Origin of the sequence: Phenylobacterium sp., from assembly GCF_030697925.1 — a bacterium.
Lineage (GTDB): Bacteria > Pseudomonadota > Alphaproteobacteria > Caulobacterales > Caulobacteraceae > Phenylobacterium.
In genome coordinates this window covers 1-53531 of record NZ_JAUYOJ010000064.1, presented here as the reverse complement: position 1 = coordinate 53531, position 53531 = coordinate 1, and the positions used below count along the sequence as shown (strand labels likewise).

Genomic DNA, 53531 nt, shown 5'->3' with positions numbered 1-53531 from the left:
CCTTCTATCTCATCATGATCACCCTCTTCGGGATCGCCCTCGGCCCCTACATGATGGGCTACTTGAGCGACTTGTTCATCGCGGCCGGGGCGGACCCGGGGTCCGGTCTGCGCCAAGGAATTCTCTTGAGCCTGCTCGTTTTCATCGTCACCGCTGTGATGCTGATTCTCGCGACCCTCAACTTGGCGCGAGACACAGACAGCCGTCTCACCCGAGCCAAAGCCTTAGGCGAACTGATTTGAGTGGCGCGGTGCCGGGTGTCGAGCCCACGGGCGCGGTCGGTTCTATATTTCGCGCCTCTGACGCGAATGGAAAATGTGTCCGGCTCGTTCGTCCCACTCACAAGCGCGCCCGGCGCAGCACAGCGCCCCCCGGCGCAGGGCGGCGGCCGAGGCGGGGAGCGCGGATGAGCGCGGCGGTTCAGGGGAAGGCGACGATGGCGAGCGAGATCGCGGAGGCAGGTCCGATCGACGTGGACCTGCGCCTGCGCGCGGCGGCGGCGCGGCATCCGGAGCGGCCGGCGCTGAAGGATTCGCACCGCGCGATCAGCTGGGGCGAACTCGACCCGCGGATCAACCGGATCGGTAACGCCCTGATAGGCGTGGGCGTCGCGCCCAACGACCGCGTCGCCATCCTCGCCCACAACTCCGTCGCCTACGCCGAACTGATTCTCGGGACCTGCGCGCCGGCGCCTGCATCTCGCTTCGGACCAATACTATCCCCGAGAACTCATGGAGTGCGCGTAACGCACAAGTTCAAGGCCTCAAATTTGGAGCAGACATGGACGAACGGCAGAGATACTCGCCCTTGAAGACAGGGACCGCCGCCTCCGGCGGGTGCCGCTCCCACAGACGTCGCGGCTCTGCGTTTTCGCCGGGGTCGAGGCGCGGATTCCTCCCCATGGCACTACTGGCTTGGCTGGCCTCGCCGTCTGCGATGGCGGCCGAGGACAGTTCATACTCTCGCGATGTGCCGGCGATATATCCGAATACGGTCTATTGGGGAGATACTCACCTTCACACGCGCATGTCGCTGGATTCCAATGGCATGGGGAACAAGGCTCTTGGGCCAGACGACGCGTATCGGTTCGCGAAGGGCGAACTGATCACGGCGGAGAGCGGCCCTGCTGTGAAGCTCCAGCGGCCGCTGGATTTTTTGGTCGTTGCCGATCACGCAGAGAATCTGGGCGTGATGCCGCGACTTGAGGCGGGAGATCCGCGACTTCTCAATACGAAGACTGGGCGGCGCTGGTACGAACAGTCGCGTAGATACCCCCTACGGCTTGCCGAGGCGCTGCAGGGCACGGCCGAGTACTTCGGTGAAGTGATCCAGTCGGTGTTTGACTTGAAAAGCTTGAGGCGCCGGAGCTTCTTCTGGGACGGGTTCACAGGAAAGTCTATTGGGGATGAGAATTTCAGGCACTCGGTGTGGTCCGAGGTCGCGGCGACAGCTGATCGGCACAATGAGCCCGGTTTATTCACCACCTTCGTCGGATATGAGTGGACACCTGACGGAATTCATCGGGTCGTTGTTTTCAAGGACGGGGCCGAGAAGGTCGGCAAAATTCTTCCATTCTCAGCGCAAGATAGCTCAGAGCCTGAGGCGCTCTGGTCGTTCCTGCATAGATACGAGATTCAAACCGGCGGCGAGGTTATCGCGATCCCGCACAACAGCAACGTCAGCGATGGCAAAATGTTCGCGGTGCGAGATTCCGTGGGGCGGCCTATTGGACGAACCTACGCCAGCCAGCGGAGCCGCTGGGAACCGCTGTTGGAGGTCACGCAGATTAAGGGCGATAGCGAGACCCACCCGATGCTCTCGCCAACGGATGAGTTCGCCGACTATGAAACCTGGAGCACTTGGTCAAATCCAAGGGGCCGGGTTAGTAAGTCTGAAGCCGGACAAGAGAAAAAGCGGGCGGAATACGCGCGTTCGGCGTTGAAATTGGGATTGGCAGAACAGGCTAGACTCGGGACCAATCCGTTCAAGTTCGGAATGATCGGGAGCACCGACGCGCACACGGCGCTGAGCGCAGTTGCCGAGGACAACTATTGGGGAAAGTTCTCGCTCTGGGAGCCCAGTCCGCATCGGCTGTTCTCACGAGTCGACGAATGGGGATGGCGGGGCTGGGACATGGCGGCCGCCGGCTACGCCGCGGTCTGGGCCACCCAGAACACACGCGAGGCGCTGTTTGCGGCAATGAAGCGCCGTGAAACCTACGCCAGCACTGGGCCGCGGATGGTCGTACGGCTCTTCGGCGGCTGGGACTATCAGCCCCAGGACGCCTGGCGCCCCGACCTGGTCAAGATCGGCTACGCCAAGGGCGTGCCGATGGGCGGTGATCTCACCCACGCGCCGAAGGGCAAGGCGCCGTCGTTCCTGATCCGGGCGGTGAAGGACCCGGACGGCGCCAACCTCGACCGAGCGCAGGTGATCAAGGGCTGGCGCAGCCGCGACGGCGATTTGCACGAGGAGGTCTACAACGTCGCCCTGTCCGACGGCCGGCTGGAGGGCCGGGACGGCAAGGCGCCGCCGGTCGGTTCGACGGTGGACGTGAAAAACGCCAGCTATACGAACTCCATCGGCGATCCGGAGCTGGCGATAGTCTGGACCGATCCGGACTTCGATCCGAGCGAACTCGCCTTCTACTACGTGCGGGTGATCGAGATCCCGACGCCGCGCTGGACGGCCTACGACGCCAAGGTCTTCAAGCTGAAGGACATCCCGCCGGAGGTCCCGATGGTCACCCAGGAGCGGGCCTACACCTCGCCCATCTGGTACACGCCCGGATAGCGGCCGATGTCCGTAAGGTCACCATTGCGACCCGCCGGGGGGATCCTGAAGCCGGTCGAGACGGCAGGTCCGCCGCCGGAGCCGAAGCGTCGCCCGCGGCTACGAATCTGGCTTTCGAAGGAGCCGCTGGTCCACTTCCTGGTGGCCGGCCTAGCGCTCTTCCTATTGCACGGCCTAATCGCGCCTGACGACGACGAGGCGACGCGCCGGATCGTCGTCGACCGCGAGCGACTGCTGAACTACATGCAGTATCGCGCCAAGGTCTTCGAGCCGGTGGGGTTCGGCCGAGCGCTGGACGCCCTGCCCAAGCCCGAGCTCGACGAGCTGGTGGCCGACTACGCCCGCGAGGAGGCGCTCTACCGCGAGGCCAAGGCGATGGGGCTCGACCGCAACGACGACGTGGCCCGCCGCCGCCTGATCCAGCAGCTCGAGTTCGTCGCCCGCGGCGTCGCCGCGGCCGAGGCCAACCCGACCGAGGCGGAGCTGCGGGCCTTCTACGCCGCCCGCCAGGGCGCCTATCGCGTCCCGGCCAAGGTCACCTTCACCCACGTCTTCTTCAACGGCGAGCGCCCTGGGGCCGAGGCCCGGGCCCGCTCGAAACTTGCGGAGCTCAACCGCACCCGCACGCCGTTCCACGCCGCCGTCGCCCACGGCGAGCGGTTCCTCTACCACCTGAATTATGTGGAGAAGGAGGCCGAGGAGGTCGCCAGCCACTTTGGCCCGGCGATGCGGGCCGAGGTCTTCGCCTTCGAGCCCGACTCGCACACTTGGCGCGGCCCCTTCCGCTCGCCCTACGGCTTCCACCTGGTGCTGCTGACCCAGCGCACAGCGAGCCACGTCCCGCCCTTCGAGGACGTGCGGAGCCAGGTCGAGCAGGATGCGCGCCAGGCGGCAGAGGCGGCGGACTACGAGAAGTCCATCGGCGCCATTGTCGCCGGCTACGACGTCGAGGTGGTGGGAGCGCTGCGGCGAACCGGCTCAGGCGCGCCATGAGGCGGTTCGCGCTCGCGGCCCTGGCGATGCTCGTGCCGCTGCTGGCGCCGGCCGGGGTCGCGCGGGCGCACGAGAGCCGGCCGCTGCACGTCGAGATCACCGAGACCCAGGCGAACACCTACAGGGTGCGGTGGCGCGCGCCGCCGTCGATCCCGCCCATGAACGCGCCCGCCGTGGCGCTGCCGGCGGACTGCCGCCCGCTGAACGGGCCCGAGGCTGAAAGCGGCGCCGCCAGCCTGGTGGGCGCGGTCCTCTACCGGTGCGACGAGAGCCTCGCCGGCCGGACGGTGGCGATCCGCTATCCGCGGTTCAACCCCGCCGTCTCCAGCCTGATCAAGCTCAAGATGGCCTCCGGCCAGCGGCACACGGCGCTGCTGGGGCCGCAGGATACCCGCTGGACCGTGCCCCGGGGCGAGACGCGCGCCGGGGTGGCGTACGACTACACCCTGCTCGGCGTGCGCCACATCTGGGCTGGGATCGACCATCTGCTCTTCCTGGTGTGCCTCCTGTGGATCGCCGGACGCCCGCGGCGCATCTTCGTCACCGTCACGGGCTTTACGCTCGCCCACTCGGTCACCCTGGCGCTGGCGGCGCTTCAGGTCGTGCGCCTGCCCGTCCCGCCGGTGGAGGCGGCGATCGCGCTCTCCATCGTCTTCCTGGCCACGGAAATCGCCAAGGGCCGGCGCGAGACGCTCACCTGGCGCCATCCGATCGCCGTCTCCACCAGCTTCGGCCTGCTGCACGGCCTGGGCTTCGCCGCCGTGCTCGGCGAGGTGGGCCTGCCGCAGACCGAGCTCGTCACCGGGCTGCTGTTCTTCAACCTCGGCGTCGAGCTAGGGCAGGTGCTGTTCGCGGGCGCAATCCTCGTGGCCGTCGCGCTGGCGCGGAGGGCCGCGCCGCAGCGGTTGGCGCAGACCCTCGCCGGCGCGCCCCTGCGCCTCGCCGCGTCCGGCGCGGTGGGGGTCGCAGCCTCCTACTGGCTCGTCGAGCGCAGCGCGGCGTTCTTCGCCTAGCTGCGGGCGGCCCGGCGCGGCTAGAACGATGTCCTGCATTTGTCAGGCGGACGGCAGCCGTGTCGCACGAGCGGCTGCGGGGCGCGCCGCGGTCGCGCTGAACCGTCTACTTGTGAGCAGCGGAGCGACGAGCGACCTTGCGGCCGTGGCCAGGTGTGCCGCGGCCTGCGGCGGCAGCACCTGCCCCGACGGGGCCCGGCCAAGGGCGGCCACTCAGGCAGGTTGCGGCGCGCCGGCAGAGCTAATGATCGGAGAGCGAGGCATTGAGTTCAGACATGGCGCAGGCTGCAGTGGTGGCTAGCTGTCGCAGCCAATCTTGGTGACTCTGCGGGAATCGGTCCCCGCCCAACCGCGGAGCCGGGGGACGCGGCGCCGGCATCCACACGCGCCTACGGCATCTACACGTTGGCGGTCCTCGTGCTGGTCAATGTCCTGCTCTTGATGGACCGGCAGATCCTGACGGTGCTGGCGGCGGCCGAGACGCCGCATTTGGTCCCGGGCGTGGAGCCGATGGGTGCTGCGCAGCTCTTCCTGCGGCTCCTATTCGTGGGCGCACACCACGGCTGAGGCCGCCCAGCGGGTGGAAAATGCGGCCGCCTCATTCGTCCCAGTCATAGCGTCCGCGGGCGCAGCCCGGCGCCCGCTGGCGCAGGACGGCGGCTCGCGGCGCGAGAATACGAGCGGAGGAGAGAACATGGCGGCGGCAGCGCAGGTGAGGGTTGCGGGGACGGAGCCCGCGCGACCAGTGGACATCGATGTGCGCCTACGCGCCGCGGCCAAGCGCCACCCGGGCCGCTCTGCGCTGCAGGACTCCCAGCGGTCCCTGACCTGGGCCGAATTCGACGCCCGCATCAACCGCATCGCCAACGCCCTGATCAGGGCGGGCGTGGAGCCCAACGACCGGGTGGCCATCCTCGCCCGCAACAGCGTCGCCTACGCCGAGCTGATCTTCGGGGCCCTGCGCGCCGGCGCCTGCGTCACGCCCCTATCCGGCCTGGCCTCACCCGAGGCGCTCGTCAGCATGGTGCAGGACAGCGGCGCGAAGCATCTCTTCCTAGGCGAGGACTACGCCGCCGACATGATCGCCCGCGAGCGGGAGATGCCGGGGCTCGCCCCCGGCGGGCTGATGACGCTCGGCTTCGAGCTCGACGCGCGGCGCAGCTTCGAGGCGTTCATCGCCGACGCGCCCGAAGCCTCGCCCGCCGTCGAGATTTCTCCCGACCACGGTTTCAACCTGATCTATTCCTCCGGCACCACCGGCACGCCCAAAGGGATCCTGCAGGACCGCCGGTTCCGCGCCCAGGAAGCCCAGGACATGATCGCCGGCTTCGGGCTGGACGAGACCATGCGCACCCTGGTCTCCACGCCGCTCTATTCCAACACCACCCTCTTCCTGTTCGTGGCGACCATGGCCGCCGGCGGCTCGGCGGTCATCATGGAGAAGTTCCACCCGGCGGGGTTCCTGGCGCTCAGCCAGGTCGAGCGCATCACCCACGCCGTGGTGGTGCCGGTGCAGTTCACGCGGCTGTTGAAGGAGCCGGACTTCGACCGCTTCGACCTGTCGTCCTACCGGGCCAAGTTCTGCACCAGCGCGCCGCTGCACGCGAGCGTCAAGCGCGAGATCCTCGACCGCTGGCCGGCCGGCGGGCTGACCGAGTTCTACGGCATGACCGAAGGCGGGGTGAACTGCGTGCTCGCCGCCCATGAGCACCCGGACAAGCTCGACACGGTGGGGCTGCCCGCCCCCGACTGCGACCTCAGGATCGTCGACGAGGAGGCCCGCGAGCTGCCGCGGGGCGAGGTGGGCGAGATCGTCGGGCGCGGCTCCAAGATGATGGTCGGCTACCACAACCGCGAGGAAGCGACGGCCGAGGCCAGCTGGTACGACGAGCAGGGCCGGCGCTTCCACCGCAGCGGCGACGTCGGCTGGCTGGACGCCGACGGCTTCCTGCACCTGCTGGACCGCAAGAAGGACATGATCATCTCCGGCGGCTTCAACATCTACGCCATCGACCTGGAGAGGGTGCTCCTGGCGCATCCGGACGTGGCCGACGCGGCGGTGATTGGCGCGCCCAGCGCCGATTGGGGCGAGACTCCGGTGGCCTTCGTCGTCCTCCGCGCCGGGACCGCACCGGACTTGGAGGCGCTGCGGAGCTGGGCCAACGCCCGGCTCGGCAAGGCGCAGCGGATCGCCGAGCTCCGCGTCCTTCCCGAGCTGCCGCGCAGCCCGATCGGCAAGGTGTTGAAGCGCGAACTGCGCGAGCTTTTGCCCCCGGCCGCCCCCGGCTGACGGACAGCCGCGGCAGTTGCATCTGGAAAATTCACCCGCCTGGCTCGTCTATGTATCGAGCCGGGCGGGGCGGGCCGGGTCGATTCACACCGGGAGCCCGCCCATGGAGCTTCGCCACCTGCGCTATTTCCTGGCGCTCGCCGAGGAACTGCATTTCGCCCGGGCCGCCGCGCGGCTGGGCATCGAGCAGTCGCCGCTCAGCCGGCAGATCCGCGACCTGGAGGCGGACCTGCGGGTGCGGCTCTTCCACCGCACGAGCCGCTCGACGCGGCTCACGCCCGCCGGCGAGCGGCTGATGGGCCATGCGCGGCGGATTCTCGACGACATCGAGACCTCGATCGCCGACGTCCAGGCCTTCGCCACGGCCAAGGCCGCGCCCCTGCGGCTCGGCTTGGCGGAGAGCGGCGCCGGCCCGAGCTTCGGCCGGCTCATGCGGCTCGCCGCCGCGTCCGAGCCGCCGCTGCCGGTGGTGCTGCGCGAACGCTCGGCCGCCGAACTCCTCGACCTGCTGGCGCGCGGCGCGCTCGACGCCGTGCTGAGCTTCTCGCCGCCGCCGGCGGCCGAGTTCGCGGGCGAGCCGGTGTGGTCCGAGCCCCTGATGCTGGTGGCCGCCGACCGCGCGGACGATCGCACGCCGACCCGGCTCTCGCATCACCGGGAGGCGCGCTGGGTGCTGCCGGATCCGGCGATCTTCCCCGGGGCGGCGGCCCAGCTCCACGCGGTGCTCGCGCGAGCGGGGATCGATGCACATGAGCCGCTGCTGGCGGGAAGTCCGCAGAGCGCGCTGCGCCTGGCCGCCAGCGGAGCGGGCCTCGCGCTGGCGCCCCTGTCCGGCATCGAAGTCTCCGACCCGGTGACGATGCGCCCGTTCGAGGAGCCGGGTGCGGTGCTGACCACCTGGATGACCCTGCGGCGCGACGATCCCTCCCCCGTCGCCGCGCGGGCCCTGGCGCTCGCCAAGCTCGCCGGCGAGGATCAATCGGCGTAGGGCTCCAGCACCAGGTCGCGGCTGACGAGGACGTGGAGGCGGAAGCCCGGCCGCACGGTGAGGGTGGGTTTCACCTCGAGATTTCGCCGGGTGAGCTGCTGGCCCACCTGGCTGGCGCCGTCCTGCAGCCCGCCGCGGGCGGCGACGATCACCACGCCGTCGTCGCCGCCCCGCTCCGGGGCGGCGAGCTCTGCGCCGACGCCGACCAGGGTCGAGAGCGCCGCCCCGGCCGCCAGCCGGCGCCAGTGGCGGTCCACACGGTCAGCCAAGCCAGCCTGGCCCTGGGCGTCCGTCGCCGGCAGCCGGTCGAGCACCATCGAGCGGCCGTTGGGCAGGATGAGCCGGGTCCAGACCACCAGGGCGCGGTCCTCGCCGAAGCCCACCTCGCTGTCATAGGTCCCGATCAGGCGCGCACCTTGCGGGATCAGAAGCGCGCGGCCGCTGAGGCTGTCGAACACCGGCGCCGTCACCGTGGCGATCACGAGACCCGGCAGGTCGGCGTTGAGCCCGCTGACCAGGGCGGCGGGGATCATCGTTCCGGCCATCAGGCTGTGCGGCGAGGCCGGCCCCTGCAGGCGATGCGGCGAGACGGTCGCGACGTCGCTCGGCGCGGCGAGGAAGGCTTCGCGGCGGGTCTGCCCGCTCGTGGCCGGTGGTAGGCCGCCCAGAAGCGGGGCGACGTCGGGGCCGAGGCTCGGCGCCGGGGCAGTCCGGCCGGCAGTCTTGGCGAGCAGGGGCGAGGCGAGCGCATCCTCGCCCCCCTTCCGCAGCCGTTCGCGCTCTGCCTCGGCGGCGCTCGCGCCGCGGGGGGACGGCATGCGCCCCTCGGCCTGAGCGTTCAGCATGGCCGGGCCGAGGTCGCCGGGCAGCGGCGGGCCGAGCTGCGGCGGGGCGGGTCTGGCCTCCGCATAGTCGCGCGGCAGCGCGGCCAGGCCCTCGGCGGCCGTGCGGCGGTCGGTGGAGTAGAGCGGTTCCGGCGGGCCGCCGAAATGGACCGGCGGGCGCAGCGCCCAGACCGCGCCCGCGAGCACCAGCAGGGCGGCGGCGCCCAGCAGGACAGCGAGCGCCTTGCGGGAAAGGCGGGTCACCGGCTTCGGCCTGGCCCGCAGCGCCAGGGCCTCGGGCGGCTCCTTGCCCGCGCTCATCGCCGGCCACGCCCCGCTCGCCCGCTCCGCTCGATGCGAACCCGGACCTGCTTGCCGGTCCCCAGGCGCAGCTCGGCGGCGGCGAACAGGCCGTCGACCACATAATAGGGCGGACGGGCCCGATAGTTGACCAGCTGGGCCTCGCCCTTGGGGCCCAGCACGAACAGCGGCGGCAGCTCGTCCGGCGCGTCTGGGAAGCGGATATAGGTCCGCGCGCCGTCGTCGAAGGCCAGTACCGGGCGCCAGGCCGGCTTGTCGCCGCGGAGGACGTAGCCGAAGTTCAGGCGCTCGAGAGCCACGCCATCGGCCACCGGCGCGGCCGCCTGGGCCTGCGCCTCGGCGGCCTTCACCGCGATCAGCTCGCCCTCGGGATAGCGCCAACCCGCGGCGGCCATCCAGCCCGTGGGACGCGCCGTCAGCTCCAGATGGTAGGTGCGTCGGTCGGTGTGCAGCAGGAGGTTGGTCGCAAGGCCGGAGGCGGTCGGCTTCACCAGCACGTGGGCGCGGGCGTCGGCGCCCGAGCCGCTGGAGGTGTCGCCGATGATCCAGCGGGCGGTGTCGCCGGCCGACACCGAGACCAGCTTCTCGCCCGGCTGCAGGGCGATGTCGGTGACCCGGCCGGGGCTGGCCTGGACCGGGTAGACCGTCCCGGCCGCATAGGGCCAGACCTGGGCGGCTGATTCCACCGCCGCCGGGACCGGGTGCGCGGCCGGCGGGGCGGCGCCAACGCCCGCGGGGACGAGCGCCAGCAGCGAGGCCAGGGCGGGAAGAAGCTTTCGGTTCATGGGCGGTCCCCTTGGGGGGAGCCGAGCTCCCGGCTCCAGTTGAGGGCGTCGACATAGACGCCGAGCGGGTTCTTGCGCAGCTTGGCCTCGGTGCGCGGCGGCTGCAGCACGACGCCGACGATCGCGGTCCAGCGTTCACTGGCGGAGAGCGCCCCGTCGACATAGGACCGCTCGATCCAGCGGACCTGGAACGAGCCGGGCGAGGCCCGCACCACGCTGGTCACCTCCACGGCGATGGACGTGCGGCCCAGCCTGGCGAAGGGGTCTTCGCGCCGGGCGTAGTCGTTGAGCGCAATCGCCCCGCGGTCGGTGGTGAAGTCGTAGGCCTCCAGCCAGTTCTGCCGCACCACCACCGGATCGCTCGGAAGCGCCCGGACCGCGGTGATGAAGCGGGCAAGGTGGAAGGCGATCTGGGCGTCGGTGGGCCTGTAGGCCTCGGCGGCCGGAGCCACGGCCCGCACCTGCCCCGCGTGGTCCACCTCCACGACATAGGGGGTGACGCTGGCCCGCGAGCCCTGCCAGACCAGGCCCGCGGCCGAGCCCATGGCCAGGGCCAGGCAGCCGAAGGCCATCAGCCGCCAGTTCTTCGCCTGCACACGCGCCGAGCCCAGCCGCTCGTCCCAGACCTGGCCGGCCCGCTGGTAGGGGGTGGCGGGCTCGGGCGTCTCGCCATAGCGCACGGAAGATCGTCGGAAGCGCATGATCTCAAGTCTCCGGATCGCGCAGGGTGGGGGCGGCGCCGGAGCCTCCATGGTCGCCGGCGCGCAGGGCGTGGGCCGCGCCGGACGCGGCGTGGCGCCAGGTCTGGTCGCGCTTGAGCTTGGCCGCCCAGGCTGGTGCGGTGTCGGCTCCCTGCCCGCCGCCCTTGGCGGCGGCGGCCCCGGCGCGGGCGACGCCCGCCAGGCCGCCCGCCACGCCGCTGACGCCGGTCCGGCCGGCGGCGCCGGCCGCATAGGCGCCGCGGGCGCTGGCCGAGAGGCGGGTCGCCGCCGCAACGCCGCCGCCGGCGAGGCGCCCGGCGGCCATGGCGCCCGCGCCGCCGGCGACCACCAGGCCGGCCGCGGCGGCCGTGGCGCCCACCGCGGCGCCGGCGCCCAGCTGCGGCGCCCCGGAAATCAGCCCGCCGGCGATGGCCGGACCGAAGATCCCGAGACCCAAGAAGGTGATGGACGCCAGGATCAGGGCCAGGGCCTGGTCGAAGGTGGGCTCGGTCCCGGCCGGCGCCTTGAACTCGGCGAAGAGGCCCGTGCCGATGCCGACGATCACCGCCAGGACGAGGATCTTCACCCCCGAGGCCATCACATTGCCCAGCACCTTCTCGGCCAGGAACGACGTCTTGGTCCAGAGCGCGAAGGGGACCAGGACGAAGCCGGCGAGCGTGGTGAGCTTGAACTCGATAATCGCCACGAACACCTGCACCGCCAGGATGAAGAAGCTCAGCACCACCACCAGGAAGGCGAGGATGAGGACGGCGATGGTGTCGAGGTTGGCGAAGACGTCGGGGAACCCGGCGAGCTGGCCGATGGCCTCATAGAACGGTCGCCCGGCCTCGACGCCGACGGCCGCCAACCGCCCCGGCTGCAAGAGATCGGCCTCGCTGATCGTCCCGCCGGAGGCCTGCAGCCCCAGGCCGGCGAAGGAGCGGAAGATGATCCCGGCCAGGGCGTTGAAATTGCCGATGATGAAGGCGAAGGCGCCCACATAGAGCACCTTCTTGATCAGCCGGGCGATGACGTCGTCGGCCCCGCCCAGCGCCCAGAAGAGCCCGGCCAGGGTCATGTCGATGGCGATCAGGGTGGCGGCCAGGCTCGACACCTCGCCGTCCACCAGGCCGAAGCCGGAATCGATGTAGCCGGCGAAGGTGTTGGTGAAGCGGTCGATGACATTGACATTGTCCATGGCTCAGCCCCCCTCCGAGACGGCGTCGACCGGCGCCGGCGCATAGGGCTGGGTCTTCCCCAGGAACCGCCGCCGCGTGGCTTCCGCGACCGCGGCGCAGAGCTCCGGGGTCGCCTGCGCCGCCTGCGCCCTGCAGGTCGCGCGGGCCGCTTCCAGCGCGGCCCGATCGGCGGCGAGGCGCGCCACCAGCGCTGAGGGCGCGGCCGCGCGCCGCGGGACCTCGGCCGGGCGGTCGGCGGGCGCGACGGGCCGGCGATCACACGCCGCCGCGGCGAGGGCGCCCGCCAGGATCAAGCCCAGCTTCACCGCCCGAACGCCTTGACCGGCAGCGGCGCATAGGCCGCGGGCGCCCCGGCGAACTGGGCGCGCACCGCCTTGGCCCGGGCCTCGGCCGCCAGCGCCCGGGCCGCCTCGGAGGCCGCGGCGCGACCTTCCGCCAAGGCCAGTTGCTGGCCCTGCATGGCCTGCTTGGCGCCAAGCGCCAGCAGCTCATTGGTGGCCTGGGTCGCCTGCAGCACGCCGACCGCCGCGCTGCTGCGCGAGCTGATCTCGGAGAGGGTCGCCTCGTCGGCGGCAATCTGGCCCGACACCTCGGCCTGCACCTGCATGGCGGTGCGCAGCGATTCCAGCGAGGCGCTCCAGCGGTTCTGGGCCCCCGTCGCCAGGGCCGCGCCGGTGGCGCCGGCGGGATAGCCGTCCGGGTAGAGCGACGTGAACTTCGCCTCCAGCTTGGAAACCTCGAAGGCCAGGCCCTTGGCCTGGTCGATCAGGGCCCGGGTGCGGGCGAGATTGGTCTTGAGCTCGGCCAGGGCGGTGAAGTTGAGGCTGGTGAGGTTCTTGGCCCCGTTGAGCAGCAACTGGGCCTCGTTCTGCAGCGAGGTGATCTGGTTGTTGATCTGCTGCAGGGTCCGCGCCGCGGTGAGCAGGTTCTGCGCGTAGTTGCTGGGGTCGAACACCACCAGGGCCTGGGCCGGGGCGGCGGCGGCGATGGCCAGGGCCGCGGCGGCGGCCAGGGCCTTCAATCGCGAGCTGGGGGTCTTGCGCATGGGTCAGGTCTCCTCAGACGCTGGGGGTTGGGGATCGATCAGCTCGGCGGCCCAGGCGAGGCCGCGGCATCGCAGCCAGGCCGGGGCGAAGGCGGGGCCGGGCGCGCTGGCCACGAGCTCATCCATGCCGGCGTGGTCGGCGGGGGTGGAGGCGCCGGCGAAGGCCAGGGCGAGCTCGCCGAGGCCGAGCTCGAACAGCCGGTTCCCGAGCGGCGAGGCCAGGTAGTAGTCGCGCTTCCCCCGGGCGTGGGCGACGATCTCGATCTGCCGCGGATTGAGCCCGAAGCCGGCATAGAGCGGCGTGAGTTGCGGCTCGAGCGCCTGGGGTGCGGGCAGGAAGATCCGGGTCGGGCAGCTCTCGACGATCGAAGGCGCGATGGCGCTGGCCTGGATGTCGGCCAGGGACTGGGTGGCGAACACCACGGCGACGTTTTTCTTGCGCAGGGTCTTCAGCCAGTCGCGGATGCGCCGGGCGAACAGCGGGTTGTCGAGGAACACCCAGGCCTCGTCGAGCACCAGCAGGCCCGGCGCCCCGGTGAAGCTGAGCTCAATCCGGTGGAACAGGTAGGCGAGCACGGCGGCCGCCAGGCCGGGCGCGCGCATCAGCGCCTCCATCTCGAAGGCCTGCAGGTCGCCAAGGCTCCAACGCTCCGTGTCGGCGTCCAGCAGCCGGCCGTGGGGGCCGGCGACGGTGTAGGGGGCGAGCGCCTGGCGCAGGCGCGCCGAGGACATCAGGATCGAAAGGCCGGTGAGGGTCCGCTCCTCCACCGGCGCGGAGGCCAGGCTGGAGAGCGCCCGCCAGACGGCGTCCTTCACCTCCGGCTCCAGGCTGACGCCTTCCTGCGCCAGCAGCCCCGCGACCCAGCCGGCGGCCCAGGCCAGGGTCGCGGGATCGTCGATGCCGCGCAGGGGCTGGAAGGCCGGCCCGCCGGAGTCCCCCAGGTCGTGCCAGGCGCCGCCCAGCCCGAGCACGGCCGCGCGGATCGAGCCACCCTTGTCGAAGACGCTGATCTGCGCATCGGCGTATTTGCGGAACTGCAGGACCAGCAGGGCCAGCAGCACCGATTTGCCGGCGCCCGTGGGGCCTACCACCAGGGCGTGGCCCACGTCGCCCACATGGGTGGTGAGCCTAAAGGGCGTCGCCCCCTCGGTGCGGGTGATCAGCAGCGGCGGGCCGTCCAGATGGGCGTTGCGCTCCGGACCGGCCCAGACCGCCGAGACCGGCATCAGGTGGGCGAGGTTCAGGGTCGAGACCACCGGGGTGCGGACATTGGCGTAGACCTGGCCGGGGATGGACGAGAGCCAGGCCTCCACGGCGTTCAGGGTCTCGGGGATGGTGACGAAGCCGCGGGCCTGGATCATCCGCTCGGCCTCGCGCAGCCGCGCCTCGGCGACCTCGGCGTCCGCGTCCCAGACGCTGACCGTGGCGGTCAGATAGCCAAAACCCACGGCGTCCGACCCCAGGGCCTGCAGGGCGTCGTCGGCGTCGGCCGCCTTGTTGGCCGCGTCGGAGTCCACCAGCTGGCTCTCCTCGCGGAACAGCGTCTCGCGCAACAGGGTCGCCACGCCCTTGCGCTTGGCGAACCACTGGCGCCGCCGCCTGCCGAGCTCGCGCTCGGCCTCGGCCTTGTCGAGGAACAGGAAACGCACGACCCAGCGATAGGGGAAGGCCAGGCAATTGAGCTCGTCGAGCAGCCCCGGCCAGGTGGCGGCCGGGAAGCCCCGCACCGTCAGGGTCCTCAAGGACGCCGCGCCGAGCTTGGGCTTCAGGCCGGTGACCAGGGGCGCATCGGCCAGCAGGGCGTCGAGATAGACCGGCGCCTCCGGGACCGCGACGGGATGGCGCCGCGTCGAGACCGTGCCGTGCAGATAGGTCAGGGTCTCGCCGTCGCCCAGCCAGGCGAACTCCGGCAGCACGCCCTCGAGCAGGTCAGAGATGCGCTCGGTCTGGTCCACGTAGCGGGCGAGCTGGCCGCGCCAATCGGCCTGCCGCGGCTCTGTGTTCTCGAACAACAGGGCCCCGGCGCGGGCGCGCGCCTCCTCCGGCGGCAAGTAGACGACGGTCAGGGTGTAGGCGCTCTCGAAGAGCTCGCCCGCGGCGTCGAACGCCGCTCGTCGCTCCTCGTCGATCAGCCAGGCCAGGGGCTCGGCGAACTCGGCGGCCGGATAGGGCGCGGCCGGGCGCCGCTCGGCCTCGACGAAGAGCGCCCAGCCGGAGCCCAGGCGCTTCAGCGCATTGTTGAGCCGTGCGGAGACCGCCACCAGTTCGGCCTCACTGGCCGAGGCCAGGTCGGGCCCCCGGAAGCGGGCGCTGCGCTGGAAGCCGCCGTCCTTGTTCAGCACCACGCCGGGGGCGACCAGCCCGGCCCAGGGCAGCCAGTCGGCGAGGCAGGCCGGGCGCTTGCGGTATTCGGCCAGATGCATCTCAGGCGTCCAGCAGAGGGCGCTGCTTCAGGTGGCGGGCGAACACCTCCACGAACAGCGGATCGGCCCGCGCCCCCCACACCGCCAGGCCATGGCCGAGCAGCCAGATCAGGCCACCAGCCACCCAGAGCTGCAGGCCGATGCCGACCGCGGCGGCCAGGGTGCCGACCGCGATCGCCGCGGCGCGCGGCGCGCCGCCGAGCAGGATCGGCTCGGTGAGCGCCCGGTGCAGCGGGACTTCAAATCCAGAGGGGAAGCCGTCCGGCAGGCCATCCGCGGCGGTCATCAGACCACGGCCCCACCGGCGAAGCTGAAGAAGGAGAGGAAGAAGGAAGAGGCGGCAAAGGCGATCGAAAGGCCGAAGACGATCTGGATCAGCTTGCGGAAGCCGCCGGAGCTGTCGCCGAAGGCCAGGGTCAGGCCGGTGATGATGATCACGATCACCGCCAGGATCTTGGCCACCGGGCCTTCGATGGAGGCCAGGATCTGCTGCAGCGGCTGCTCCCAGGGCATGGAGGCGCCGGCGGCGAGCGCCGCGGCCGGCCAAAGGGTGAGGGCCGCGATCGCGGAAACCCGTAGAGCCGCCGATCCGCAGAACCGGCTATCGACATTTCCGTAGATCCGCTTCGTCGTCATGGCGTGTCTCCTGGGGAGTGGTGGGCGGGGATGAGGGGCTCGAGCCGGTAGCCGTCGGCCGTCAGGCCGGTGACCCGGACGAGCTCGCGCACGCGGCGCGCGCCGCCGCGGCCGGCGATCAGCACGATGACGTCCACCGCCTCGGCGATCAGGGCGCGGGGCACGCCGACCACGGCTTCCTGCACCAGCTGCTCCAGCCGGGTGAGCGCGCCGGCCGCCGAGCCGGCGTGCAGGGTGGCGATGCCGCCCGGATGGCCGGTGCCCCAGGCCTTCAGCAGGTCCAGCGCCTCGGGCCCGCGCACCTCGCCGATGACGATGCGGTCGGGACGCAGCCTGAGCGTGGAACGGACCAGCTCGGCCATGGAGGCGACGCCGGGCTGGGTGCGCAGCGGCACCTGGTCGTCGGAAAGCGACTGCAGCTCGCGGGTGTCCTCCAGGATGATCACCCGGTCGCCGGTGCGGGCCACCTCGTCCAGCAGGGCGTTGGCGAGCGTGGTCTTGCCGGTGGAGGTCGCTCCGGCGATGACGATGTTCAGCCGCTCGCGCACGGCGAGCCGGAGCGCCGCGGCCTGCTCGGCGCTCATCACGCCATCGGCCACGTAAGCGTCGAGGCTGAAGACCAGGCTGGCGCGCTTGCGGATGGCGAACGACGGCGCAGCTGTCACCGGCGGCAGCACGCCTTCGAAGCGCTCGCCGCCGAGACCTTCGCCACTTTGGGGCAGCTCGGCCGAGAGGATCGGCCGTCGGCGGTCCACCTCCGCCCCCACATGGTGTGCGACCACCCGGATGATGCGCTCGGCGTCCTCCGGCGAGATGAAGAGGCCGGTGTGGGCGCGGCCGCGCGAGAGCCGGTCGGTCCAGAGCGTCCCGTCCGGATTGACCAGCACCTCGACCACGTCGGGGTCGGCCAGGGCCGCGGCGATGGCGGGCCCGAGCGCCGTCCTCAGCATCCGCACCTGACGCGCGACGGCGATGTCGGCGGGGCCGTTCATGACGCCGGCTCCGCCGCAGGCGCGCCCTCGCCCGGTTCGGGCTCGCTCACCACGTCCGCCAGCCGGAAGAAACGGCTCTCGTCGGGGCAGATCTCGGCGTGGACGTCCTTCACCAGGCTGGCGCCGCGCTGCAGCCGCCGGGCCAGCTGGTCGACGAACTGGCGGAACCGCTCGCGCCCCTGCGCCACCGCCGCCGCCTGGTGGGCCGGCGGCAGCGGCGCCGTGACGGTGAGGCTGTGGCGCACGAAGAGGGCGACGGTCTCGATGAGGATGGTCTGGTCGCGCTCCAGGCGGTCGAACTGCCGCGAGAGCCGGTCCAGTCGCCCCGCGATCGCCGCCTCGCGCCGGTCGCCGCCGTCCGGCGTCAGGTAGGACCAGAGCGCCGCGGCGACGATCGAGGACTTGGAAAGCCCCTTCAGCGCGGCGACCTCGGCCAGGCGCTGCTCGGCGTCGGGCTCGAGATAGACGCTGAGGCGCGCGCGAGGGATGGGCGGCCGGGTCACAGGGCGATCCCGTCGTCGGGATCGAGCGCCGCCAGACGGGCGGCGGCTTGCAGCCGGCGGTCCGGAGCGAACGGCGAAGCCTCGGCGCCCACGAAGTCCTCGTCCAGCCGGGTGAGCTCGTCGGCCGGGTCCGCTTCGTCCAGGACCGCCGGCGGGACATCCAGCTCCGGCTGGCGGCGCTGGGCGCCGTCCTCGGCCTCCGACGCCGATGCGCCGTCGATCCGCGCGTCGAACACCGGCGCGGTGAGGCCGGTCCAGTCGTCGGCCCGGCTCGCCGGGCGGTCGGCGTAGCCCTCTGCCGAAAGCAGCGGTGGCGGCGCGAGGCGGGGGCGGAAGTTGGCGTCCTCGTAGTAGCGCAGCTTCTTCGCCCGCGCCGGCGGATGCCCGGAGACCATGACGATCTCCTCGTCCGGCGGCAGTTGCATCACCTCGCCGGGGGTGAGCAGCGCCCGCGCGGTCTCCTGGCGGCTGACCATCAGGTGGCCGAGCCAGGGGGAGAGCCGGTGGCCGGCGTAGTTCTTCTGGGCGCGCAGCTCGGTGGCCGTGCCGAGTGCGTCGGAGATCCGCTTCGCCGTGCGCTCGTCGTTGGTCGCGAAGGTCACTCGCACATGGCAGTTGTCGAGGATCGCGTTGTTGGGGCCGTAGGCCTTCTCGATCTGGTTGAGCGACTGGGCGATCAGGAAGGCCCGCAGGCCATATCCGGCCATGAAGGCCAGCGCCGACTCGAAGAAGTCGAGCCGCCCGAGCGCCGGGAACTCGTCGAGCATCAGCAGGACCTGGCGACGCCGCGCGGCCTTGTCCTTCGGCGTCGCCTCCAACTCCTCGGTCAGCCGCCGGCCGATCTGGTTGAGGATCAACCGGATCAGCGGCTTGGTGCGACTGATGTCCGACGGCGGGACCACCAGATAGAGGCTGAGCGGATGGGCGGCCGAGACCAGGTCGGCGATCCGCCAGTCGCAACGCTCGGTCACCAGCGCGACGGTCGGATCGCGATAGAGGCCCAGGAAGCTCATGGCGGTGGAGAGCACGCCCGAGCGCTCGTTCTCCGACTTGTTCAGCACCTCGCGCGCCGCGCCGGCGACAACGGGGTGGACGCCCGCCGCGCCGAGGTGCGCGGTGGTCAGCATCACCTTGAGCGTCCGCTCGAACGGCCGCGCCGGGTCGGAGAGGAAGTTCGCCACGCCGCGGAGCGTCTTGTCGGGCTCCGCATAGAGGACGTGGAGGATGGCGCCGACCAGCAACGCGTGGCTGGTCTTTTCCCAGTGGTTGCGCTTCTCGATCGAGCCTTCCGGGTCGACCAGGATGTCGGCGATGTTCTGGACGTCGCGGACCTCCTGCGCCCCGCGGCGGACCTCCAGCAGCGGGTTGTAGGCGGCCGAGCGCCGATCGGTGGGATTGAACAGCAGGGCGTGGGAGAACCGCGCGCGGAAGCCGGCGGTGAGCGTCCAGTTCTCGCCCTTGATGTCGTGCACCACGCAGCTGCCGCTCCAGCTGAGCAGGGTCGGCACCACCAGGCCCACGCCCTTGCCGGAGCGGGTGGGGGCGAAGGCCATCACGTGCTCCGGCCCGTCGTGGCGCAGATAGTCGGACCCGGCCTTGCCCAGGAACACGCCGGCCGGCGGCAGCAGCCCGGCGCGGGCGAGGTCCCGCCGCTGCGCCCAGCGGGCCGAGCCGTAGGTGGTGACCAGCCGCGACTGGCGCGCGCGCCAGACCGAGCCCGCCACCGCCAGGCTCGCCCCGAGGATCCCGCCGCTGGCGGCGATCAGGCCGCCGGTCTCGAACAGGCGCGGCGCATAGGCGCCGTAGGCGAACCACCAGGGAAACAGCGACCAGGGGGCGTAGAGCGGCGCGCCCAGCAGGCGGAACCAAGCCTCGCCCAGCGCCGCCTGGTGGCCCAGCGCGGCTGCGGTCCACTGGGTGGCCGCCCAGACCGCGCCAAGCGCGGCGGCGAACACCACAAGGATCTGGCCGAACAGGATCTTGGTCGGCGTCATACCGCCCTTCCGAAGCTGCACACGCGGAGGCTGCAGGTTCGTCGGGCTTGTTGCAGTGCGTCAAAGACCAAGCGGGTATCGCCCCTGACCGCCGAGGCCAGGGGTAAGACCCGGTCAATCTTAAGGAAATCCGAGCGCGCCGGGCCGGGCTCGCCGACCCTGAAAATAGATCTAAAGGTTGAGTCCGCGCGAGCGCCCGAAGGTCCAGTCGACGCCCCCGCCGCGACCGATCGCGCCCTCGACGGCCTGTCCCAGCCGCCTGGCCAGCACCGGCCGCCAGGGGACCAGGGAAAAGCCCAGGCCATCGTCGATCATGGCGAAGCGGCCGCTGACCAGGGTGAGGGAGCGGCGATAGGTCCCGCGCACCGTGTCGCCGGGCGCCGGCTCGCGGTGCGCGAGCCCGCTCTCCGCCGCGATCCGCGCGCCGACGCCCGCCAGCTCGCGCCGGCGCAGGGTCGCCAGCAGGTCGCGGTCCAGACGCACGCTCGGGCCCCGGCGGGTCGCGAGGCCCTGCCCGACCAGGAAATCGCGGCGGATGTCCAGCGCCGCCTGCGCCTCGGCTCCGAAGCCGCTCGCCGCCGGACGCAGGCCCGCGATCAGCGCCCGGTCCAGCCAGGTGGCGCCGATGGCCCGGGCAAGGCGCTCGGGCGGCTCCACCGCCAGCACCTCGACCCTGAGCGCGCCGAAGCGGCCGGCGTCATGGGCCGCCGCGCGGTCCAGGAAATCGGCTGGGAGGCGCCAGAGATCGGTGTCGAGCCGCTCGGCGATCCCGGCGCGGCGCATGGCTTCGAGCCGGCGGACGTGGGCGCGCACCATGGCGTCGGGATCGGGGCCGCCGCCCTCCGCGCGAAGCTGGTCGAGACGACGGCTCGGCCGGTAGAGGCCGGCCTCGGCCGCGGCCGCCAAGGCCCGGTCGGCGGCCCGAGGGCCGGCGGCGCCCGCCCGGACCTCGACCACGGCGCCCTTCGGGAAGTCCGCCAGCTCGGCGCCCGCGGGCAGGGCCAGATAGCGGCCCCTGCCGTCGAGCCCGTCGAGGACGAGGTAGCCGCGCCCGGAAAGCTCGTCGGCCAGGCCCTTGGCGACGATCCGGCCAATCCCGACCCTGGGGGCGGCGTCCGCATGCAGGATCTCAAGTGGCCGCGGCTCGGAAAACGCGCGCTGCAGGGCGCGCAGGATGTCGCCGCGCTCGCCCATGGCCCGCAGGGTGGGCTCGAAGTCGCCCCGCAACCGCCAGCCGCCGGCGACGGGCTGGGCGAGGCCCAGCCGCTCCAGGGTCGCCAGCCGGCCGCGCAGCAGGCGGTCGTCGCCGTCCAGCGCCACCCCGCCCGCCCGCGCCTGTTCGGCCAAGCGGCGGTCGAGGGACGTCCAGCGCTCAGCCTCCACCTCCCGGGCCATGCGTTCGGCGAGCTCGCGCTCGCTCTGCGGACCCAGGAGCTCGGTCGCGAGCATCGAGGCGCGCAGCCGGAAGCCGTGGGCGATGTAGTCGCGGGCGATGACCAGGTCGCGGCCCTGGTCGTCGACGCCGCGGACGATCAGGTGGGTGTGGGGATTGTCCGTGTCGTGGTGGTCGACGGCGATCCAGTCCAGCCGGGTCCCGAGGTCCGCCTCCACCTGGCCCATCAATCGGCGGGTGAAGGCCGCGCCGACCGCCTGGGCGTCCTCCGGGGAGACGATGAACCGGAACTGGTGGCGGTCGTCCCGGCCGCGTTCCAGGAAGGCTTCGCCGTCGGCGCGGTCTGCGCTGGGACCGTAGGGCTGGCCGGGCTCTCCCTGCGGCGCGACCCCGTCGCGGCGGATGTAGCGCAGGTGGGCGGCCGCCGAGCCCGGCGCGGCCCTGGCCAGCACCACCAGCCGGGCCTTGACCACCACCCGGCGGCTCTTGGCGCCGAGGCGGCCCTCCAGCATCCGGGCGGCGACCCGGCCGCGGCCGTTGATGCCACCCCGGCCGGGCTTACGGCCCAGCCGCGAGGCCACCCCGACGCCGGCCTTCTGCGCCGCCTGCAGCACCTGGCTGGTGAACCGGCGCGGCGGCGTCCCGCCGGCCCGCGCCCGCCCTGGCCGCGGCCGAAAGCGGTCCTCGTCAGCGCCGCGGGCCATGGGCGGTCCAGCGCGTTCGAGGGGGCCAACCTCGCGAAAGGACGAGGCGCCAGAGGTCGATGCCGTGACCCGCCGCGCGCGCGTCGCGGCGACTGGCGCCGCCGATCCCCATGTGCAGACAAGGCCATCGACCCCTGGACGAGGTGGCGGCTTTAATCTTGCCCTCAAGACCTATCGAGATTCGACCGCGCTCCGGCGGCTGGGGATCAGTCCTGCACATGGGCGGCGGCCAAGGGGACGAACATCCCGCCGGCGCCCCACGCCGGAGCCGTGGGTGGGTTGGCGATCATCGTGCGGACGGCGAACAGCGGCGCGGTTCCCGGGCGGACCTGGGGCGGTGATGACCCGGAGAGCCCGAGCCGCGGCGCCAGGCCCGCGACATAGGCGCGGGTCTCGGCGGGCAGCGGCCGCCCAGCCAGGTGGGCGTCCATGCGGCCGGGACCGGCGTTGTAGGCGGCCAGAAAGCCCGGCGCGCCGTAGAGGTCGAACATCTGGCGCAGGTAGGCGGCGCCCGCCAGGATGTTGTCGCGCGGCTGGAACGGATCGGGGCCGAGGCCATGGCGGACCCGCAGCTCGGCATAGGTGGCGGGCATCAGCTGCATCAGACCCATGGCGCCTTTGGGCGAGACGGCCCAGGGCCGGCCAGCGCTCTCGGCCCGCAGCACCGCCCAGATCCAGGCTTCGGGAAGGTCGAACCGCCGGGCGGCCTCGGCCACATGGGCGGCATAGGGCTGTGCGGCTGGCGCGGACGCCGTCGCCACCGCCGCGGCGAGGCTCACCAGGTCCATAGCGGCCGCGCCTCGCCGAGGATCAGGCCCGTCGGCGTGGGCCCGAAATAGCGGCCGTCGAAGCTGTCGGGCCGGTCGGACAGCAGGAAGACCTCGCCTTCGCCGAGCCGACGGCAGCCCCGCCAGACCGGCAGCGGTCGCCCCGCCCGGTCGCGCAAGCGGGCCCGCGCCGCCAGCCGGCCGTCGATCGCAACCCGCGCCCCCAGCCGGCAGACGCGGGCGCCCGGGCCGGCGGCCACCGGCTTGATCAGGGGGACGCCGGCCGGCAGGTAGCGCCGCGCATCGGCGAGCGCTTCAGGCGCGCGCGGCAGGCGGGTGAGGACCAGCTGGCCGCTCGCAGGAACGTCTAGCGGTGTGATGCGATACCAGCCGCGGGGGGCGCTGGCGGTGGCGTTGTAAGCCACCAGGATGGGGCGCGATGCGGCGCTTGCCGCCGTCAACAGACCGAAGGCCAAGGCGCTCGCGACCAGCACCTCGCGGCCGCCGGGGTTCACGACAGCGGCTCCAGCCGCACCGCCCAGCCCTGCTCGGCGGCGCCGTAGACCCGCAGGGGTCGCCGCACCGCCAGCCGGTTGGCCGCCATGCGCCAGTAGGCCTCCGGCGCCTGGGCCGGATCGGCGCCGGCGGCCTCGATGGCGTCGATCAGCGCCAGCGCCCGCTTCACCGGGCCGTCGCCGGCGGCGGCGACCAGGATCGCCGCGCCGGGCGCCACGCCGGCGATCGTGGCGGCGGCCTCGTCCGGCGCGACCGCGCGCAGCACCCACAGCCGCCAGACCTCGGTCCCGCAGTCACCGGCCCGCCAGCGGACGAAGGCGAACCGCTGGCCAGGGGCGAAGAAGGTCTGGGCGCGGCGGCGGTCCAGGCGCCGCTCGGCGACCGGGGCGCCGAACCGCAGCCGGTCGTTGAGGCGGCCTGGCCAGAACAGCAGCTCCACCCGGGTGAGCGCGCTCATGGCGCATCTCCGGCCGTCGGCGGCTCGCCGAAGGCGTCCTCCAGCATGGCCCGCAGCATCTCGGCGACGGTGAGCCCGCGCTGGAAGGCGGCGACCTTGATCCGGCCGCGCAGCTGCGGCGTCACATCGATGGTCAGCCGGGCCGTGAACAGCTCGGCCTTGCCGGCGGTGACGGGCCCGGCGGCGCGGACCCAGGCCTCGGCCTGGCCTGGCCTCTGGGCGAAGGCGGGGCGATCGCTCAACGCCCGACCTCCAGCACTTCCATGGCGAACGCGGCGACCTCCGCCGCGGCCGGCCCCTCAGGGTCCAGCTCGAAGGCGAGCCGCCCCTGCGCGGCGCTTTCCGGATAGATCACCCGCTGCCCGATGCGGGCGATGAGCGGCGCGGGCTGGCTCTCGGCCAAGGCCGCAGCGGTGTCGCGGGCGATCACCGTGCGGGCGGCGCAGCGGTTGAGCACGAAGCGGGCGCGCAGCTGCGGCCGGAAGACACGCGCCTCCTCGAGCAGCCGCAGCATCTCGGCCGAGGCCCAGCCGTCGAGCGGCGAGGGCTGCACCGGGATCAGCACCAGGTCGGCGGCCAGCAGCGCCGAGCGGGCGAGCGCCGTCACCCGCGGCGGGCCGTCGATCACCACATGGTCGAGGCCGCGGGCGAGCTCGCCGGCCTCGCGGTGCAGGGTCTCGCGGGCCAAGCCCACCACCCCGAACAGCCGCGGCGCGCCGGCCCCGGCCCGGGCCTGGCTCCAGTCGAGCGCCGAGCCCTGCGGGTCGGCGTCGATCACCACCGTGCGCCGGCCGAGCGCGGCCCAGGCGCCGGCCAGGTGCAGGGCCAGCGTGGTCTTGCCGACCCCGCCCTTCTGGTTGAGTAGGGCCACGATCACGGGGGTGGCCCCGTTAGACAGACTCCGAAGGAGTCTGGGTTAGAATCGTTAGGCGGCCGAATTTGCGAGCCGCCGCAACGGCTTAGGCCCAGTCGGCGCCCGCGATAGCACGTGGTTGGCGCCCCTGATGGCACGATAGCCGCCGCCCGCGATAGCACGAGGGGATTCACAGCTCGTCCTCCGCGAAGGCGCGCGCCTCGAGCTGGACCGCCAGCCGCGCCAGCGGGTCGCGGGCCACCGGCGCGAAGACCAGGGCCTCGCCGCCGCCGCGCAGGGCCCGCACCCGCAGCCGGTATCCCGGCAGGGGCTGGCGCGCGGCGATGGCGCGGAGCTCGAAGGCGAAGTTGGAGAAGCGGGCGAGACTGCCGGACTTGGCGTGCAGGTGGCGGAAGTCGAAACACCAGCCGCCGGACTGGCGCCCGCCATGCTTGCGCACCAGCCGGTAGAGCCAGCGCTCCAGCCCGCCGGTGAGCTCGAAATAGGCCCGGTCGATGGAGAGCACCAGCGCCTGGTCGAGCACGCCGGCGAAGAACCAGTCGGGCAGGACGAGCTCCAGGCCGAGCGGCCGGCCCGCCCCGTCGGCGGTTTCCTTCCATTCGTTGATCCAGGAGAAGCGGTGCAGCCGGCGGCTGGTCGGCTGCCGCAGGCTGGTCGCCACGGTCGTCGACTGCAGCCGGTCCAAGGCCGCCTTCAGCCGCTGGTAGTCGCGAGCCCCCACCCCGCGTCCGATGAAGGCCAGGATCTGGTAGGGGGTCGCCGCCATCAGCCGCGAGGGGCGCAGGCCTGCATCGCGCGCCTCGACGATCTGGCTCGCCGCCCAGATCAGCACGTCGGCGTCCCAGATGGTGGCCATGCCGTGCTCGGCGGTGGCCTCCACCCGGATCGAGACCCCGCCGGCCCGGTAGTCGATCGGCGCGGTGCGTGGCGTCTTGGCCAGGCTGAAGAAGGGATAGGCCATGAGGTCCTGGGCGTCGCGGGGGGCGAACTCGCCGCCGAGCGCGCGAAACAGCTCCAGCTGCCGAGGCGCAAGGACAGTGCTGCGGGGCACGGCGGCGGCTCAGCGCAGCGTGACGTAACGGGGGTCGGAGGTGGTGTCGCAGGCGCGCGCCTCGGCCCACGCCTCCAGGTCGGCGAGCGCATAGACCACGCGCCGGCCGAACTTGCGGAACTTCGGCCCGCCGCCGATCACCCGCTGCTTTTCAAGCGTGCGCGGCGAGAGCTTCAGATACTCGGCCGCCTCGTCATTGCTGAGGTAGCGGCGCGCCGGCGTCGTCTCGCCCATGGGATGTCCTCGTCCTCGGTCGCGGCGGAGCGGGGCTCCGCAGGCCGCAGCCAGGGTGGAGGGGCTTGGGCGCGCGCATCAGGGAGATTGGGCGTCCTCGGAAAATCTCCCTCTCGCCGACGGCCACACGAGCTCGCGCCAGCGGCCGTCGCGGAACGCCCGGCCGCGGGCCAGCGCATCGCGAACCTGGGCGCGCAGGTCGCCGTCGGGCGACCAGCGGCCGGCCACCGCCGCGTGGCCGAAGAGGGCCGCGGCGATCTCCCGGTGCGCCGCGCCGGCGGCCTGGGCGTCCAGCGCCTGGATCGCCTTCAGGTGGGCCATCGCACCGCGGTCGAACGGGCGGGCGACGGCGGCGGCGCGGCGGGCCCGGTGTTGGAAGGCCTCGATGGCGCCGAGACGCTCGCGGGCCGCCTCGCCGGCCGGAACGGCGTAGCCGTAGGGTCGACCGTGCGCCAGGTCGGCGGTGAGCACGGCGCGGATCGGTCCGGCCGGCGCGTCACCGGCCAGGGTCAGGCGCGCACCGTCGTGGACCAGGCGCTTGCGGCCGGGCAGGGCCCAGAGGTCGAAGGTCGGCGCCTCGGGCCCCGCGTCCTCGGCGCGGACCAGTCGAACCGACGTGGCCGGATCAGGTCCCCAGGCGGGCGCCGCGTCGCGGGCGTCGAGGCTGGGGTCCTCTGGGACATCGCAACCTCCATCGCGCGGCGGGGTCGCGCCGCCAGCTGGCGCGATAGGCCGGATCGCGGCGGAGGTATTCCCAGGCCAGACCCGCGCCATCCAGGGCCAGCAGGTAGAGATAGGCGGCGCGCGGCATCGACAACTCCCAGGCGACGCGGCGCACGTTCCGCGTGTGATGGGAGATAGTGCTCTCGGGCTTTCACGCAAGGCCGTAGGTCCGGATCGGCGGATTTCCGCATCGGCGGCTCTGCGGACGGGGGAGCCCCGCCCGGCGGCGGGGCTCCGGGGGCTCAATCGGCCGTGCGGCTGCGCGACCAGATCAGGCTCATGCCGTCCTCGGTTTCGACCAGCGAGGCGTAGATCGGCGCGGAGAAGCTCGGATCGTCCAGCTTGACCGAGAGGTAGTCGCGGTTCTCGCGGGAGGTCTTCTTCCAGGCCGCGCCGAACTCGGTCTTGTCGGCGAAGATGCGGAAGTCGGGGGCCTTGTCGTTCTCCTTCTCCACCGCGCGGAACTGGGCCCGCTTGACGTCGAGGGTCAGGGTCTTGATCGAGCCGGCGTAGCCGGTGTCGCTCTTCTGGAAGGTTCCGATGGTCGCCATGGCTTGTCTCCTCAGTTTCGAGCCGCGCCCATCGCGGCCTCGATGGCGATCGACCGGCCGAGGGCGGTCCGACCCGCAGGCGCCAGCCCCGCAGCGTCAGCGAAGGACGGCGGGCGGCGACTTTGTTGCCTGGCGCGAGGAATGTCGGCGCAGCCGGCAGGGGAAGAAAGTCGCCGCCCGCCGTTGCGGCCAAGGATCGGCGGCGTCAGCCGCTTAACCCTCGGCTAGATCAGGCCAGGAGAGGTCCGCCTGGGTGGGGTTGCGACGGGAGGCCGTTCCCTGGCGTCCGGACCGCATGACCAGGTGAGCCGGCGAGGTCCGGATTCGAACCTAGCCGAGGCCCATATCGCCCCGTTTTGCGCCGGGAGAAGGCGAGCGGCTTGTCCGCTCAGTCCAGCTCGGCCGCGACCATCACCGGTTGCAGGGCGCCGAGGAGATCCTCGTGCTCCCGTTCGCGCGCCTCGCGCGAGACATTGAGCCGGACATAGATGCGGTTCGCCCGGTGCTGTTCGACCGCCGTGGTCCAGAGGCCGGCCGCGCGGGTCAAGCTCCTGGCCGTGCCGCAGCAGACCACCTGCTCGCCGCTGGCCGAGGCGCGCAGGAACACGAAGTTGCCGGCAGTGGTCGGCAACCGGTCGGGCGCGGCCAGCTTCAGCCGATAGGAGGCGCCGGAGCGGCCGACGAGATCGAGGAACGGTTTCACCGGCGCGTAGATAGCCGCTCGGCTCCCTCGCAGCCACCGGGTATGGCGTGGCCCGATCCGCCGACGTCCCGTAGACCCGCAAGCCCCCCATTCCGCCGATACGCAAAAGCGGAAAACGCGCCCCGCCGGAGGGCAGGACGCGTCTGCACGGCGCCCTAGGCGCGGATGCCGCCGCTCGCTCGCGCCGCCTCGGCGTAGTGGCTTAGTGGCTTGTTTGCCTTGAACCACAGGTCGCGCTCAACGGGCAGCCCGAGCGGGCCGCGGACGGAGGTGATCTCCGACAGCCGCACCCCGCCCAGCTCCGGAAACCCCATGCCGAGGTCGCAAAGGCCGAAGGCGATATCAGGATCCTCGGGATCGAGCTCGGTCAGCAGCCATGTGGCGTTGGCGTCGGGCGTGAACAGCTTGAGGACCGGGAAGGGATCGATGTCCTCGCCGGCTGCGCTGCGCGCGCCGTTGGCGAGGAGCTGGACCCGTTCCTCAGGCGTGATGATGACGGTCATGGCGGGCCTCCCTTGGCTGAAGCTCTCGGAGCGAGGGCGCAGGAGGCGGGGCCGACGCGGTTCAGCTGCGCGGTCAGGCCCAACCCGGTTGCAGGTGCGGGCCGGGCTTGACCGCGCAGCGGCGTCGGCCAGCGTCAGGCGCGCTCGGTCTTCGAGAGGGGCTTCAGCGGGGATGAGGCTCGCCGCCCATCATGATTGACCGGCGTTCGGCGGGTCAGGCGGGTCTGCGTGGCGTCGCTCGCACGAGGTCGAGGATCTCGTGCGGGTCGAAGCCCAGCACCTCGGCCAGCTCCAGGAACTCGACCACATCGAGGCGACGGCCCCCGGATTCGATGGCGGCGACCACCGACTGATAGCGGCCGAGCTTGTCGGCCAGCACAGCCTGACTGAGGCCCGCCTGCTTGCGGCGTTCGACCAGGAGTTCGATGAGGCGCTGCTGGCGAAGGGAGCGTAAGGTCTTGGACATACGCCCGCGTCGGCGAGGTTGAGGCCGACAGAGCCAGTAACCGGAAAATCTGGTAATCAGAAAATCTGGTTGAACGCGGGGAGACGAGGATGACGGACTTGATCGCTACGCGGCATCCGCATTTGCACCGGCTGATCGAGGCCTGGCGCACCCATGGCGGCGTCGTGCCGGCCGAGGCCTTGCGCGGTCGCGAGGCCCCGGTCGCCTGGCTGCGGCTGGAGGACCCGGGCGGCTGGCGGATCGATGCGGCCGACGCCCGGCTGGCGGAGCTCTATGGCGGCGCCTTTGTGGGCGAGTCCGCCCGGGCCCTGTCGGCTGGCGAGGAGGCGGCGGCGTGCGAGGCGCAGGCGGCCGACGAAACCGGCCGCGAGATCCTGGTCGAGGCGACGCTGAGCCTGGCCGGGCGCCGGGTGCGCCTGGCCCGGCTCTACCTGCCCTTGGCTGCGGGCGAGGTGTTGTGCGCCGTGGCGACCGTCGCTTGAGGCGGGCGCCGACAAGGTAAACACCCGGCGAGCCTAAGCGCGAAAACCGGCGTCTATTGAGTCGGGAACTATAGCCGCCTCACCTAATATTGCGTGCCCAGGTCTTCGCCGGGGACGACCGGGTCACGCCAAGACTTGCGAGCAAGTGCTTCGCCCGCTAAACGCTCGCGCTGGACAACAGGAGCGGGCGGGATGGCCGAAGGTGATCGTTTCAAGGAAATCGTCGCGGAAGTGGCGGCGGCCTATTTCTCGAACTCGCACGTGCCGCAGTCTGAGATCTCCAGTGTGATCCGCGAGATCGCCGCCAGCCTGAACAGTCTTGGCGAGGCGACGGTCGAAGAAGCGGCCGCCGAGCCGGCCGCCGAAACCGCTCCGGAGGCTCAGGTCCGAGCCACCCCCGCCCAAATCCGCAAGTCGATCACGCCTGCGGCCCTGGTCAGCTTCGAAGACGGCAAGCCGTACAAGACGCTCAAGCGCCATCTGGCGACACGCGGACTGACGCCCGAGCAGTATCGCGAGAAGTGGAACCTGCCGCGCGACTATCCGATGGTCTCGCCCAACTACAGCGCCGCACGCTCGCAGATGGCCAAGAGCCTGGGGCTCGGCCAACTGGGCCGCCAGCAGCGGGCGGCGGCGCCCGCGCCCGCGCCCGCCAAGCGCGGCCGTCGCGCGAAGGCTGTCGCCGCGAAATAGGGAAAGGCCGCGCGCCGGAAGGCGCGCGGCCGACGTTCCGTCCGGCGTCGGCGGGAGCGCCGCAAGCTCCGCCCCCATCGGCTACGCGGCAGCCATCCGCACGGCTTCGCCGTCGCCTGGGTGCGCGCAAGCGGCGGCAGTCCAACCTGGACGCTGGGCTCAGGCGGCGCCGTTGAACCGCAGCTTGCCGGCCAGGCCGCCGCTCAGGTCGTAGACCTGCAACTCGACCGGCCCCTGGACGGCCGCGGCCGAGGCGAGCCGGCGCCCGGTCGCCTCGGCCGCGCGCCCAGAGCGGAAATAGGTGGGCTCGCCGAGGCCAGTGAGCTGCCAGCAGCCGGGGCCGGCCGGCAGGATCTTCAGGATGCGCATCGGTCCTCCCGCCTGGGCGCCGCGGGCCGCCCGATGATCGGCGCCTCTGCGGGCGCTGGAGCCGCAAGTTGACGTAAGGGAAGCTTGCGGTCTGTCCGGTCCTGGACGCAAGCGACGCTTGCGCGCCTAACCGCGGCCATACGAGGCGAAGGGCGCCGCCTCGCCGCGCACGGCGGCATAGCATTCGCAGGCGCGGCCGAGCAGCCGCGGCCGGTCGAGGAGGGTGAGCCGGCCCCGCCCGAGGGCCACGATGCCGGCGGCCTGCAGGTCCTGCAGCACCGGGTTCACCGAGCTGCGCTGGACGCCGAGCATGCGGGCGACCGCGTCCTGCGGCAGGACGATCTCGGCCGATCCGAGGGCGTCGGAAGCCGCCAGCAGCCAGCGCGGCAGCCGCTGCTCCACCGGGTGCTGGCCGTTGCAGGCGCCGCTGCGCATGGCGGCGTAGAACTTCTTCAGCACGTATTGGCGCAGGGCCTGGTCGATCACCGCCGAGCGGGCGCAGGCCTGCCGCAGCCGCTCGGCCTCGATGCGGGAGGCCCGAGCCTCGACGAGACAGACGTCGCGGGTCAGCGATTGGCGGACGCCGAACACCGCCGCCGCGCCCACCGCGCCCTCGCGGCCGATCAGGGCGCATTCGATCTCGGCGCCGCTCTCGAACGCCGCGAGCTTGGAGACCGCACCCTCGTGCAGGAAGTAGACGAAGGCGAGGTCGTCGCCGGGCTCGCAGAGCACCGCGCCCGCGCGCAGGGTCACGTCGCGCAGGTGCGGGCTGAGCAGGTCGCCCGCGTCGCCCAGGGCGGCGAGGAGGCCGTTTCGCAGCATGGACAGGTCTCTCCGCCGGAGGGGGCGCTCCCGAGAGGCCGGGTTGTAGGACGCTCTCGCCATAGTTGCGGACGTTGGGGATTCCCGCAAGGGGTCTCGACAGGACGCCGGGCGTTGGCCTGGGACGTGGGCCGCAACTGGCCGGCTGTCGTGCGCCACGCGCGCGCCCAGCCGCAAATCCGCAAATGCGGAAAGGACCGGAGCCGCCGACGCGGCTCCGGTCCCGTACGCCTACTCGGCGGCCACGGCGGACGGCTCGGCGTCCGCCGGTTCAGCCGCGACACCGGGGGGCTGGCGCAGCAGCGCCGGCAGCCAGCCGGTCCCGGCCACCGCCTGTTCGGCGGCCTGCGCCATCTCCGGCTTCGTCAGGCTCGCCAGCCGCTCGGCCGCCTCGCTCGACACCGCCTCGCCCACCGCTTCGCGGATGCGGGCCTTGGTCACCCGCCCGAAGTAGCCCGCCGCCGTGGGCGCCCAGTAGCCGGTCATGTCGAGGCCGACGGCCTGCGCCACCGCGTCGGCGTGGGCCAGCGCCAGGGGGCGCCGTTCCCAAGACCGCACCGCGTTGACGCTCAAGGCCACGCAGTGGGCCATGAGCGCGGCGCGGCTGTCGCCGTCCAGCCCGACCACGAAGCCCCAAAGCTCGGCGGGGTCGTCCGGCAGCTGCCGGGCCCAGGCCTCGTGCCGAGCCTCGACCGCCCGGCTGGCCGGGGCGTCCTCGATGCCGGGGGCGTATTGCCCCAGGCCGACCGAGCCGCAGCGGACATCGACGCAGGAGGCGGGCACGGCGCCATGGAAGGTCCGCAGCACCAGGGCGTGGACGAGGCAGAGCAGGGCCACGTCCGGGTTCTCGGCCAGGGCGTCGCGCAGGCCCGCCGTACGGTGGGCGGTGAGGTCGGCGATCAGCTTGTCCGACAGCGGCGCCAGCGCATCCTCTGCCTCGTCGTCCTCAACGCGGTCGCCGTCCGCCCCGTCCTGCGCGGCTTCGCCATCGCCGCCGTCGTCGTCCGTCGCCTCCGCCTCCACCGGCGCCGGCACGTCCTCGGGCCGGACCCAGCCGCGCTCGACGCGGGCCTGACCGTCATGGCCCAGGATGACCAGCACCCCGCCGCGCGCGACCTCGTCGGGGTCGAAGCCGTAGCCGTCGCCGAAGGCCTGAAGCTCGGCGTCGATCTCAGCGAATCGGGCTTCGACGTCTTCCGGCAGGTCCTCGACCTCGGCCCACTCCCCGGTGAGCGCATCGTAGGCCGCCGAAAGCTCGGCGATCCTGGCCTCGTCCTCTGGGGTGCGCTCCACGCGGTGTGGATAGACCCGCAGGCAGCCGTGGCTGGACGGATAGTCGAGGTGCGCCTGCGCCCACTTCCAGCCCTCGGTTTCGCGCAACTCGGTGGCGAGGCCGACCAGCTTCTCCAGCACCAGCCGGTCCAGCAGGGCCACGTCCTCCAGCCAGCCGCCGCGATCCTCGGTGAAGAGATCGCGCAGGACCGGCCCGCCCGCCTCGGCATAGGCCTCGACGCCGACGAACACGGCCCGCCGGTCGTCGGCCTGGACCTTGGCCTCGGTCATCGCCCGGCGGATCAGCGGCGGGCTGCGGTTGTACGACAACTGCTCGAACACCTGCTCCTGGCGGGTGTGGTCCTCGGTGACGCCGAAGGCCATCAATTGGTCCAGGGTCAGGCCGTCCTCGCGGTAGATGTCCAGCAGCCTGGGGCTGACGGCGCCCAGGCGAAGCCGCTGCCTCACCACATGCGCCGACACCCCGAACCGAGCGCCGATCTCCTCCGGCCCCCAGCCCTTGCGCTCGCCGAGGTCGCGGAAAGCCTCGAACTGGTCGGCCGGGTGCATGTCCGTGCGGCTGACGTTCTCGTCCAGGGAGATTTCCGAGGGGTCATTCTGCGTGTCGATCACGCAGCGCACCGGCTCGGTCTTCCTGATCTGCTTGCGGCTGGCCCGCAGGCACTGGGCGAGGCGGCGGCCCTCGCCGATGGTGACGAGGTAGCAGCCGGTCGGCTGGCCCGCCTCGTCGCGCTCGGGCTCCACCACCAGCGGCTGAAGCACGCCCTTGGCGGCGATGCTGGCGGCACGGGCCTCGATCTCGCCGGGGCTGTGCGGGACCTTCCGCACGTTCTTCGGCGACTTCTTGAGCTTGTTGAGCGGGATTTCGACCACGGCGCCGTGGTCGAGGACGGCCTCAAACTTGGCAGTCATAGGAACCTCCTTGGGGTCAGGGTGCAGGCGCAAGGCGCGCCTGAACCCCTGCCCGTCGGCGAGACCGGGTGTGCAAACGGAGGGGCGCCTTCGCGGGGACCCGGCTGCAGGGCTTTGAGAGCCTTGGGCGGCATGAGATCAGGGCGACGACCGAAGCTGGGCGGAAGACGCTCCGGAGTGCGCCGAGGGCTGGCCCTAAGCCACCCGAGCCGCGATCCCGCTCGGATCGGGGCGAGACGAGGAGGAGGCTGCAAGGAGCCCACGCGCAGCGTGGGCGGGACGCGCCGTCGAGCGGCCGGCGGCGCCGAAGGCGCCCGCAGGGTCGGACCCGTAGGAGGAGCGAAGCGACGGGACCGAGCCCGACCGCCGGCGGCTCACGTTTCGTCGGCTGATCGAGGGGGCTGAGCGGGCTTAGTCGAGCCGTCGGGCCTGACGTTCCGCCACAAAGGTGCGTTCCCCCAGACTTGGACGGATGGCGTCGCCAGCGGGATCATTCGATCGTTGCACAGTCCCACCGTGTAGACGTGGCGCGAAATGTGGACATCTTAGGTGTCGCCCTTCTTCGCAGGACGACCGACGTTCATCCCTCCCATCAGATCGAATTCATCAAGTTGCTGGCCGCGTGTGGGGCTGGCGATGGCCGTCTTGGCCCTGTTGTCGCGATAGGCCGCGCAGTTTGAAGGGCTTCGCTCGCCCCATCCGGGCTTTTGGGACGACGCATCGACGTAGCGTTGCTATGCGAGTGGGATGGCAGTCTGGCCGGAAATTCCTGACGACGCGATCGATTGGTTCCGAGCGGTTTTCGCCGAGGCGAACCGCAAGGTGACCGAGCGGCTGATCAATGTGCCGAATATCCGGGAGACGGCCTTGGATGATGGCCTGATCGAGGCCGTGATTCCCTACTCCCCGCCGCGACTGCTGCCCTCCGGCACGGTGGTTGAAATGAACGTCCACAATATCGGCGGGCTTCGACGTCTCGGTCGCTGGGAAACCGCCGATATCGCCGTCCTTGTGTTCGTCTACCAAGCAGGGACTTTGCTGTCCCAGAAGATCGGGCTGCTGCAGTCCAAGCGGCTATATCCGGCAAACAACGATGTCGATGACGATGATCCCGTCGGCTTCGCCTACGGCATGAACAAATTTCTTCGCCGCGATCCCAAGTCACCTCTCGGCAAGCTGCACCGACAGTTCGATTTCACTGACGATTGCACTTATGCCGCGCTCACCGCAGAGAGCGATCAGGTGGAGGTGATCAACCGGCTGAACGAGGAGTTCGGCGATGCGGTCTATTATCTCTTCTACAATCCGCCCGTCATACCGACGACCGTGCGCTATCCGGTGGCGTCGTATCAGGCCGTGACACAACCGCCGCTTGGCTGTCGCGTCTACACGATGGCCGATGTCGCCCCGATTCTGGCCAAGCTGGACAAGGGTGCCGCGCCAACTCTGGGCGGGCTGGAGAAGGCCGGGCCTTCGAGCAACTGGCGATTGGAGACCTGGGCGGCCGATCTTCTCCTGCGATGTAAGGTCGGTCAGCAGTTCGGCGAAGATCGCCAGGAGATCGTCGGACGACTCCTCGAACGTCGATCTGGGCCGATCGCGGCAGCGATCGCCGTGTCCGTCGCTCTGCCCGAGGGGTGAACGCCGTGTCGGATTGGATGGCCCTTGCCGAAAAGTGGCAAACGCTGATTGCCGGTCTGCTGGCGATCGTCGCGGCGCTGATTGGCACCGGCTTTGTCTACCATCAAACCCGCCAGGCGCGCATCTTCGAGCGCGACCGGCTTCACCGGCGTCACGCGGCGGCGCGCTCTACGCTGCCGCTCGTGCTGAGCAACATCATGGAGTATGCGCGGGCCGTTGGCCGAGACCTGCGCAACCTATATCTGGCGGCGCCCGGCGATCACGTGCAGCGCGAGGCGCTGATCGCCTGGCAGGTTCCCGCGATTCCGCAGGACGAAACCGCAGCGCTTGCCGTCGCAATCGAAGCAGCTTCGAACGACGTCGCGGATGTGATCGCCGATCTGCTCGGCCATCTTCAAGTGCAGGCCGGCAGACTCCGGGGGCTGCAGGCCGATGTGGTGGCGGGCACGGCTGGTCGCCGCAACATCCTCAAATCGGAGATCGAAGAGTACATCCAGGACATCGCCGATGTTCATGCCCGCTGCGAACTCCTGCTCGACTATGCCCGTCGAGAGGCGAAGACCGTACAGCCGACGCCGATCGCCAAAGACAAGCTGCGCGCGCTGTTTCTAATGGGCTTTCACGAAGGTGCGTTCGAAGACCTCAAGGCGACGATCGCAAAGCGGGGCCCCGGCGATGTTCCCGAACGACTGCCCCCTTGGCGAAGAATCTGGAACGCGATCGCGACTCGGTGGGCTGCGCCGTCAGCGTATCCGATGATCTGCGCCAAGGGATCAGACGGCTTCGAACTCGGTGGCTAGGAGCACGCGACGTCGGATTTTCTCGGCGGCGTGGATGAGAATGAACGTCTGATGCGGTGTCTTGAACGCCTCGGCGACGAACTCCTGGGTGTCGCCGTTGGCGTCTACGATGCGTAGCGGACGTGGCCCGGTCATTCGGTTCACCGGGATGATCTTGCCCAGCGCGTCGTCTGGCGTGACCGTCGTCGGCCAGGCCAAACCCGGAAACTTCCGGTCGAAAGCTGGCGAGGTGATGGCGCGCCGAATGGTGCAGAAGTAGCCGACGACTTCAGCGAGCTCGGGCGGGTTAAGGACCACTACCGCGCAGGTCCGGTCGCTGCTCGTCACGTAGCGCCGCACGGTCGCGTACACCGACGCCCCGTAGCGTTTGGCCAAGCGCAACGGCACGGTGATGCCGAATTTATGGTCGGCCGCTTCGAGAGCGAAGCCGTCGAGCTGGAACAGGACGTCGGAGGCGAAGACATTGGCCTCACGCTCGAACTGAGCCTTGATCTCGGGGTCCAGGGTCTTTCGGCAATCTTCGAACAGGCCAAAGATGCTCTGCCAGGGCAACACCGCGTGCCCACCCTCATGAAGCTTGAGGAACGGCACCTTCTCCTTGGGCGTCTCCGGATCGATGAAAGCGATGCGGGCCTTCGGATCGAAGACGCCCCATAGTTTGCTCAGCGCGCTAAGCAGCGCCTTGCCAGTCTGCTCGGCCCTGCGCCGTAGTTTGGCGAGGTAACTCTCGTCGAGGGCGATGGGGACGATTTCGATCTTGGCCGCGCGCATGATCTCATCGACCGGCGTGGGGTAGGTCCCCAAGGCGCCGGCGTCCTGCAGCATCTTTGTGGCTGCGAGGCGGATTTCGATGCTTTGCTCGCGCGAGACGGTCGAATCATCCGGCCGCATTATTTCTTCGCCTTCTGACTACGCAGGAAGCCGAGATAATTCAGCAACTGCTCCTCCTCGTCCGAAGTGAGCTCGCCGAGAATCGAAGTGGCGACACGGTTGACCGGCGCTTCCGATTCGCTGACGAACCCGGCCCGCTCCATTAGCGTGCCATAATCGACGCCGTAGGCGGCGGACAGTCGGTGCAACATGATCGCCGACGGCTTGGCGATCTCGCCGTTTTCAAGCTGGCTCAGGTAGCCGTTGGAAATCTTTCCCTCGGTGATTCGCTCTACCTCGCGCAGCGAAAACCCTCGGGAAACTCTGATGTCTTTCAGGAACTTGCCGAGTTCTGGCGTCGTATCATCCTTCTTCCTTGCTGGGCTCATGGGCGCACCCGTCTGCTATTTTTGGGGTGGCGTAACGTAGGCATTCCGCTAAATTCGTCAAGCACCTCTAAGTTCGCTTGACAAACTTAGCACCGCTTCGCACATTTAGCGAAGACGGGCCGCGGTGGCCTCGTCCGACACTACGAGGTCACTATGGACAATCGTTCCAACACTCCCGATCGCGCCCACCCCGACGTTGTGGTGGTCGCCGAACACATCGACGGCGACCGCACGGTGATCGCCGTCGACGTCGAACACCACGGCGATCACGAACGCATCGTCATCGAGATCGTGGACATCGAAGAATGCGGCCGGGACAACCGCCTGCCGCCCTTGGCCCACAGCTACCGGGTGAAGATCGATCACGAGCACCACGTCATCCGGAAGCGCTTCGTGACCGGCCGCGAACTGCTGGTGATCGCCGGCAAGGCGCCGCCCGAGCACTACGAGATCGAGAAGCGGATGCACGGCGGACACTACGTGGCTGTCGAGCTCGACCAATCGGTCGATCTCGGCGAGCGCGGCATCGAGGTCTTCGAGACCTTCCCGCTCGACGAGACCGAGGGCTGACGCGATGCGCCGGGAGTTCGAACTCGGCCCTGAGGATGTCCGGGCGCTTGATGCGCTCGGACTGACTTGGGAGACCGTCCGCGACGGAGGCGTTCGGTGGATCTTGATCCACGACCATCCGATCCCTGCGGGCTTCAGTCACCTGACGGCGTGCGCGGCGATCCGCATCGACACCTATCCGCCTGGCATCATCGACATGGTCTACTTCTATCCGCCGCTGGCGCGCAGCGACGGCAAGGCCATCAACAACCTCAGCGTCTTGCAGATCGACGGGAAGGCCTTCCAGCAGTGGTCTCGCCACTACGGATGGCGCTCGGGGATCGACACCTTGTGCAGTCACCTCCGCCGGGTCCGGGCCTGGCTGAAGCACGAACTTCGCAAGCGCTAACCCCATGGAGATCGCGATGAGCAAACTACGCATGACGGCGACCCAGCACGGCCAGCTTCAGTTGCATCTGTTCGATGGCAGCGGCTTCGAGGGGGTCGCCATCGCCCTCTGCGGCCGGGCCGAGAGCGAGGGCCGCCGAGTCCATCTGGTCCACAAGGTGATCGAGATTCCGCACAGCGAGTGCCAGCGCGGGCGCGACTTCGTAACCTGGCCGACGCGGCGTCTGCGCGACGCCCTAACCGAGGCGGCGCGGCTCGGTCTGTCGGTGATGAAGGTGCACTCTCACCCTGAAGGTTTCCGAGAATTCTCGGCGCGCGACGACGCGTCGGACGTCGAGATCTTCCGCTCGGTCGCCCTAAAGGTCGCAGGCCCCCACCTCAGCGCCGTGATGCTGCCGGACGGCGAGATGTTCGCCCGCGAAGTAGACGCCGACGGCGGCTTTGCGGCCGTCGAGCGCGTGGCCGTGGTGGGCGACAACCTCTCGTACTGGCCGGAGCCGCGCGGTTGCGCGCCGCAGGATTTCGACCAGCGTCACCGTCAGATGTTCGGCGACCGGACCACCAACTTGCTGTCGACTCTCAGCGTGGGTGTGGTGGGGGTCTCCGGCACGGGCAGTCCGACTGTCGAAATGCTGGCGCGCCTGGGCGTCGGTCGCATCGTCGAGATCGAGCCTGACATTGTCGAGGGAAAGAACCTGAACCGTATCTGGGGTTCGAAACGTGCCGACGCCGAAGCGGGGACCAACAAGGCGCAGATGATGAAAACCCATCTGGACGCCGTTGGCCTGGGGACGGAACTGGTGGTCTGTCAGGCCCGCGTCGACACCCCCGAGGCCGTCGCCTTGCTCAGCACCTGCGACATCGTGTTCGGCTGCGTCGATTCGGTCGAAGGGCGCGATATCCTCAACCGGATCGCCGCGTTCTATAGTCTCCCCTATTTCGACCTGGGCGTCCGGCTGGACGCCGACGGGACCGGCGGCGTGGAGAGCGTCTCGGCTGGTGTCCACTACCTGCAACCTGGGGGATCGAGCCTGAAGAGCCGCGGCGTCTACAGCGACGCCGTGCTTCACGCCGAATACCTCAAGCGTACCGATCCGAACTTCTATGAAGACCAGGTTCGCCGAGGCTACATCCGCGGCGTACGGGTTGATAGTCCCGCGGTGATCAGCGTCAACACGCTGACCGCGGCCACTGCGGTGAATGAGTTCCTGGCGAGGCTCCATCCGTATCGGACGGAGCCCAACGCCAAATTCGCGGTGCAAAAGCTACTGCTGACCCATGGCCGTATTGCGACGAGACCGGACGGAGAGCCTGACCTCGAACTGGCGCGATATGTCGGCCGCGGCGATTGCGCACCGTTGTTGATGTCCAGCCGCCTCGAGGACGCCGCATGAGGTGGGTTCAAAAACACATCGAGGCGATCGGGTCAGGATGGAAGCGCTGGCGGCGCGGAATGCGCGACCGCTGGCGGCCACCGATCGCGGTTGTCCCTTCAACGGAACGGCCCGCCCACTTGCGACCGCACCGGCTCTACGTGACCTCCCAACAGGGTCAGCCGACGTTCGGCTTTATGGTCTGTCCCTGTGGCTGTCGCGCAACTCTACATCTGCGGTTCTTCGGCGCGCGCTCACCCCGTTGGTCGGTCGTGACCGACGCGACCGGTCACCCGTCGGTGACGCCGTCGATCTGGCGGAAGACGGGATGCGAAAGCCACTTCTATCTCACCAGGGGGCGGATCAACTGGTGCTGATCGCTAGCGGGTGGCACCGAGCTGTTCCGATCTAGTCCCAATCATCCGCCCCGAAGTCCACGGCGATGAAGATCGCCGCGGTGATAGAGAAGTTCGTCGAGGTTGGGGTCCATGGTGTTGTCAAAGAGCCAGCCCTGCCGACATCGCAACAGCTCGTCGGCCACGAACCGCTCCAGTCGCCAACCGTGGACGCCATCGGCGTCGCCAGGGGCGAGGGGTGCGCCAAGTGTCAGCTCGGTGAAGCGCCGCGCGCTTCTCCGGCGAGACGTGCCCGAACCAACCGAGCAGGAAGGTGCGGACCAGTGGCGCCAGGGTGCGCTCGTTGTAGGTGCGCAAGGGAAGGGTCTTGCAGCAGTCCCGGTCGTGGATGCTTTCGTACAGGTGCTGAAAGGCGGCCACCACCTCGCTGACAGTCGTCGCCATAGCCCTGTTCACCCACCGACCATCGGTCCTCGGCCACAAACTTGGCTGCTATGATCGGGGCTGCAAACGGAAAATCGGTCCCGACTGTCATGCTGCACATGCTGATCGACACGTGTGTCTGGCTCGAGCTCGCCAAGGACCATCGGCAGCTGCCGATCCTGTCGTGCCTCGAAACTCTCGTCGAGCAAGGGGACGTCGCCCTTATCGTGCCGCAGACCGTCGTCGACGAGTTCGGCCGCAACAAGGACCGCATTGTCCGCGAGGGCGCTCAGAGCCTCTCAGGCCTGTTCCGCCGGGTGAAGGACACGGTGGAGCGGTTTGGGCCGGTCGAGACGAAATCCGCGATCGTTCGGGGACTGGATGAGGTCGATCACCGCGTCGCCATCCTGGCTGACGCCGCCCGCGAAACCGTGGAGCGGATCGAGGCGTTGTTCGCGGCCGCCGAGATCGTGCCCGCCTCGGACGCCGTCAAGGTCCGCGCCAGCGAGCGGGCGATCCTCGGCAAGGCCCCGTTTCATCGGCAGAAGAATGCGATCAACGACGCCATCCTGATCGAGCAATACGTCGACGCCTGTGACGAGCTGATCAGTCCCGAGCGGACCGCCTTCATCACCCATAACACCCGTGACTTCAGTGACCCGACGGGGGACATCCGCCGACCCCACCCGGACCTTGCCGGCCTGTTCGACCAGGACTCGGTCTATGCGACCAGCCTTGCCGAGATCCTTGCGGAGTTTGCGCCCGAGGTCATGGACGAGGTGCGGTTCGAGGCCGAGTGGTCGATGGAATCCCGGCGCCTGCCGGAGATTCTCGAGGCCATCGACCGCCTGTTCGATCAGGTTTGGTACAACCGGCACTGGGGCCTGCGGAACGAGGTCGAAAGCGGCGCAATCACCGTCGTGCCAGACGCCGACTATCCGAGAGATCGATATCCGCGGGAATTGATGTCGCAAAGCACCTGGGCCGCCGCGCTGGCCGCCGCCGCCCGCGTCGAGGCACGTCGCACCGATGACCTCGGGCCCTGGTCAGACTTCGAGTGGGGGATGGTCAACGGCAAGCTGAGCGCCCTGCGCTGGGTGCTTGGAGACGAATGGGACATGCTCGACACCTAGCGCGCTGCGGCATCATTTCCGCGGGCGCGAACGGGGGCGAGCCATCGCGGCGATCTGCTCCGGCGTCCAGACCACGGTGTCGAGCGCCAGGGCGACGGCGTCCAAGGTCGCCTGACTGATCGAGACGGCGCCAATGGTGCCATCAGCTCGCGTCGAGCAGAGGAGGTCGGGCTCGAAGATCGAACTCGAGATCAGGCTCTGATCGGCGCGGGCCACCACCCGATCATCGATGTGTTCCGCCGTGTTGCGCACCTGGCGGTCGACGACGGCCTTGATCGCCTTCAGGGATCGCCCGGTGTTGACCTTGATGTGAGGCGGGAGGCCGCGCAGTCCCGCGAGCTTGGTGATGCAGTTTTCGACCACCACTAAATTGGCCAAGAAGGCCTGGGCGCCGATCAAGCCGCGCGCCGAGAGAGGACCGTTAGTGGTCCGCTCCAGTCGCCGACCGTCAATGACGAGACCCTTTGCATCGCCTTGGTCGATCACCTCGGGTCGCCGTTCCTCAAACAACGCCAGGGCCTGGCCGCAAAGGTCGAGCGCGGAGCGGGCGGCGCTGAGTAGCCCGAACACCTCGGCCTCTGGGTCCGGCGCCTCCCCAGCTTGAGACTGACGCCAGGCGTCGATCTTGCCGGTTTGGGATTCCAGCCAGTCGGCGAGGCCTTCTATCTCGTCGATCGCCTCGAACAGGGCTTCGCGCGTAATCTTGACCGTCGGCACGAGGAAGCTCGCCTCACCGCCGCCATTCTCGACCCATGCCTTCCATTCTGCCGGGTTGGCAAAAAGGGGTTGGCTGTAATCGCGCAGCGTCTTGGCGTCGTGGGATAGGTGAAACGAGGTGAGCTGACTGCCGTGCTGGCTGAGATTGCGCGCCAGTACGACCTGTTCGATCACGTCGAAGCGGGCGGGGCAGTCAGACCAGTCGGTGTCGTAGACTTGGCCCAGGGTCACCTTGTAGGCCGCGACGAACCCCTTCTTCAGAACGGCCTTCTCGCCTCTGTCGAACGAGAAGCCGATGATCCGTTGCTGCAGCGTGTTGAAGTAGAGCTTCAGGGTATCGGACAGCAGCGACACGCAAGCCTGACTGAGGATGTCGACTCCGGTGGCGGCGTCGATCCATTCCGACAGATAGGGCGGTTCAGGGTCTTCACTATAGGGCGGGTCATCGAAGGGCGGCTCGCCCTGGTCGATCCGCCTTTGGGTTTCCAAGAACGGCGCAACACCCTCGTCGTAGAAGCTCCGGATGAATGCAGTGCGCTGCTTCAGGAAGAAGGTGACGTCCATCGCTCACCCCTTCCCCGCGACCTTTTCCCCGATGTCCTCAAGACGCCCGGGCACTTCGAGCAAATCGCTTGCCCCGGCGGAATCGCGGGCGCTAAGCCTTGTGCATGGGTATCGCGCTGAAGGATGTCGATGTGCGCCGCGCAGCTTACGCGCGCCTGCTGCACCATGCGACCCGGTGCCCAGACACCCTGGTGGTCGATGAGTTGGGTATCGATCACGGCGCTTGCCGCATCGATATCGCCGTGATCAACGGCCATATTCGGGGCCTCGAGATCAAGGCTGAAGCCGACACCCTCACCCGCTTGCCGCACCAGGTCGCGGCCTACGGGGACGTCGTCGACAAGGCGTCCCTCATTGTGGCGCGGCGGCACCTCGACGCCGCGCTGCCGATGATCCCCGATTGGTGGGGAGTGATCCTTGCGAACCGCGGCGCCGGCGGCGGGGTCATTTTCGGTCGAGTGCGCGAAGAGCGCGTCAATCGACACCCAAACCCGGTCACCCTCTCCCGGCTGCTGTGGCGGCCGGAAGTGCAGCAGCTGCTCAGGGAACTTGGTCACACGGAACGCGTGCTGCGTGCTCCCCGAGAGGTGCTCTACCACGAGCTGGCGGCCGCCATGCCGCGGCGGGACCTTGCCCGTCGAATCCGCGAAATCCTCAAGCACCGGGAAGCGTGGCGAGATCGTCCACGACCTTCGTGATGTGATGGTTCGTGGCGACCCATTTCCAAACGGTCGGGTTGCCGCGCTTCTGAGCGCCTATGCTGCAACCTTCGATGTAGGCGCCGCCGGCCGAAAAAGCTGAGCCCTTGAACTGGCCGGACCCGGTGATCGAGGCGCAGAGGCCAGGATAGGGTGCGTTGCTCCCGCCCTTCTCACGCTTGGCCTTGGCCACAAGCCACCCATCGTCGACGGCGTAGCGGACATTGGGTGAGCCGCGCATGAAGCGCATGTCGCCCTGGGCGAAGGTGATCGCGGCGACGCCGTAGTCGCCGAAGGTCGGCCGCCGGACCTCCGGGGCGAGCGAAGCCACAAGCGCCTTGTAGAGAACCCACTCCCGGCGAGGGACGAACTGGATGGGCAGCTTTAGCGTCGTCATCGAGTCCGGAAACGACGTCGCCATGATGGTGATGCTGCGGGCCTGGCCGAAGGCGGTAGAGCTGGTCAGCGCGGCGGTGAGGACGGCGACTAGGCTCGCCTGCGGATCGAACGCAGGCGTTTTCAGATCGAGGACGATGTCGAGCGAGTCCGCGTTGATCTCCAGTGCCTCAAGCAGGGTCTCGACCGAATCGTCGAAGTCGGGGTCGAGCGCCTCTTCGAGCGTGCAGCGCAGGGCCGCGCCTCGAAGGTCGTTCCCATCGATCAACCGCACCGCGTCGCGGTAGGCCGCATCGCTTTCGAGCGTCAGCACCGGCGTTAGTGAGGTGCCGGTCTGGCGCGCCTCGTCGAATAGATAGGTCATCGGATGGCGGCCATCCGCCATCCGTGTGGCGGCCGGAAGCTGAGCCCCATCGAGCAGGGCGGGGCGCGCGTCCCACTTCTTCTTGAGCTTGTCGCCGAAGGTTTTTAGCTGTTCGTCGATGTCCTTCTTGGGCCGGCGCTGCTCGAAGTCGTAGTCCGGCGGGAGGACCTCCAGTAGCGGAACGATCCGATCCTTTTGCGCGTCGCCAAGCTTCTCGAGGGCCTGATACTCGCCCATTCGCCAGCGGAGCAGGGGCACGTAGTGCTGAGGCGTGATGGTCATCGCGGTGCTCAAACCCCGAACTGCCGACGAACTTCGCCAGCGCCAACAAGTCCGCGAAGCAAGGTGTAGTCATGGGCCTCGCGCCGGACGCGCCCGGCGATGACGGACGGGCCGACACCGAAGCGCTTCGCGTCGGTCAGCACGGCCTTCTCCGTTCGCGTGAAACGGGCCACGCCGACATTCCACTTGGCGGCCGGGAGCAACGCCTCCTGCGCAAACAGATCGGCCTCCTCTTCCAGCGCGCTAGAAGCAGGGCTCTCCGTGTCGTCGAAGATCGCGGCGTATTCGCCCTCTCCGATGTGTAGCTTCAGGTGGCCGATCTCGTGGAAGAGCGTGAACCAGAAATTGTCCAGCCGATCATGGCGCAGCGTCAGCGCAATGATGCCGTGACGGTCGAGCGAGCATAGCGCCGCGCCATCCAGCAAGGTGCCCGGCAGATGCCGTTCGACGACGAGCGTCACACCGATCTGGCGAAGTTGCGCCGCTGCCTTGGCGGGTCCCTCAGGATCTAGCGTCAGGGCGACGAGGGCTGCGATCCACTGGTCATTGATGCCTTCGCGCTCGAACGTCGTTGGCGGCGGATCGCGCTCGGCCAGCTGCCGAACGCGCGCTTCCCACGCAGCGATGGCCGCTTCATGCACCTGACCGCTGGCGCGCACGGATTTGCGGTGGAGGGCGGCCGGCGCGAACCGGGACTGCGCGCCGCGCAGAAAAGCCGGCACCAGTTCCGGCGCGGCCTTGCGAGCCTCCGCCATTGAGCCAGAGAAGTCCTCGAACCAACCGCGCTTGAACATCTCGGCGATCGGGAAGGCCTGCCAGGCTGCCGGATCATAACTCTCCATCCGACTGTCGCCGACCAGTTCGGCGCGCTTATGGATCTGGACGCCCAGCGCGTCGGACACCTCGACAAGCCGATCGAGGCTCGCAGAACGATAGCGTTCGGCCTCATAGCGCTGGACCTGCTGCTCCTTGAGACCAAGGAAGGCGGCGAGATCCTTCTGGCTCATGCCGCGGGCGATCCGCGCCCGGATGAGAATATCGGGGAGCTCGCTCAGGCCTTCCGCGACAAAGGCGGTGACCTGTCCCGATCGCAGGGCGTCATAGAGCGCGACGTCATCTTCCAGTTCCTCGATCTGGCTGGTCAGCGCGTCGCGCTGAATTTCGAGCAACAGGGGGTCGGTGGCAGGGCTACCGCCGGCGCCGAGGCCAGCGCGCCCGGCCTTCAGCTTGTCGATGAGCAGGCGCGTGGAGCGGTGCTGCTTTTCGTTAGTGATCATGGCGTCGCCCCTTTCGAGGATGCGAGCGAAATCCGCAGGATGCCCTTCGGCTCACCTGAGAATTTCTCGACCTGGAAGAACTCTAGAAACGTCAGCCCCGGCGCGCCCTCCCCAAAGGCCGGAAACATCTCGCCCAGGTACTTTTTCTTCTGCGCCTCACGCTTGTTCGCGAAGGTCTTCAGCACGGGGTCGAGCTGGGTGAGATCCATATTCGTGTGATCCCAGCAACCGTCAAAATCACCTGGATGCGGCTTGGCGGTGGTGAAGCTGCCGTCGAGGTAGACGGAGGCGCAGTTCGCCAACACCAGCGCGTCCACAACCCTCAGGAAGCCGCCAAAGAGCCATTGGCGGTGGGGAGTGGTTGCGAAGTGTGCAGCGACCTCGTCGAGCGTCGCATCATGGATTCCGGGCGGGAGCACGGACCATGGCGCAGACGAACCGACATCGATGAGTGGCGGGATCATGAACACAACAATATCGTTGTGTTTGCTGTTTGTCCAGCTTCAGGCGATTTCACCAGTCGGCTGACGTTAAAGGCTGCGATCAAGCGCCTGTGCTGTGGTCGGGCTGCAAGTGCCGTGGGTCACGAGGCTTTCGCTCTGATATCGGATCTGGAGGACCGGGGCTCGAACCGCAGGATCTCGGCGCCGAAGTCGCCGCCGCGCAGGGCGCGATCGATCAGTTCTGACGCCTTGTCGGCGGCGTCCAGCAGGTAGCGGTCCGGCCGCTTGAGAATGTAACCGCCCGTCACCCCGCCCAGGCGATGGCCGAGCAAGGCGGCGATCGTTGGGATCGAGGCGCCGCAATCCTCGGCAATGCCGGCGAAGCTGTGCCGGAGCTGGTGCATGGTGAGGCCCTCGAGCGGCCCCTCGCCCTTGGCGCATCCGGCCAGGCGAGCGGCCTCAGCCTTCACCGTACTCCAGAGCTGCGGCAGGCCCGTGTAGCCCGCCTCCTGGGTGGCGTTCGGGAACACGAACTCAGACTCCGCTTCGAGCATGTCGAGGAGCCGGGTAGCGGCGCTCCCGATCGGCCGTAGTGACGGGCCGGTCTTGGTCATGGTCAGCGCCAGGCAGGTGCCGGTCTTGTCCACCTCGCGCCAGCGCAGCCCCTCGCCCTCGCCGCGCCGAACGCCCGAGAGCGCGATGAAGCGCAGCAGCTTCAGACCGACGGCATTGTGACGCGGTTCGTTGTGACGATCCCGGCGTTCGGCGAGCGCGTCCAGCGCCGCGCCGAGGAAGCGGTACTGATACGCGGTGAGCAGGGCCTTGCGCTGGTCGCTGGCAAATCGCCGGACACGCTTCACCGGGTTCTCGGCGAGGTAGCCGTTCTCGACGCCCCAGTTGCAGATCGAGCCCAGTAGGCCGAGCACTCGGGTCGAGGCGCCACGGCCGCCGCGCACGATCGAGCGGCCGCGGCGCTTGGTCTTGACGTCCCGCGCCGCCTTGCCCTCAGCGATGTTGACCTTGAGCTTCTCAACATCGGCCCGCGTGAGCTCGGCAGCCTTGATGGCCCCGATCAGCGGCTTGATCTGCGCGCTGATACGGCTCTTGTCGGTCGCAACTGTCGACGGGCGCTTGCACTTGCCGCCGCGTCCGACGATCAACCCCTTCTCGGCGGCGTCCATATAGAGGTCGCACAGCTCGCTGATCGTAACGGCGTCGCGCGCCTCTTGCCGGACCGCGACCGGGTCGGCGCCTTCGATCACGGCCGCGGATTCCAGCCGCGCGATTTCGCGGGCGCGCTCGACGGTCAGGGGCCCGAAGGCGCCCAGGGTGAGCCAGCGCTGGCGACCGCCGCGGGTGCGGTACTTCAACACGAACTTCCTGGCGCCGGACGGGAAGACCCGGACACCGAAGCCGGCGAGCTGGGTGTCCCAGTGCACCGTCCCCGATGGGTTGACGGAGGGTTCCAGGGCCTCGACGATAGTTTTCGTGAGTTTGGGCATGGGGCGCGGACGGCTGCTACTGCAACCACACTGCAACTCCGCGGTGGGAAACGGCAACCCACCCCAGCGAACTCGGGCGTAGGTAAGTTTATGAAATCTATAAGCTAATCGAAGTGTGTCGTACTCGGTCGAAGCCCAGAAAACGGCTCGGAGCCGGCTCCGAAGGCAAAGGTCACACGTTCGAATCGTGTCGGGTGCGCCAGCGGTCCTCCTGAAAACCTAGACCACCCCCATCAACCGCTTCGGCGCGGCGAGCCGCCAACTGACGCCGAGCCGTTCGGCGACGTGGGCCCAGTCGGTGTCGTCGGGGGCGAGGTTGATCGAGATCCAGCCCGAGGGGCCAAGATAGGCCGGCCAGCTATAGAGGTCGGGATCGAGCTCCATCAGCAGTTCCTGCTCGTCGCGGCCGGTGGTCTTGACGCAGACCACGGTCAGGTCGTCGCCGTGATGGTTGTGCCGGAAATAGGCGAACATCTTGCCCGCCACCCGGAAGGCGGGGATGCCGTGGGAGATGACCTCGTCGGTCTCGGCCAGGGACAGGCAGGCGGCGCGGACGCGTTCGAGGACCGTTTGGGGGTCAGGGCTCAACACAGGCGGGCTCCGGGACAGGGAGCCGTAGCCTCACTCATCCACGCGGCGGAATGAATAGGGCGCAGCTTCTCGCGAAACATGGTAGGGTGTCCCCAGGCTTCGTCCACGGCTCCAAGTTGAGCCCGCCTTGCTTTCATTGAAAAATCTACCGGGGACGGCTCGCCGCCCTTGAGTCTCCGGTTTCCGAAGGGACAGCATGGCTGCCCGAATACCGCTACAGCCTGATGGTCCACTCAACCTGGCATTGGCCGTCGTGGCATCCTCGACCTCGCCGCTACTGCTGCTGGACGGCGACCTGATGGTGATCGCCGCGAGCGCCTCGTTCTGCCGCCAGTTCCAGATCGACCCCGCCGACGCGCCCGGCCTGCAGATCTTCGCCCTGGGGGTGGGCGAATGGAACATCCCGCAACTGCGGTCGCTGCTGAACGCCACGGTGTCCGGTGACGTGGCCATCGAAGCCTATGAGATGGACTTCAAGGACGCGCGGTCGACGCGCCGCCTGGTGCTGCACGCCCAGAAGCTCAACTACGGAGATCCGGACCATATCCGGCTGCTGCTGACGGTCACGGACGTCACCGAGGCGCGGGTCAGCGCCAAGCTCACCGACGATACGCTGAAGGAGAAGGACGACCTGCTGCGCGAAAAGGCGATCCTGCTGCGGGAGATTCAGCATCGGGTCGCCAACAGCCTGCAGATCATCGCCAGCGTGCTGCTGCAGAGCGCCCGCCAGGTGCAGTCCGAGGAAACCCGCACCCACCTGCACGACGCCCACAACCGGGTCATGTCCATCGCCGCGGTCCAGCAGCAGCTTGCGGCGTCCAGCCTGAGCGAGGTCGCGCTGGCGCCCTATCTCACCAAGCTCTGCGCCAGCCTCGGCGCCTCGATGATTCACGACCACGGCCAGCTCTCGATCGAGGTGGTGGTGGACGACACCGTCACCAGTCCGGACGTCTCGGTGAGTCTGGGCCTGATCGTCACGGAATTGGTGATCAACGCCCTCAAGCACGCCTTCCCGGGCCGCCGGCCCGGGAAGATCATGGTCGGCTACCAGGCGACCGCGTCCGGTTGGACGTTGTCGGTGGGCGACAATGGGGTCGGCATGCCCACGGATCCCGCCAGCGCCACGCCAGGCCTGGGCACCAGCATCGTCGAGGCGCTGGCGCGGCAACTGGAGGCCGAGGTCGCGGTGGTCGACGCCAAGCCGGGGACCATGGTCTCGGTGGCGCACTCGGCCGCCTAGGTCCGTCAGGGAAGGCGGGATTCGTACTCGCCCTTGAGCGCCAGCCAGGTCGACCAGAACGGCTTGGGCGTGCGCCCATGGGCCCGGTCCTCCAGCACCCCCAGGTGGGCGTGCCAGCCGCCGGCGACGTTCAGCATCTCGTCGCGGCCGGCGAGCTTGCGGTGGGTGAGGGTCAGCAGGACCTCGTCGCCCTGTTCAGCCAGCTCGAAGGTCACGTTCGAGCCGCCTTGCCAGGTGATCGCCACCATGCGCGGTGGATCGATCGCCAGGACCTCGCCCACAGCCGCGTGGCCGCAGGCCATCTGCTCAAAGCCGGGCGGGGCGGGCTCCCTGATGGGCGAGAGGTCGGCGTGCATGAAATTCAGCTCGACCCGGCCGCCCACACGCAGGTCCCAGGCGCCGGAGGCCAGCCACTTCCCGCGCATCTCCCCGTCGGTGACATAGGCCCAGACCCGGTCGATGGGGCCGGGCAGCAGGCGTTCGAAACGGACGGTGTCGGGCGCGACCACGCGGCCGTGACCATTGGCGGACGTCATCCTATCGGATTGCTCCTTCGGGCGTAGGGCGGCGGTCATGGGATCAGATTGCTCCTTCGGGCTTTGGCGCAGCAAGCCTTCGAGAATACGAAGGCGTTCGGCGAGGCTGGCGGCGAGTTGTTGAACCATATGGTTTAACATATCGGCGCGCGAGGGATTGTCAACTGTTCGGTTGAACGATCCCGCTATCCCTTGCGCAGGGCGTGGATGGCCGCGCCGGCGAAGGTCGCCGTCCCCACATGGGTGAGGGGCGATTCCAGATCGACCCAAACCTCGCCGCCCAGGTCGCGCCAGCGACGGCAAAAGGCGTAGTCCTCCGAAAGGTATTCGCCGGTGACGGGCTCGATCAGGGTGTCGAACACCATGACCGCCTCGCCGCCGCCCTCGGCCATGTCGCCCATCTTGGCGGTGAGTTCGGGATGGGCGGCGAGCACCGCCCGGGCGGCCTTGCGGCTGATCAACAGGAAGCCCGTGCCGCAATAGGCGACGCGGGCGAAGCCGTCGTCCACCTGGACGCTGTTGTCGGGGTTGGGCAGGAAGCGAACCACATAGGTCTGGGCCGCGGCGCGCGCCTTCTCCCAGTTGACGGTCTTGGCGGGATAGACGCCGCCCACGACGTCATGTCCCGACTTCAGCAGCCGCCACAGGTTGTCGGGCGAAAAGCCGATGTCGGCGTCGCAGAAAAGGATGTGGCTGGCGTCGGTCTCATTGAGGAACTTGGCCAGCAGCCGGGCGCGGCCCCGCTGGATCAGGGCCTCGCCGCCGATCATCTCGGTGCGCAGGCGCACGCCCCGGCTGGCGCAGGCGGCCTGCAAGGCCAGCTGCGACTGGGCGTAGTGGATGTAGACGAGGCCGCCATAGGCCGGCGTCGCGAGATAGATCGACGGGGCGGGTTTGCCGCCCTTCGCCTGACCCTTGGCCATGGATTCCCCCCGGAAACAGGGGTGATGACAGGGCCGTCCTTGGCGCGCGGTCTAGCGCTTGCCGGGCCAGGTCAGGAAGCCGGCGGCGTCGCGGCCGGCGGCGGGGCGGATGCAGGCGTTGCAGCCCGACCCACCGGAGGCGTATCCGGCCGAGCCATAGCCGCCGCTACGTTCCGAATAGCGGACCGAGGATTCATAGCGCTCCTCGCGGCGGACCTCGTCATAGGCGCGGGCCGCGCGACGGGCTTCCTGTTCGCGCCAGGCAAGCTGCATGCGGCGCACTTCCTCGTAGCGCGCCTGCATGCGGCGCTCCTCGTCGCGGCGAGCCATCTCGCGATGTTCGAATTCGCGACGTTCCAGATCGCGGCGGGCGAACTCCCGACGCTCAAACTCGCGACGTTCGAATTCTCGGCGTTCGAATTCCCGGCGCTCCATCTCGCGGCGCTCGAAGTCCTCGCGGGCATAGTCGCGGTGCTCCTCGATGCGCACGTCCTCGTGGCGCTCGACCCGCGCATAGTCGCGCTCGACGGGCGCATAGGCCGGACGCTCGACACGGACGTATCGGCGCTCGGCACGCCGTTCGACCCGAGCCGGGGCGCGGGCGGCGACATGGCGGTGGGCCTTATAGCCGCCTTGATGCCTGGCCTTCACCGGAGGCGCGGCGCGTTCGGGCGCCATGCTGGGCGGGCAGGCCGCGACCTGGGCCGGCGTCGGGCAGGCGCAGCAGCCGGCGGCGGCCTGGGTTCCCGGAGCGGCGGCCTTCGGCGCCGGCAACGGCTGGGTGACCGTGCCCGTGGCGGCGTCCTTGGAGGCGATCTTCGGCCGCACGGCGGCGTTGTCGCACGCGGCGAGCGCCAGGAAGGCGGCGAGAGGCAGGATCGAACGCAGGCGCATGGCGGATTTTCCGGCAGCTACAGAGACGTAACCCCAAGGATGCGGATCAATTCCCGTTAACGCTGTGGCTTTCACCCACGGGGCGAGCCCACCGCGCCTGACGGGCGACAATTAAGAATATTCTATTGTAACGAAAGGTCTTTTTCCAGCGGCGCCGGCTTCGGCTTGAACCGCCGGGCAATGGCCCAGAAGGTTAATGCGAGGCCGGTTCCGACGGTGTCGGCCAGGGCGTCGCGCCAGTCCCCCTGGCGGCCGTACGGCATCATGGCCTGGGCGACCTCGATCCCGACCGCCAGGCCCCAGACCGCCAGCACCACCTTCCAGCGGCGATGGGTGGAGAACAGCAGGCCGATGAGCGCCAGCAGCCCGAAGGCGATGGCGTGCGCCGCCTTGTCCCAGATCAGGCTGTCGCCCGGCACATCCTCGCTGGGCGCCAGGGTCAGATAGAGGATCACGCCCACCGCCAGCAGGAAGACGCCCAGGCGAAGGGGCCGGGGGATGAAGGCGAAGGTGGCGCGCATAGGCCCTCTCTAGCCTGTGAACGCCGCTTCCGGCAAAAGCGGTTTCCACTTTCGGCGGCCGGGCGCTAGCGTCGCACCGCATTTCAAACGGCGGATTGAATTCATGGCGATCGAGGCGGTGATCTGGGACTTCGGCGGGGTGTTCACCACCTCGCCCTTTGAGGCCTTCGCGCGCTACGAAGCGGAGAACGGCGTGCCGAAGGACCTGATCCGCAAGGTCAACTCCACCAATCCTGACACCAACGCCTGGGCCCTGTTCGAGCGCAACGAGATCGACGCCAAGGGGTTCGACGATCTGTTCCTGGCCGAGTCCACGGCGCTCGGCCACCCGGTGCCCGGCCGCGACGTCTTGCCCCTGCTGTCGGGCGCGGTGCGGCCGCGGATGGTGGCGGCGCTGCGGGCCTGCAAGGAACATTTCAAGGTCGGCTGCATAACCAACAACATGGTCAGCCACCACAGCCCGGGGGCCGACGAACCCCAGCAGGCGGCCGGCGCCATGGGTCAGATCCTGCCGCTGTTCGACCATGTCATCGAAAGCTCCAAGGCCGGGGTGCGCAAGCCCGATCCGAAGATCTACCTGATGATGTGCGAGGCCCTGGGCGTGGCGCCGGAGAACTGCGTCTATCTCGACGACCTGGGCATCAACTGCAAACCGGCCGCGGCGCTGGGCATGCGCGCCATCAAGGTGACGGATGTCGACCTGACCCTGGCCGAGCTCTCGGCCGCCACCGGCCTGATCTTCGAGGCGGAGGTCTCGGCGTGACCCGGCCGGCCAGGATCGGCGCCGAAGCGGCGCTCGCCCGCCTGCCGGGCTGGAGCGCCCTGGCCGGGGAGCGCGACGCCATCCAGCGCAGCTTCAAGTTCGCCGACTTCAATGCCGCCTTCGGATTCATGACCCGGGTGGCGATCCGGGCCGAACAGCTCGACCACCATCCGGAGTGGTTCAACGTCTACAACCGGGTGGACGTGACGCTCGCGACCCACGACGCCGACGGCGTCACCGAGCTGGACGTGACCCTGGCCACCTTCATGAACGAGGCCGCCGCGGCGGCTGGCGGCAAATAACAACAGACGGGAGATGACGATGGCGGGACGGGTCGCGGGCAAGAAGGCCTTCATCACCGGCGGGGCTCAGGGCCTGGGCGCGGCCATGGCGCGCAAGCTGGCCGACGAGGGGGCCAAGGTCTCCATCGCCGACATCAATCACGAAGGCGCCAAGGCGGTCGCCGCCGAGATCAACGCGGCGCACGGGGAGGGCACGGCCTTCGCCTTTCCCCTGGACGTCACCAAGGAAGACCAGTGGATCTTCGCCCTGGAGGAGGCCGACGCGGCCATGGGCGGCATCTCGGTCCTGGTCAATAACGCCGGCATCAGCCGCGGCGGCAATATCGAGCAGCTCAGTCTCGAGGACTGGAAGCTGGTGATGAGCGTCAATGTCGACTCGGTATTCCTGGGGACCAAGCACGCGCTGAAGTACATGCGCGCCTGCCAGCCGGGCTCGATCATCAACATCTCCTCGATCGCGGGCCTGATCGCGGCCCACAACTCGCCGGTCTACAACGCCTCGAAGGCGGGGGTCTGGCTGCTCAGCAAGGGCATCGCCCTGCACTGCGCCAAGCAGGGGCTG

64 protein-coding genes (1 of these 64 running past the window's edge) are annotated in these 53531 nt (G+C 69.6%); 22 read left to right on the top strand and 42 right to left on the bottom strand.

Annotation, left to right across the window (positions count from 1 at the left end; genetic code table 11):
- The 8 genes from Q8Q88_RS06465 to Q8Q88_RS06430 form a co-directional block, all read left to right on the top strand.
- Positions 1-242, top strand: partial view of an MFS transporter gene (locus tag Q8Q88_RS06465; RefSeq protein ID WP_305674379.1) — the 3' portion only. The gene continues 1432 nt to the left of window position 1, outside the view; 242 of the gene's 1674 nt are visible here — the last part of the coding sequence; its start codon lies off the left edge, out of view; it ends in the stop codon at positions 240-242.
- A gap of 164 nt (positions 243-406) precedes the next feature.
- Entirely contained in the window at positions 407-811 is a 405-nt protein-coding gene (locus Q8Q88_RS06460; protein ID WP_305674378.1) for an AMP-binding protein, read from the top strand.
- 89 nt (positions 812-900) lie between these two features.
- Positions 901-2793, top strand: coding sequence for a DUF3604 domain-containing protein (locus Q8Q88_RS06455; protein ID WP_305674377.1), 1893 nt, complete (start codon positions 901-903; stop codon positions 2791-2793).
- Between the two features lie 24 nt (positions 2794-2817).
- Positions 2818-3786 (top strand): peptidylprolyl isomerase, encoded by a 969-nt coding sequence (locus Q8Q88_RS06450; protein WP_305674376.1) that lies wholly within the window; start codon positions 2818-2820, stop codon positions 3784-3786.
- Positions 3783-4799: a HupE/UreJ family protein gene (locus Q8Q88_RS06445; protein ID WP_305674375.1), complete on the top strand. Its 1017-nt coding sequence runs from the start codon at positions 3783-3785 to the stop codon at positions 4797-4799. The genes Q8Q88_RS06450 and Q8Q88_RS06445 overlap by 4 nt, the downstream gene beginning before the upstream one ends.
- Positions 4800-5216: 417 nt before the next feature.
- Positions 5217-5366 (top strand): hypothetical protein, encoded by a 150-nt coding sequence (locus tag Q8Q88_RS06440; protein ID WP_305674374.1) that lies wholly within the window; start codon positions 5217-5219, stop codon positions 5364-5366.
- Positions 5367-5493: 127 nt separating this feature from the next.
- Positions 5494-7089, top strand: a complete 1596-nt coding sequence (locus tag Q8Q88_RS06435) for a class I adenylate-forming enzyme family protein (protein WP_305674373.1) — start codon at positions 5494-5496, stop codon at positions 7087-7089.
- Between the two features lie 103 nt (positions 7090-7192).
- Positions 7193-8077, top strand: coding sequence for a LysR family transcriptional regulator (locus Q8Q88_RS06430; protein WP_305674372.1), 885 nt, complete (start codon positions 7193-7195; stop codon positions 8075-8077).
- On the opposite strand, the gene Q8Q88_RS06425 is transcribed toward Q8Q88_RS06430, so the two are convergent.
- From Q8Q88_RS06425 to Q8Q88_RS06305, 26 genes are all read right to left on the bottom strand, one after another.
- Positions 8065-9222, bottom strand: a complete 1158-nt coding sequence (locus tag Q8Q88_RS06425; RefSeq protein ID WP_305674371.1) for a TrbI/VirB10 family protein — start codon at positions 9220-9222, stop codon at positions 8065-8067. The two genes, Q8Q88_RS06430 and Q8Q88_RS06425, sit on opposite strands and share 13 nt — an antisense overlap.
- On the bottom strand, positions 9219-10007 hold the full coding sequence (gene trbG, locus Q8Q88_RS06420; RefSeq protein WP_305674370.1) for a P-type conjugative transfer protein TrbG: 789 nt from the start codon (positions 10005-10007) through the stop codon (positions 9219-9221). The genes Q8Q88_RS06425 and trbG overlap by 4 nt, the downstream gene beginning before the upstream one ends.
- Entirely contained in the window at positions 10004-10708 is a 705-nt protein-coding gene (trbF, locus tag Q8Q88_RS06415; protein ID WP_305674369.1) for a conjugal transfer protein TrbF, read from the bottom strand. Before trbF ends, trbG begins: the two co-directional genes overlap by 4 nt.
- Before the next feature lie 4 nt (positions 10709-10712).
- Positions 10713-11906 (bottom strand): P-type conjugative transfer protein TrbL, encoded by a 1194-nt coding sequence (trbL, locus tag Q8Q88_RS06410; RefSeq protein ID WP_305674368.1) that lies wholly within the window; start codon positions 11904-11906, stop codon positions 10713-10715.
- Between the two features lie 3 nt (positions 11907-11909).
- Positions 11910-12212 (bottom strand): hypothetical protein, encoded by a 303-nt coding sequence (locus Q8Q88_RS06405; protein ID WP_305674367.1) that lies wholly within the window; start codon positions 12210-12212, stop codon positions 11910-11912.
- Positions 12209-12952 (bottom strand): P-type conjugative transfer protein TrbJ, encoded by a 744-nt coding sequence (trbJ, locus tag Q8Q88_RS06400; RefSeq protein ID WP_305674366.1) that lies wholly within the window; start codon positions 12950-12952, stop codon positions 12209-12211. Before trbJ ends, Q8Q88_RS06405 begins: the two co-directional genes overlap by 4 nt.
- A gap of 3 nt (positions 12953-12955) precedes the next feature.
- Positions 12956-15376 carry a conjugal transfer protein TrbE gene (gene trbE, locus Q8Q88_RS06395; RefSeq protein WP_305674365.1) on the bottom strand — a complete coding sequence of 807 codons (2421 nt, stop codon included), beginning with the start codon at positions 15374-15376 and terminating at the stop codon, positions 12956-12958.
- Between the two features lies 1 nt (position 15377).
- A complete protein-coding gene (locus Q8Q88_RS06390) occupies positions 15378-15662 on the bottom strand; it encodes a VirB3 family type IV secretion system protein (protein ID WP_305674364.1) in 285 nt (94 codons plus the stop codon).
- Entirely contained in the window at positions 15662-16012 is a 351-nt protein-coding gene (locus Q8Q88_RS06385) for a TrbC/VirB2 family protein (RefSeq protein WP_305674363.1), read from the bottom strand. The genes Q8Q88_RS06390 and Q8Q88_RS06385 overlap by 1 nt, the downstream gene beginning before the upstream one ends.
- A complete protein-coding gene (gene trbB, locus Q8Q88_RS06380) occupies positions 16009-17004 on the bottom strand; it encodes a P-type conjugative transfer ATPase TrbB (protein WP_305674362.1) in 996 nt (331 codons plus the stop codon). Before trbB ends, Q8Q88_RS06385 begins: the two co-directional genes overlap by 4 nt.
- Positions 17001-17492, bottom strand: coding sequence for a CopG family transcriptional regulator (locus tag Q8Q88_RS06375; RefSeq protein WP_305674400.1), 492 nt, complete (start codon positions 17490-17492; stop codon positions 17001-17003). The genes trbB and Q8Q88_RS06375 overlap by 4 nt, the downstream gene beginning before the upstream one ends.
- A gap of 11 nt (positions 17493-17503) precedes the next feature.
- Complete coding sequence (locus tag Q8Q88_RS06370) at positions 17504-19501, bottom strand: conjugal transfer protein TraG (protein WP_305674361.1); 1998 nt, start codon at positions 19499-19501, stop codon at positions 17504-17506.
- Positions 19502-19672: 171 nt separating this feature from the next.
- Positions 19673-21598: a DUF3363 domain-containing protein gene (locus Q8Q88_RS06365; RefSeq protein WP_305674360.1), complete on the bottom strand. Its 1926-nt coding sequence runs from the start codon at positions 21596-21598 to the stop codon at positions 19673-19675.
- 206 nt (positions 21599-21804) lie between these two features.
- Positions 21805-22386 (bottom strand): lytic transglycosylase domain-containing protein, encoded by a 582-nt coding sequence (locus Q8Q88_RS06360; RefSeq protein ID WP_305674359.1) that lies wholly within the window; start codon positions 22384-22386, stop codon positions 21805-21807.
- Entirely contained in the window at positions 22374-22880 is a 507-nt protein-coding gene (locus tag Q8Q88_RS06355; protein ID WP_305674358.1) for a S26 family signal peptidase, read from the bottom strand. The genes Q8Q88_RS06360 and Q8Q88_RS06355 overlap by 13 nt, the downstream gene beginning before the upstream one ends.
- Positions 22877-23338: a DUF2840 domain-containing protein gene (locus tag Q8Q88_RS06350; protein WP_305674357.1), complete on the bottom strand. Its 462-nt coding sequence runs from the start codon at positions 23336-23338 to the stop codon at positions 22877-22879. Before Q8Q88_RS06350 ends, Q8Q88_RS06355 begins: the two co-directional genes overlap by 4 nt.
- Positions 23335-23580 (bottom strand): hypothetical protein, encoded by a 246-nt coding sequence (locus Q8Q88_RS06345; RefSeq protein ID WP_305674356.1) that lies wholly within the window; start codon positions 23578-23580, stop codon positions 23335-23337. Before Q8Q88_RS06345 ends, Q8Q88_RS06350 begins: the two co-directional genes overlap by 4 nt.
- Positions 23577-24215, bottom strand: coding sequence for a ParA family partition ATPase (gene parA, locus Q8Q88_RS06340; protein WP_305674355.1), 639 nt, complete (start codon positions 24213-24215; stop codon positions 23577-23579). The genes Q8Q88_RS06345 and parA overlap by 4 nt, the downstream gene beginning before the upstream one ends.
- A gap of 166 nt (positions 24216-24381) precedes the next feature.
- Positions 24382-25263 carry a replication initiator protein A gene (locus tag Q8Q88_RS06335; protein WP_305674354.1) on the bottom strand — a complete coding sequence of 294 codons (882 nt, stop codon included), beginning with the start codon at positions 25261-25263 and terminating at the stop codon, positions 24382-24384.
- 9 nt (positions 25264-25272) lie between these two features.
- Positions 25273-25497, bottom strand: a complete 225-nt coding sequence (locus Q8Q88_RS06330; protein ID WP_305674353.1) for an AlpA family transcriptional regulator — start codon at positions 25495-25497, stop codon at positions 25273-25275.
- Between the two features lie 78 nt (positions 25498-25575).
- Complete coding sequence (locus tag Q8Q88_RS06325) at positions 25576-26103, bottom strand: DNA -binding domain-containing protein (protein WP_371129819.1); 528 nt, start codon at positions 26101-26103, stop codon at positions 25576-25578.
- 19 nt (positions 26104-26122) lie between these two features.
- The gene (locus tag Q8Q88_RS24685) at positions 26123-26308 is read right to left on the bottom strand and encodes a transcriptional regulator domain-containing protein (protein ID WP_371129818.1); all 186 of its coding nucleotides are present in this window, start codon (positions 26306-26308) and stop codon (positions 26123-26125) included.
- Positions 26309-26462: 154 nt separating this feature from the next.
- Positions 26463-26771 carry a DUF736 domain-containing protein gene (locus Q8Q88_RS06320; RefSeq protein WP_305674351.1) on the bottom strand — a complete coding sequence of 103 codons (309 nt, stop codon included), beginning with the start codon at positions 26769-26771 and terminating at the stop codon, positions 26463-26465.
- Positions 26772-27159: 388 nt separating this feature from the next.
- Positions 27160-27474, bottom strand: a complete 315-nt coding sequence (locus Q8Q88_RS06315; RefSeq protein ID WP_305674350.1) for a hypothetical protein — start codon at positions 27472-27474, stop codon at positions 27160-27162.
- Positions 27475-27629: 155 nt separating this feature from the next.
- Entirely contained in the window at positions 27630-27977 is a 348-nt protein-coding gene (locus Q8Q88_RS06310) for a DUF2958 domain-containing protein (RefSeq protein WP_305674349.1), read from the bottom strand.
- A 214-nt stretch (positions 27978-28191) separates the two neighbouring features.
- Positions 28192-28443: a helix-turn-helix transcriptional regulator gene (locus Q8Q88_RS06305; RefSeq protein ID WP_305674348.1), complete on the bottom strand. Its 252-nt coding sequence runs from the start codon at positions 28441-28443 to the stop codon at positions 28192-28194.
- An 89-nt stretch (positions 28444-28532) separates the two neighbouring features.
- On the opposite strand from Q8Q88_RS06305, the gene Q8Q88_RS06300 reads away from it, so the two are divergent.
- Both Q8Q88_RS06300 and Q8Q88_RS06295 read left to right on the top strand, forming a co-directional pair.
- Positions 28533-28925 carry a hypothetical protein gene (locus tag Q8Q88_RS06300; RefSeq protein ID WP_305674347.1) on the top strand — a complete coding sequence of 131 codons (393 nt, stop codon included), beginning with the start codon at positions 28533-28535 and terminating at the stop codon, positions 28923-28925.
- Between the two features lie 192 nt (positions 28926-29117).
- Positions 29118-29618, top strand: a complete 501-nt coding sequence (locus tag Q8Q88_RS06295) for a MucR family transcriptional regulator (protein ID WP_305674346.1) — start codon at positions 29118-29120, stop codon at positions 29616-29618.
- A gap of 159 nt (positions 29619-29777) precedes the next feature.
- Here Q8Q88_RS06295 and Q8Q88_RS06290 read toward each other — a convergent pair whose 3' ends face one another.
- The 3 genes from Q8Q88_RS06290 to Q8Q88_RS06280 form a co-directional block, all read right to left on the bottom strand.
- Positions 29778-29987, bottom strand: coding sequence for a hypothetical protein (locus Q8Q88_RS06290; protein ID WP_305674345.1), 210 nt, complete (start codon positions 29985-29987; stop codon positions 29778-29780).
- A gap of 126 nt (positions 29988-30113) precedes the next feature.
- The gene (locus Q8Q88_RS06285; protein ID WP_305674344.1) at positions 30114-30809 is read right to left on the bottom strand and encodes a Crp/Fnr family transcriptional regulator; all 696 of its coding nucleotides are present in this window, start codon (positions 30807-30809) and stop codon (positions 30114-30116) included.
- A gap of 231 nt (positions 30810-31040) precedes the next feature.
- Complete coding sequence (locus Q8Q88_RS06280; RefSeq protein WP_305674343.1) at positions 31041-33014, bottom strand: ParB/RepB/Spo0J family partition protein; 1974 nt, start codon at positions 33012-33014, stop codon at positions 31041-31043.
- 747 nt (positions 33015-33761) lie between these two features.
- Here Q8Q88_RS06280 and Q8Q88_RS06275 point away from each other — a divergent pair.
- The gene (locus tag Q8Q88_RS06275) at positions 33762-34655 is read left to right on the top strand and encodes a hypothetical protein (RefSeq protein ID WP_305674342.1); all 894 of its coding nucleotides are present in this window, start codon (positions 33762-33764) and stop codon (positions 34653-34655) included.
- Positions 34656-34672: 17 nt separating this feature from the next.
- On the top strand, positions 34673-35455 hold the full coding sequence (locus Q8Q88_RS06270) for a hypothetical protein (RefSeq protein WP_305674341.1): 783 nt from the start codon (positions 34673-34675) through the stop codon (positions 35453-35455).
- On the opposite strand, the gene Q8Q88_RS06265 is transcribed toward Q8Q88_RS06270, so the two are convergent.
- Both Q8Q88_RS06265 and Q8Q88_RS06260 read right to left on the bottom strand, forming a co-directional pair.
- Entirely contained in the window at positions 35429-36346 is a 918-nt protein-coding gene (locus Q8Q88_RS06265; protein ID WP_305674340.1) for an ImmA/IrrE family metallo-endopeptidase, read from the bottom strand. The two genes, Q8Q88_RS06270 and Q8Q88_RS06265, sit on opposite strands and share 27 nt — an antisense overlap.
- Positions 36346-36714: a helix-turn-helix domain-containing protein gene (locus Q8Q88_RS06260; protein ID WP_305674339.1), complete on the bottom strand. Its 369-nt coding sequence runs from the start codon at positions 36712-36714 to the stop codon at positions 36346-36348. Before Q8Q88_RS06260 ends, Q8Q88_RS06265 begins: the two co-directional genes overlap by 1 nt.
- A gap of 153 nt (positions 36715-36867) precedes the next feature.
- On the opposite strand from Q8Q88_RS06260, the gene Q8Q88_RS06255 reads away from it, so the two are divergent.
- The 4 genes from Q8Q88_RS06255 to Q8Q88_RS24680 are packed head-to-tail and all read left to right on the top strand — an operon-like array spanning position 36868 to position 39421.
- Complete coding sequence (locus tag Q8Q88_RS06255) at positions 36868-37284, top strand: multiubiquitin domain-containing protein (RefSeq protein WP_305674338.1); 417 nt, start codon at positions 36868-36870, stop codon at positions 37282-37284.
- A gap of 4 nt (positions 37285-37288) precedes the next feature.
- The gene (locus tag Q8Q88_RS06250) at positions 37289-37672 is read left to right on the top strand and encodes an E2/UBC family protein (protein ID WP_305674337.1); all 384 of its coding nucleotides are present in this window, start codon (positions 37289-37291) and stop codon (positions 37670-37672) included.
- Between the two features lie 16 nt (positions 37673-37688).
- Positions 37689-39065 (top strand): ThiF family adenylyltransferase, encoded by a 1377-nt coding sequence (locus Q8Q88_RS06245; RefSeq protein WP_305674336.1) that lies wholly within the window; start codon positions 37689-37691, stop codon positions 39063-39065.
- Positions 39062-39421, top strand: coding sequence for a DUF6527 family protein (locus tag Q8Q88_RS24680; protein ID WP_371129817.1), 360 nt, complete (start codon positions 39062-39064; stop codon positions 39419-39421). The genes Q8Q88_RS06245 and Q8Q88_RS24680 overlap by 4 nt, the downstream gene beginning before the upstream one ends.
- A 41-nt stretch (positions 39422-39462) precedes the next feature.
- Here the strand turns inward: Q8Q88_RS24680 and Q8Q88_RS06240 are convergent, their stop codons facing one another.
- A complete protein-coding gene (locus Q8Q88_RS06240; protein WP_305674335.1) occupies positions 39463-39585 on the bottom strand; it encodes a hypothetical protein in 123 nt (40 codons plus the stop codon).
- A 348-nt stretch (positions 39586-39933) separates the two neighbouring features.
- Between Q8Q88_RS06240 and Q8Q88_RS06235 the strand changes: the two genes are divergently transcribed.
- Positions 39934-40956, top strand: coding sequence for a PIN domain-containing protein (locus tag Q8Q88_RS06235; RefSeq protein ID WP_305674334.1), 1023 nt, complete (start codon positions 39934-39936; stop codon positions 40954-40956).
- Between the two features lie 12 nt (positions 40957-40968).
- On the opposite strand, the gene Q8Q88_RS06230 is transcribed toward Q8Q88_RS06235, so the two are convergent.
- Complete coding sequence (locus Q8Q88_RS06230; RefSeq protein WP_305674333.1) at positions 40969-42237, bottom strand: hypothetical protein; 1269 nt, start codon at positions 42235-42237, stop codon at positions 40969-40971.
- A 104-nt stretch (positions 42238-42341) separates the two neighbouring features.
- On the opposite strand from Q8Q88_RS06230, the gene Q8Q88_RS06225 reads away from it, so the two are divergent.
- Positions 42342-42935, top strand: a complete 594-nt coding sequence (locus tag Q8Q88_RS06225) for a sce7726 family protein (RefSeq protein WP_305674332.1) — start codon at positions 42342-42344, stop codon at positions 42933-42935.
- Here the strand turns inward: Q8Q88_RS06225 and Q8Q88_RS06220 are convergent.
- The 5 genes from Q8Q88_RS06220 to Q8Q88_RS06200 all read right to left on the bottom strand — a co-directional run bounded on the left by Q8Q88_RS06220 (position 42892) and on the right by Q8Q88_RS06200 (position 47787).
- Positions 42892-43977, bottom strand: a complete 1086-nt coding sequence (locus Q8Q88_RS06220) for a beta family protein (RefSeq protein WP_305674331.1) — start codon at positions 43975-43977, stop codon at positions 42892-42894. The genes Q8Q88_RS06225 and Q8Q88_RS06220 overlap by 44 nt on opposite strands.
- Before the next feature lie 8 nt (positions 43978-43985).
- Complete coding sequence (locus tag Q8Q88_RS06215; RefSeq protein ID WP_305674330.1) at positions 43986-45254, bottom strand: XRE family transcriptional regulator; 1269 nt, start codon at positions 45252-45254, stop codon at positions 43986-43988.
- Positions 45251-45718 (bottom strand): hypothetical protein, encoded by a 468-nt coding sequence (locus Q8Q88_RS06210; protein WP_305674329.1) that lies wholly within the window; start codon positions 45716-45718, stop codon positions 45251-45253. Before Q8Q88_RS06210 ends, Q8Q88_RS06215 begins: the two co-directional genes overlap by 4 nt.
- 119 nt (positions 45719-45837) lie before the next feature.
- Complete coding sequence (locus Q8Q88_RS06205; RefSeq protein WP_305674328.1) at positions 45838-47199, bottom strand: integrase family protein; 1362 nt, start codon at positions 47197-47199, stop codon at positions 45838-45840.
- Positions 47200-47418: 219 nt separating this feature from the next.
- On the bottom strand, positions 47419-47787 hold the full coding sequence (locus tag Q8Q88_RS06200; protein WP_305674327.1) for an MmcQ/YjbR family DNA-binding protein: 369 nt from the start codon (positions 47785-47787) through the stop codon (positions 47419-47421).
- A 256-nt stretch (positions 47788-48043) separates the two neighbouring features.
- On the opposite strand from Q8Q88_RS06200, the gene Q8Q88_RS06195 reads away from it, so the two are divergent.
- Positions 48044-49030: a sensor histidine kinase gene (locus Q8Q88_RS06195; protein WP_371129816.1), complete on the top strand. Its 987-nt coding sequence runs from the start codon at positions 48044-48046 to the stop codon at positions 49028-49030.
- A 5-nt stretch (positions 49031-49035) separates the two neighbouring features.
- Here Q8Q88_RS06195 and Q8Q88_RS06190 read toward each other — a convergent pair whose 3' ends face one another.
- The 4 genes from Q8Q88_RS06190 to Q8Q88_RS06175 form a co-directional block, all read right to left on the bottom strand.
- Positions 49036-49566 carry an SRPBCC family protein gene (locus Q8Q88_RS06190; RefSeq protein WP_305674325.1) on the bottom strand — a complete coding sequence of 177 codons (531 nt, stop codon included), beginning with the start codon at positions 49564-49566 and terminating at the stop codon, positions 49036-49038.
- A 185-nt stretch (positions 49567-49751) separates the two neighbouring features.
- The gene (locus tag Q8Q88_RS06185) at positions 49752-50489 is read right to left on the bottom strand and encodes a hypothetical protein (protein ID WP_305674324.1); all 738 of its coding nucleotides are present in this window, start codon (positions 50487-50489) and stop codon (positions 49752-49754) included.
- Between the two features lie 51 nt (positions 50490-50540).
- On the bottom strand, positions 50541-51383 hold the full coding sequence (locus tag Q8Q88_RS06180; protein ID WP_305674323.1) for a hypothetical protein: 843 nt from the start codon (positions 51381-51383) through the stop codon (positions 50541-50543).
- Between the two features lie 122 nt (positions 51384-51505).
- Positions 51506-51904: a VanZ family protein gene (locus Q8Q88_RS06175; protein ID WP_305674322.1), complete on the bottom strand. Its 399-nt coding sequence runs from the start codon at positions 51902-51904 to the stop codon at positions 51506-51508.
- 103 nt (positions 51905-52007) lie between these two features.
- On the opposite strand from Q8Q88_RS06175, the gene Q8Q88_RS06170 reads away from it, so the two are divergent.
- The 3 genes from Q8Q88_RS06170 to Q8Q88_RS06160 all read left to right on the top strand — a co-directional run.
- Positions 52008-52667: an HAD-IA family hydrolase gene (locus Q8Q88_RS06170; RefSeq protein WP_305674321.1), complete on the top strand. Its 660-nt coding sequence runs from the start codon at positions 52008-52010 to the stop codon at positions 52665-52667.
- Entirely contained in the window at positions 52664-52969 is a 306-nt protein-coding gene (locus tag Q8Q88_RS06165; RefSeq protein ID WP_305674320.1) for a 4a-hydroxytetrahydrobiopterin dehydratase, read from the top strand. Before Q8Q88_RS06170 ends, Q8Q88_RS06165 begins: the two co-directional genes overlap by 4 nt.
- 13 nt (positions 52970-52982) lie before the next feature.
- A partial coding sequence (locus Q8Q88_RS06160; RefSeq protein WP_371129815.1) for an SDR family NAD(P)-dependent oxidoreductase occupies positions 52983-53531 on the top strand: 549 nt, incomplete at its 3' end.

Excerpts from the sequence above, each read along its gene's own strand:
- Q8Q88_RS06460 (WP_305674378.1), top strand. The coding sequence starts at position 407 with ATGAGCGCGGCGGTTCAGGGGAAGGCGACGATGGCGAGCGAGATCGCG.
- Q8Q88_RS06455 (WP_305674377.1), top strand. The coding sequence starts at position 901 with ATGGCACTACTGGCTTGGCTGGCCTCGCCGTCTGCGATGGCGGCCGAG.
- Q8Q88_RS06445 (WP_305674375.1), top strand. The coding sequence starts at position 3,783 with ATGAGGCGGTTCGCGCTCGCGGCCCTGGCGATGCTCGTGCCGCTGCTG.
- Q8Q88_RS06435 (WP_305674373.1), top strand. The coding sequence starts at position 5,494 with ATGGCGGCGGCAGCGCAGGTGAGGGTTGCGGGGACGGAGCCCGCGCGA.
- Q8Q88_RS06430 (WP_305674372.1), top strand. The coding sequence starts at position 7,193 with ATGGAGCTTCGCCACCTGCGCTATTTCCTGGCGCTCGCCGAGGAACTG.
- Q8Q88_RS06425 (WP_305674371.1), bottom strand. The coding sequence starts at position 9,222 with ATGAGCGCGGGCAAGGAGCCGCCCGAGGCCCTGGCGCTGCGGGCCAGG.
- trbG (WP_305674370.1), bottom strand. The coding sequence starts at position 10,007 with ATGAACCGAAAGCTTCTTCCCGCCCTGGCCTCGCTGCTGGCGCTCGTC.
- trbF (WP_305674369.1), bottom strand. The coding sequence starts at position 10,708 with ATGCGCTTCCGACGATCTTCCGTGCGCTATGGCGAGACGCCCGAGCCC.
- trbL (WP_305674368.1), bottom strand. The coding sequence starts at position 11,906 with ATGGACAATGTCAATGTCATCGACCGCTTCACCAACACCTTCGCCGGC.
- trbJ (WP_305674366.1), bottom strand. The coding sequence starts at position 12,952 with ATGCGCAAGACCCCCAGCTCGCGATTGAAGGCCCTGGCCGCCGCCGCG.
- trbE (WP_305674365.1), bottom strand. The coding sequence starts at position 15,376 with ATGCATCTGGCCGAATACCGCAAGCGCCCGGCCTGCCTCGCCGACTGG.
- Q8Q88_RS06390 (WP_305674364.1), bottom strand. The coding sequence starts at position 15,662 with ATGACCGCCGCGGATGGCCTGCCGGACGGCTTCCCCTCTGGATTTGAA.
- Q8Q88_RS06385 (WP_305674363.1), bottom strand. The coding sequence starts at position 16,012 with ATGACGACGAAGCGGATCTACGGAAATGTCGATAGCCGGTTCTGCGGA.
- trbB (WP_305674362.1), bottom strand. The coding sequence starts at position 17,004 with ATGAACGGCCCCGCCGACATCGCCGTCGCGCGTCAGGTGCGGATGCTG.
- Q8Q88_RS06370 (WP_305674361.1), bottom strand. The coding sequence starts at position 19,501 with ATGACGCCGACCAAGATCCTGTTCGGCCAGATCCTTGTGGTGTTCGCC.
- Q8Q88_RS06365 (WP_305674360.1), bottom strand. The coding sequence starts at position 21,598 with ATGGCCCGCGGCGCTGACGAGGACCGCTTTCGGCCGCGGCCAGGGCGG.
- Q8Q88_RS06360 (WP_305674359.1), bottom strand. The coding sequence starts at position 22,386 with ATGGACCTGGTGAGCCTCGCCGCGGCGGTGGCGACGGCGTCCGCGCCA.
- Q8Q88_RS06350 (WP_305674357.1), bottom strand. The coding sequence starts at position 23,338 with ATGAGCGCGCTCACCCGGGTGGAGCTGCTGTTCTGGCCAGGCCGCCTC.
- Q8Q88_RS06330 (WP_305674353.1), bottom strand. The coding sequence starts at position 25,497 with ATGGGCGAGACGACGCCGGCGCGCCGCTACCTCAGCAATGACGAGGCG.
- Q8Q88_RS24685 (WP_371129818.1), bottom strand. The coding sequence starts at position 26,308 with ATGCCGCGCGCCGCCTATCTCTACCTGCTGGCCCTGGATGGCGCGGGT.
- Q8Q88_RS06320 (WP_305674351.1), bottom strand. The coding sequence starts at position 26,771 with ATGGCGACCATCGGAACCTTCCAGAAGAGCGACACCGGCTACGCCGGC.
- Q8Q88_RS06310 (WP_305674349.1), bottom strand. The coding sequence starts at position 27,977 with ATGACCGTCATCATCACGCCTGAGGAACGGGTCCAGCTCCTCGCCAAC.
- Q8Q88_RS06305 (WP_305674348.1), bottom strand. The coding sequence starts at position 28,443 with ATGTCCAAGACCTTACGCTCCCTTCGCCAGCAGCGCCTCATCGAACTC.
- Q8Q88_RS06300 (WP_305674347.1), top strand. The coding sequence starts at position 28,533 with ATGACGGACTTGATCGCTACGCGGCATCCGCATTTGCACCGGCTGATC.
- Q8Q88_RS06295 (WP_305674346.1), top strand. The coding sequence starts at position 29,118 with ATGGCCGAAGGTGATCGTTTCAAGGAAATCGTCGCGGAAGTGGCGGCG.
- Q8Q88_RS06290 (WP_305674345.1), bottom strand. The coding sequence starts at position 29,987 with ATGCGCATCCTGAAGATCCTGCCGGCCGGCCCCGGCTGCTGGCAGCTC.
- Q8Q88_RS06285 (WP_305674344.1), bottom strand. The coding sequence starts at position 30,809 with ATGCTGCGAAACGGCCTCCTCGCCGCCCTGGGCGACGCGGGCGACCTG.
- Q8Q88_RS06280 (WP_305674343.1), bottom strand. The coding sequence starts at position 33,014 with ATGACTGCCAAGTTTGAGGCCGTCCTCGACCACGGCGCCGTGGTCGAA.
- Q8Q88_RS06275 (WP_305674342.1), top strand. The coding sequence starts at position 33,762 with ATGGCAGTCTGGCCGGAAATTCCTGACGACGCGATCGATTGGTTCCGA.
- Q8Q88_RS06270 (WP_305674341.1), top strand. The coding sequence starts at position 34,673 with ATGGCCCTTGCCGAAAAGTGGCAAACGCTGATTGCCGGTCTGCTGGCG.
- Q8Q88_RS06265 (WP_305674340.1), bottom strand. The coding sequence starts at position 36,346 with ATGCGGCCGGATGATTCGACCGTCTCGCGCGAGCAAAGCATCGAAATC.
- Q8Q88_RS06260 (WP_305674339.1), bottom strand. The coding sequence starts at position 36,714 with ATGAGCCCAGCAAGGAAGAAGGATGATACGACGCCAGAACTCGGCAAG.
- Q8Q88_RS06255 (WP_305674338.1), top strand. The coding sequence starts at position 36,868 with ATGGACAATCGTTCCAACACTCCCGATCGCGCCCACCCCGACGTTGTG.
- Q8Q88_RS06250 (WP_305674337.1), top strand. The coding sequence starts at position 37,289 with ATGCGCCGGGAGTTCGAACTCGGCCCTGAGGATGTCCGGGCGCTTGAT.
- Q8Q88_RS06245 (WP_305674336.1), top strand. The coding sequence starts at position 37,689 with ATGAGCAAACTACGCATGACGGCGACCCAGCACGGCCAGCTTCAGTTG.
- Q8Q88_RS24680 (WP_371129817.1), top strand. The coding sequence starts at position 39,062 with ATGAGGTGGGTTCAAAAACACATCGAGGCGATCGGGTCAGGATGGAAG.
- Q8Q88_RS06235 (WP_305674334.1), top strand. The coding sequence starts at position 39,934 with ATGCTGCACATGCTGATCGACACGTGTGTCTGGCTCGAGCTCGCCAAG.
- Q8Q88_RS06230 (WP_305674333.1), bottom strand. The coding sequence starts at position 42,237 with ATGGACGTCACCTTCTTCCTGAAGCAGCGCACTGCATTCATCCGGAGC.
- Q8Q88_RS06225 (WP_305674332.1), top strand. The coding sequence starts at position 42,342 with ATGGGTATCGCGCTGAAGGATGTCGATGTGCGCCGCGCAGCTTACGCG.
- Q8Q88_RS06220 (WP_305674331.1), bottom strand. The coding sequence starts at position 43,977 with ATGACCATCACGCCTCAGCACTACGTGCCCCTGCTCCGCTGGCGAATG.
- Q8Q88_RS06215 (WP_305674330.1), bottom strand. The coding sequence starts at position 45,254 with ATGATCACTAACGAAAAGCAGCACCGCTCCACGCGCCTGCTCATCGAC.
- Q8Q88_RS06210 (WP_305674329.1), bottom strand. The coding sequence starts at position 45,718 with ATGATCCCGCCACTCATCGATGTCGGTTCGTCTGCGCCATGGTCCGTG.
- Q8Q88_RS06205 (WP_305674328.1), bottom strand. The coding sequence starts at position 47,199 with ATGCCCAAACTCACGAAAACTATCGTCGAGGCCCTGGAACCCTCCGTC.
- Q8Q88_RS06190 (WP_305674325.1), bottom strand. The coding sequence starts at position 49,566 with ATGACGTCCGCCAATGGTCACGGCCGCGTGGTCGCGCCCGACACCGTC.
- Q8Q88_RS06185 (WP_305674324.1), bottom strand. The coding sequence starts at position 50,489 with ATGGCCAAGGGTCAGGCGAAGGGCGGCAAACCCGCCCCGTCGATCTAT.
- Q8Q88_RS06180 (WP_305674323.1), bottom strand. The coding sequence starts at position 51,383 with ATGCGCCTGCGTTCGATCCTGCCTCTCGCCGCCTTCCTGGCGCTCGCC.
- Q8Q88_RS06175 (WP_305674322.1), bottom strand. The coding sequence starts at position 51,904 with ATGCGCGCCACCTTCGCCTTCATCCCCCGGCCCCTTCGCCTGGGCGTC.
- Q8Q88_RS06170 (WP_305674321.1), top strand. The coding sequence starts at position 52,008 with ATGGCGATCGAGGCGGTGATCTGGGACTTCGGCGGGGTGTTCACCACC.